The 45780-nt window shown below is 65.9% G+C and carries 46 protein-coding genes, 1 tRNA gene and 1 pseudogene; 24 read left to right on the forward strand and 24 right to left on the reverse strand.

Annotation, left to right across the window (positions count from 1 at the left end):
- From BST40_RS13410 to BST40_RS13420, 3 genes are all read right to left on the reverse strand, one after another.
- On the reverse strand, window positions 1–917 hold a 917-nt coding region (locus tag BST40_RS13410), incomplete at its 3' end, for a PP2C family protein-serine/threonine phosphatase (protein ID WP_142276731.1).
- Window positions 918–1014: 97 nt separating this feature from the next.
- Window positions 1015–1482: an FHA domain-containing protein FhaB/FipA gene (locus BST40_RS13415; protein ID WP_023369070.1), complete on the reverse strand. Its 468-nt coding sequence runs from the start codon at window positions 1480–1482 to the stop codon at window positions 1015–1017.
- A 136-nt stretch (window positions 1483–1618) separates the two neighbouring features.
- The gene (locus BST40_RS13420; protein WP_083154493.1) at window positions 1619–3298 is read right to left on the reverse strand and encodes a DUF3662 and FHA domain-containing protein; all 1680 of its coding nucleotides are present in this window, start codon (window positions 3296–3298) and stop codon (window positions 1619–1621) included.
- A 281-nt stretch (window positions 3299–3579) separates the two neighbouring features.
- Here BST40_RS13420 and BST40_RS13425 point away from each other — a divergent pair.
- From BST40_RS13425 to BST40_RS13440, 4 genes are all read left to right on the forward strand, one after another.
- Window positions 3580–3662 (forward strand) — tRNA-Leu (locus BST40_RS13425).
- A 97-nt stretch (window positions 3663–3759) separates the two neighbouring features.
- Window positions 3760–4026, forward strand: coding sequence for a YdeI/OmpD-associated family protein (locus BST40_RS13430; protein ID WP_075545918.1), 267 nt, complete (start codon window positions 3760–3762; stop codon window positions 4024–4026).
- Between the two features lie 283 nt (window positions 4027–4309).
- Window positions 4310–5551, forward strand: a complete 1242-nt coding sequence (locus BST40_RS13435; protein WP_371686681.1) for an ammonium transporter — start codon at window positions 4310–4312, stop codon at window positions 5549–5551.
- Window positions 5552–5789: 238 nt separating this feature from the next.
- Window positions 5790–7325 (forward strand): PPE family protein, encoded by a 1536-nt coding sequence (locus tag BST40_RS13440; protein WP_083154494.1) that lies wholly within the window; start codon window positions 5790–5792, stop codon window positions 7323–7325.
- 2 nt (window positions 7326–7327) lie between these two features.
- Here BST40_RS13440 and BST40_RS13445 read toward each other — a convergent pair whose 3' ends face one another.
- The 4 genes from BST40_RS13445 to BST40_RS13460 form a co-directional block, all read right to left on the reverse strand.
- Window positions 7328–7627 carry a GNAT family N-acetyltransferase gene (locus BST40_RS13445; RefSeq protein WP_075545921.1) on the reverse strand — a complete coding sequence of 100 codons (300 nt, stop codon included), beginning with the start codon at window positions 7625–7627 and terminating at the stop codon, window positions 7328–7330.
- Window positions 7624–8610 (reverse strand): pirin family protein, encoded by a 987-nt coding sequence (locus tag BST40_RS13450; RefSeq protein WP_075545922.1) that lies wholly within the window; start codon window positions 8608–8610, stop codon window positions 7624–7626. Before BST40_RS13450 ends, BST40_RS13445 begins: the two co-directional genes overlap by 4 nt.
- 52 nt (window positions 8611–8662) lie before the next feature.
- Complete coding sequence (locus BST40_RS13455) at window positions 8663–10045, reverse strand: acyl-CoA dehydrogenase family protein (RefSeq protein ID WP_083154495.1); 1383 nt, start codon at window positions 10043–10045, stop codon at window positions 8663–8665.
- Between the two features lie 83 nt (window positions 10046–10128).
- Window positions 10129–10545, reverse strand: a complete 417-nt coding sequence (locus tag BST40_RS13460; protein WP_075545923.1) for a WhiB family transcriptional regulator — start codon at window positions 10543–10545, stop codon at window positions 10129–10131.
- Between the two features lie 155 nt (window positions 10546–10700).
- Here BST40_RS13460 and BST40_RS13465 point away from each other — a divergent pair, with 155 nt between their 5' ends.
- The 6 genes from BST40_RS13465 to BST40_RS13490 all read left to right on the forward strand — a co-directional run bounded on the left by BST40_RS13465 (window position 10701) and on the right by BST40_RS13490 (window position 14729).
- Entirely contained in the window at window positions 10701–11507 is an 807-nt protein-coding gene (locus BST40_RS13465) for a helix-turn-helix domain-containing protein (RefSeq protein ID WP_075545924.1), read from the forward strand.
- The gene (locus tag BST40_RS13470; RefSeq protein WP_075545925.1) at window positions 11504–12325 is read left to right on the forward strand and encodes a C40 family peptidase; all 822 of its coding nucleotides are present in this window, start codon (window positions 11504–11506) and stop codon (window positions 12323–12325) included. The genes BST40_RS13465 and BST40_RS13470 overlap by 4 nt, the downstream gene beginning before the upstream one ends.
- Before the next feature lie 45 nt (window positions 12326–12370).
- Window positions 12371–12733 (forward strand): DUF4226 domain-containing protein, encoded by a 363-nt coding sequence (locus BST40_RS13475; RefSeq protein WP_075545926.1) that lies wholly within the window; start codon window positions 12371–12373, stop codon window positions 12731–12733.
- 62 nt (window positions 12734–12795) lie between these two features.
- Entirely contained in the window at window positions 12796–14058 is a 1263-nt protein-coding gene (locus BST40_RS13480; RefSeq protein ID WP_075545927.1) for a DUF4226 domain-containing protein, read from the forward strand.
- A gap of 40 nt (window positions 14059–14098) precedes the next feature.
- Window positions 14099–14416, forward strand: a complete 318-nt coding sequence (locus tag BST40_RS13485; protein WP_075545928.1) for an ESX-1 secretion-associated protein — start codon at window positions 14099–14101, stop codon at window positions 14414–14416.
- Window positions 14417–14423: 7 nt separating this feature from the next.
- The gene (locus tag BST40_RS13490) at window positions 14424–14729 is read left to right on the forward strand and encodes a DUF2694 family protein (RefSeq protein ID WP_075545929.1); all 306 of its coding nucleotides are present in this window, start codon (window positions 14424–14426) and stop codon (window positions 14727–14729) included.
- Window positions 14730–14733: 4 nt separating this feature from the next.
- On the opposite strand, the gene BST40_RS30825 is transcribed toward BST40_RS13490, so the two are convergent.
- A complete protein-coding gene (locus BST40_RS30825; RefSeq protein WP_162877312.1) occupies window positions 14734–14877 on the reverse strand; it encodes a hypothetical protein in 144 nt (47 codons plus the stop codon).
- 80 nt (window positions 14878–14957) lie between these two features.
- Here BST40_RS30825 and BST40_RS13495 point away from each other — a divergent pair, with 80 nt between their 5' ends.
- Window positions 14958–16190 carry a DUF5632 domain-containing protein gene (locus BST40_RS13495; RefSeq protein ID WP_083154497.1) on the forward strand — a complete coding sequence of 411 codons (1233 nt, stop codon included), beginning with the start codon at window positions 14958–14960 and terminating at the stop codon, window positions 16188–16190.
- 57 nt (window positions 16191–16247) lie between these two features.
- Window positions 16248–16568, forward strand: a complete 321-nt coding sequence (locus tag BST40_RS13500; RefSeq protein WP_089025135.1) for a DUF2710 family protein — start codon at window positions 16248–16250, stop codon at window positions 16566–16568.
- Window positions 16569–16637: 69 nt separating this feature from the next.
- Here the strand turns inward: BST40_RS13500 and BST40_RS13505 are convergent, their stop codons facing one another.
- Together BST40_RS13505 and BST40_RS13510 are read right to left on the reverse strand one after the other, a co-directional pair.
- Window positions 16638–17411 carry a TIGR03084 family metal-binding protein gene (locus tag BST40_RS13505; RefSeq protein ID WP_075545931.1) on the reverse strand — a complete coding sequence of 258 codons (774 nt, stop codon included), beginning with the start codon at window positions 17409–17411 and terminating at the stop codon, window positions 16638–16640.
- Window positions 17412–17422: 11 nt separating this feature from the next.
- Window positions 17423–18751, reverse strand: coding sequence for an MFS transporter (locus BST40_RS13510; RefSeq protein WP_240316725.1), 1329 nt, complete (start codon window positions 18749–18751; stop codon window positions 17423–17425).
- Window positions 18752–18850: 99 nt separating this feature from the next.
- On the opposite strand from BST40_RS13510, the gene BST40_RS13515 reads away from it, so the two are divergent.
- Window positions 18851–19459: a YqgE/AlgH family protein gene (locus BST40_RS13515; RefSeq protein WP_089025136.1), complete on the forward strand. Its 609-nt coding sequence runs from the start codon at window positions 18851–18853 to the stop codon at window positions 19457–19459.
- Window positions 19460–19535: 76 nt separating this feature from the next.
- On the opposite strand, the gene BST40_RS13520 is transcribed toward BST40_RS13515, so the two are convergent.
- Window positions 19536–19886, reverse strand: a complete 351-nt coding sequence (locus BST40_RS13520; RefSeq protein ID WP_075545932.1) for a hypothetical protein — start codon at window positions 19884–19886, stop codon at window positions 19536–19538.
- Between the two features lie 65 nt (window positions 19887–19951).
- Window positions 19952–21010, reverse strand: a complete 1059-nt coding sequence (locus BST40_RS13525) for an LpqN/LpqT family lipoprotein (RefSeq protein ID WP_075545933.1) — start codon at window positions 21008–21010, stop codon at window positions 19952–19954.
- A 195-nt stretch (window positions 21011–21205) separates the two neighbouring features.
- On the opposite strand from BST40_RS13525, the gene leuS reads away from it, so the two are divergent.
- On the forward strand, window positions 21206–24133 hold the full coding sequence (gene leuS / locus BST40_RS13530; RefSeq protein WP_075545934.1) for a leucine--tRNA ligase: 2928 nt from the start codon (window positions 21206–21208) through the stop codon (window positions 24131–24133).
- An 88-nt stretch (window positions 24134–24221) separates the two neighbouring features.
- Here the strand turns inward: leuS and BST40_RS13535 are convergent, their stop codons facing one another.
- The 7 genes from BST40_RS13535 to BST40_RS13565 form a co-directional block, all read right to left on the reverse strand.
- Window positions 24222–24887, reverse strand: a complete 666-nt coding sequence (locus BST40_RS13535) for an SDR family oxidoreductase (RefSeq protein WP_075545935.1) — start codon at window positions 24885–24887, stop codon at window positions 24222–24224.
- 40 nt (window positions 24888–24927) lie between these two features.
- The gene (locus tag BST40_RS13540; protein WP_075545936.1) at window positions 24928–25425 is read right to left on the reverse strand and encodes a MarR family winged helix-turn-helix transcriptional regulator; all 498 of its coding nucleotides are present in this window, start codon (window positions 25423–25425) and stop codon (window positions 24928–24930) included.
- A 48-nt stretch (window positions 25426–25473) separates the two neighbouring features.
- Window positions 25474–26220 carry an amino acid ABC transporter ATP-binding protein gene (locus BST40_RS13545; protein WP_075545937.1) on the reverse strand — a complete coding sequence of 249 codons (747 nt, stop codon included), beginning with the start codon at window positions 26218–26220 and terminating at the stop codon, window positions 25474–25476.
- The gene (locus tag BST40_RS13550) at window positions 26217–28034 is read right to left on the reverse strand and encodes an ABC transporter substrate-binding protein/permease (protein WP_075545999.1); all 1818 of its coding nucleotides are present in this window, start codon (window positions 28032–28034) and stop codon (window positions 26217–26219) included. The genes BST40_RS13545 and BST40_RS13550 overlap by 4 nt, the downstream gene beginning before the upstream one ends.
- Window positions 28035–28071: 37 nt before the next feature.
- Window positions 28072–28836: a GntR family transcriptional regulator gene (locus BST40_RS13555; RefSeq protein ID WP_075545938.1), complete on the reverse strand. Its 765-nt coding sequence runs from the start codon at window positions 28834–28836 to the stop codon at window positions 28072–28074.
- A 121-nt stretch (window positions 28837–28957) separates the two neighbouring features.
- The gene (locus BST40_RS13560; protein ID WP_075545939.1) at window positions 28958–29746 is read right to left on the reverse strand and encodes an LLM class F420-dependent oxidoreductase; all 789 of its coding nucleotides are present in this window, start codon (window positions 29744–29746) and stop codon (window positions 28958–28960) included.
- A 36-nt stretch (window positions 29747–29782) separates the two neighbouring features.
- Window positions 29783–30697: an alpha/beta fold hydrolase gene (locus tag BST40_RS13565; protein ID WP_075545940.1), complete on the reverse strand. Its 915-nt coding sequence runs from the start codon at window positions 30695–30697 to the stop codon at window positions 29783–29785.
- Window positions 30698–31298: 601 nt separating this feature from the next.
- Here BST40_RS13565 and BST40_RS29430 point away from each other — a divergent pair.
- On the forward strand, window positions 31299–32324 hold the full coding sequence (locus BST40_RS29430; protein ID WP_131808265.1) for a hypothetical protein: 1026 nt from the start codon (window positions 31299–31301) through the stop codon (window positions 32322–32324).
- Between the two features lie 522 nt (window positions 32325–32846).
- Here BST40_RS29430 and BST40_RS13570 read toward each other — a convergent pair.
- The 3 genes from BST40_RS13570 to BST40_RS13580 all read right to left on the reverse strand — a co-directional run bounded on the left by BST40_RS13570 (window position 32847) and on the right by BST40_RS13580 (window position 35602).
- The gene (locus BST40_RS13570) at window positions 32847–33956 is read right to left on the reverse strand and encodes an inositol-3-phosphate synthase (RefSeq protein WP_075545941.1); all 1110 of its coding nucleotides are present in this window, start codon (window positions 33954–33956) and stop codon (window positions 32847–32849) included.
- Between the two features lie 73 nt (window positions 33957–34029).
- Window positions 34030–34572: a PadR family transcriptional regulator gene (locus tag BST40_RS13575; protein ID WP_075545942.1), complete on the reverse strand. Its 543-nt coding sequence runs from the start codon at window positions 34570–34572 to the stop codon at window positions 34030–34032.
- A gap of 160 nt (window positions 34573–34732) precedes the next feature.
- Window positions 34733–35602, reverse strand: a complete 870-nt coding sequence (locus BST40_RS13580) for a DUF1707 SHOCT-like domain-containing protein (protein WP_075545943.1) — start codon at window positions 35600–35602, stop codon at window positions 34733–34735.
- Window positions 35603–35746: 144 nt separating this feature from the next.
- Between BST40_RS13580 and BST40_RS13585 the strand changes: the two genes are divergently transcribed.
- The 8 genes and pseudogenes from BST40_RS13585 to rplI all read left to right on the forward strand — a co-directional run bounded on the left by BST40_RS13585 (window position 35747) and on the right by rplI (window position 42944).
- Window positions 35747–36199: a DUF5318 family protein gene (locus BST40_RS13585; RefSeq protein WP_075545944.1), complete on the forward strand. Its 453-nt coding sequence runs from the start codon at window positions 35747–35749 to the stop codon at window positions 36197–36199.
- Entirely contained in the window at window positions 36192–38705 is a 2514-nt protein-coding gene (locus BST40_RS13590) for a transglycosylase domain-containing protein (RefSeq protein WP_075545945.1), read from the forward strand. Before BST40_RS13585 ends, BST40_RS13590 begins: the two co-directional genes overlap by 8 nt.
- Window positions 38706–38710: 5 nt before the next feature.
- Window positions 38711–40406: pseudogene (locus tag BST40_RS13595) on the forward strand (glycosyltransferase family 87 protein).
- A complete protein-coding gene (locus BST40_RS13600) occupies window positions 40345–40983 on the forward strand; it encodes a DJ-1/PfpI family protein (RefSeq protein WP_075545946.1) in 639 nt (212 codons plus the stop codon). Before BST40_RS13595 ends, BST40_RS13600 begins: the two are co-directional and overlap by 62 nt.
- 209 nt (window positions 40984–41192) lie before the next feature.
- On the forward strand, window positions 41193–41483 hold the full coding sequence (gene rpsF / locus BST40_RS13605; RefSeq protein ID WP_023369150.1) for a 30S ribosomal protein S6: 291 nt from the start codon (window positions 41193–41195) through the stop codon (window positions 41481–41483).
- A 149-nt stretch (window positions 41484–41632) separates the two neighbouring features.
- Window positions 41633–42145 (forward strand): single-stranded DNA-binding protein, encoded by a 513-nt coding sequence (locus BST40_RS13610; protein ID WP_075545947.1) that lies wholly within the window; start codon window positions 41633–41635, stop codon window positions 42143–42145.
- Window positions 42146–42189: 44 nt separating this feature from the next.
- Complete coding sequence (rpsR, locus tag BST40_RS13615) at window positions 42190–42444, forward strand: 30S ribosomal protein S18 (protein ID WP_075545948.1); 255 nt, start codon at window positions 42190–42192, stop codon at window positions 42442–42444.
- A 41-nt stretch (window positions 42445–42485) separates the two neighbouring features.
- Window positions 42486–42944 carry a 50S ribosomal protein L9 gene (rplI, locus tag BST40_RS13620; RefSeq protein ID WP_075545949.1) on the forward strand — a complete coding sequence of 153 codons (459 nt, stop codon included), beginning with the start codon at window positions 42486–42488 and terminating at the stop codon, window positions 42942–42944.
- Between the two features lie 42 nt (window positions 42945–42986).
- Here rplI and BST40_RS13625 read toward each other — a convergent pair whose 3' ends face one another.
- Window positions 42987–43250: a hypothetical protein gene (locus tag BST40_RS13625; protein ID WP_131808266.1), complete on the reverse strand. Its 264-nt coding sequence runs from the start codon at window positions 43248–43250 to the stop codon at window positions 42987–42989.
- Between the two features lie 393 nt (window positions 43251–43643).
- Here BST40_RS13625 and dnaB point away from each other — a divergent pair, with 393 nt between their 5' ends.
- Window positions 43644–45455: a replicative DNA helicase gene (dnaB, locus tag BST40_RS13630; protein ID WP_075545951.1), complete on the forward strand. Its 1812-nt coding sequence runs from the start codon at window positions 43644–43646 to the stop codon at window positions 45453–45455.
- A gap of 39 nt (window positions 45456–45494) precedes the next feature.
- Here dnaB and BST40_RS13635 read toward each other — a convergent pair.
- The coding region (locus BST40_RS13635; protein ID WP_142276732.1) for a cytochrome P450 at window positions 45495–45780 on the reverse strand (286 nt) is incomplete at its 5' end.

Raw genomic sequence — 45780 nt, forward strand, 5'->3', positions numbered from 1 at the left:
GCCGCCAGCACCGCGACAAGCATGATCCGCCGACGCGACCAGCGATGCCGGTGGAAAGTCTCGGCCGACGGCGGAACCCGCTTGACGGCTTGTTTGCGGGGGGTTATCGCAGAGGCGCGTCCCGCGGCCGTGTTCGGCAGGGTCAGTTGATCGTCGTCACCGGATACCGCTCCGGCCAGAATCGGCTGGGTCTGGCCGTACTCGTAGTCGACGACATCGGCCACCACGACGGTCACGTTGTCCGGGCCGCCACCGCGCAGCGCGAGTTCGATAAGGCGGTAGGCGCTTTCGGCAACGTCCGGGATCTTCAGGGCCTCGTGGATGGTCTCGTCGCTCACCGGGTCGGATAGCCCGTCCGAGCACAGTAGGTAGCGGTCACCGGCCCGGACTTCGCGCATGGTTAGCGTGGGTTCGACCTCGTGGCCGGTCAGCGCCTTCATGATCAACGAGCGTTGGGGGTGGCTGTGCGCCTCCTCGGGGGTGATCCGATTCTCATCGACCAGGGTTTGGACGAACGTGTCGTCCTTGGTGATCTGGGTCAGCTCGCCGTCGCGCAGCAGATAACCGCGGGAGTCGCCGATGTGCACCAGACCGAGCCGGTTGCCGTCGAAGAGGATCGCGGTGAGGGTGGTCCCCATGCCCTCGAGGTCGGGCTCCATCTCGACCTGGGCGGCGATCGCCGAGTTGCCGGCGCGAACCGCGGCCTCGAGCTTGCCGAGCAGGTCACCACCGGGCTCGTCGTCGTCGAGGTGGGCCAGTGCGGCGATGACCAGTTGGGACGCCACTTCGCCGGCGGCGTGGCCGCCCATGCCGTCGGCCAGCGCCAGCAGCCGCGCTCCGGCGTAGACGGAGTCTTCGTTGTTGGCGCGTACCAGGCCGCGATCGCTGCGGGCCGCATATCGCAGGACCAGGGTCACGAGCGCAGCTCTCCCCCGCAAGCGGTTGGCGCCCCCACCTCATCGCTGCGTCCCCCGGAAGCGGGTGGTACCCCCACTGCTTCGGCGCCGGCGCGGGTCACGGGCGCAACTCGATTGCCGTCTTGCCGATCCGAACCGGCACCCCAATCGGAACTCGTACCGCAGTCGTCACCTTCGCCCTGTCAAGGTAAGTGCCGTTGGTCGATCCTAAGTCCTCGACGTACCATTCCGATCCCCGCTGAGAGAGCCGGGCGTGCCGTGTCGAGGCGTAGTCGTCGGTCAACACCAGGGTGGAATCGTCGGCGCGTCCGATCAACACCGGCTGTCCGCTCAACGTGATGCGCGCGCCCGCCAGCGCGCCCTCGGTCACGACGAGGTAGCGGGCGGTCTGCCTGCGCTGGCGCGACGGTAGTAGCGTGCCGCGCAACGCCAGCCCGCGGCGCACCATGACGGCGCCGGTGGGTGCGTAGATATCGGTGCGCAGCACCCGCAGCACCGACCAGATGAACAGCCAGAGCAGCATCAAGAAGCCGGCACGCGTCAGTTGCAGTACTAACCCCTGCATCTGGCGTCCTTTCCGTCCTGGCGTCCGTCTCGGCGCTGCCAGCCCCGCGCCGGTGATGCCGAGAAGTGCAGCAAAGTCACGATACTGGTCGGGCGGTCGGTGCGAGGGAAGCGAGGCAGCATTGTGCCCAGAGGGTTCAGTGAATGCGGACGATGATCTCGGAATGGCCCAAGCGGATCACGTCGCCGTCGGCCAATTGCCACTCCTGTACCGGTGCGTTGTTGACGGTCGTGCCGTTGGTGGAGTTCAGGTCCGTCAGGAGCGCGACCTGCCCGTCCCAACGGATCTCCAAGTGCCGGCGTGAGACGCCGGTGTCCGGCAACCGGAACTGAGCGTCCTGCCCGCGCCCGATGATGTTGGAGCCATCGCGCAGCTGATAGGTGCGGCCGCTGCCGTCGTCGAGCTGAAGGGTCACCGTATTTCCGGGTGATCCATAGCCGCCTTGCCCGTAACCGCCGTAGCCGCCCGCCGGCTGGCCGTAGTCGGGAGCCGCCGCCTGGCCATAGTCGTAGTCGCGAGCCGGCTCGGCGTACCCGCCGGACGGGGCGGGGTAGCCGCCGGGGGCTGGCGTTTCGGCGTACTGGGTGTAGTCGCCCGATCCGTATTCCTGGCGGCCGTATCCGCCGCCCTGCTGATAGCCCTGGTCGTAGCCGCCCTGCTCGTAGCCGGCGCCCTGATCTGGATATGCCGGCCGCTGTGGTTCCTGCGGGGCCTGAGGCGGAGCGCCGGGACCACCAGGAGCGCCGTAACCACCGTCCTCCTGACGCGCGGGTTCACGGCCATAGTCGCCGTAACCGCCGTAGCCGGGCTGGCCGCCGGGTGGTTGGCTGTAGCCGCCGCCGGGTGGTTGGCCATAGCCGCTCGGTGGTTGGCCGTAGCCGGGCTGGCCGCCGGGTGGTTGGCCGTAGCCGCCGCCGGGTGGTTGGCCATAACCGCCGCCCTGGCGGTAACTCTGGTCGTAGCCGGGGCCGGAGTAGCCGGGCGGACGCTGCTCGTACGACGAGGGGTAACCCTGGTCCTGGTAGCCGCGCTGTTCTGGGTAGCCGCCCTGGTCCTGATAGCCCTGTTCTGGGTAGCCGCCCTGGTCTTGGTAGCCGCGCTGTTCTGGGTAGCCGCCCTGGTCTTGGTAGCCGCGCTGTTCTGGGTAGCCGCCCTGGTCCGGCTGACGTGGTGGCGGCGGGTATCCGGGCTGGGGTGGGTAGCCGCCACCCTCCGGCGGATATCCACCGCGCGGGTCCGGCCCGCCGGGCGAGCCACTGCGTGGCTCCTCTTGCGGACGCGCGTACCGGTCGTCGTAGTACTCGTCGGGCCCCTGCCCCGGACCGCCGCGGTAGCTCGGATTGTCAGTCATCGGTGGTACTCCTGGTTCTGCGCCAAACGCGTGGTTCGATTGTGGCCGGGCGTAAGCGGTGACCGTCGGGCGGGGCTCGATGTCGGGGTTAACAGTCCCGCGGGCGCGGAACTGGCCGGTATGCAGGTTCGGCGATTGCTCGAACCGGACCACCACATCACCATACGTTTGCCACCCCTGTTCTTGGATATAGTCCGCCAAGTACCGAGCAAATGCCGTCGACGTGAGATCGGGGTCTGCGCCCAATTTCTCCGCGTCGTGCACACTGAGGGTAATGATGTACTCGTTGGGCGCCAAAAGGCGATTTCCCTCGAGTGCGCGCACACCATCCGCGGCTTCCCGCCGCAACAGGGCTTCCACCTCTTGCGGGACGATCGATCCCCCGAACATCCGGGCAAATGCATCCCCGACGGTTGACTCGAGTTTGCGCTCGATGCGCTGAACCAGGCCCTTCTGGCTACCCATTTTTCAGCGCTCGCCTCACTAGATTCCGGTCATCGTCGGCGCGAGGCAAACGACTTGCCCGCATCTCGTGGTCACGAAACATGCTATCGGGACACCGTGACGCAGTGGCACCGTGAGAATCCTGAGAAAACATCGCGCAGGTGACAGGCCGGTAGCAGGGACGGCCAAGGACCGAGCGAGTCCCGCTTCGTCCGGGCTCGCTCCCCCGCCGCGGGTTGTCGACCTGCCGGCGGCGGTTGGGGCGTGTGCCTACTACAGTGGTATGGTCCTCCGGTTGTTTCGGGCGAGTGGCGGAATGGCAGACGCGCTGGCTTCAGGTGCCAGTGTCCTTCGGGACGTGGGGGTTCAAGTCCCCCTTCGCCCACTGTTGCGAGTGAACCGCGCCGGGTAGTGCACCCCGCCGCGGTTCATCCACCGCCTCCCTGAACCGCAAATCTTCCCCGAGAAGTTAAGGTGGCCCGGTGAGTCGTGCCCAAGTGCCCGGCGGGGTCGTGCATGGGCTGCCCACCGACCTGCGTAACGCGTTGATCGCCAACGCCACGGCCCTGGCTGCGTGGAACGACATCACGCCGTTGGCGCGCAACGAGTTCATCTGCTGGGTCGAGGATGCCAAACAAGCGACGACCCGACAGCGGCGCATCCGCCGGACCCAGGAGGAGCTGGAAGAAGGCAAGCGCCGCCCCTGCTGCTGGGCCGGGTGCCGGCATCGCGAGCGTACTGGCAGCTAGCGGCTCGACACCGCCTTGTCGCGCACCGCCGCTGGCGATACGTCAGGACACCCGGCCGTCGGTTACGGACGGCGGTCATAGCCGTTGCATCGGCTCGAAATGACGCAATGGCGACATGGATCACATGGATGGTCGCCTTCGTCAACAGCGTCTACCGTCTATCCGTCAACGGCGACAATGCGCGCCGGCAGTTTTATCGACGACTATCGAAGGAGCCGCACAGTTGGACATCGATCCCGCCGCCACCGCGTGGCTGTTGGCCAGCACCGCGCTGGTGCTGCTGATGACGCCCGGGCTGGCGATTTTCTACGGGGGCATGGTCCGCACCACCGGCGTGCTCAACATGATCATGATGAGCTTCATCTCCATACCACTGGTGACGGTGGCGTGGTTGCTGGTCGGTTACAGCCTGGCGTTCTCCGATGGCGGCGCGGGCGGATTTCTGGGCGGGCTGGCGCACGCCGGGATGCTCGGCATAAGCCCGCAGACTTTGCACGGGTCGGTGCCCGAACTGCTGTACGCCACCTTCCAGCTGACCTTCGCGATCATCACCGCCGCCCTGGTCAGCGGCGCCATCGCCGACCGGGCCAAGTTCGCGGCCTGGATGGTGTTCGTGCCCATCTGGGCGGTGGCGGTGTATTGCGTTATCGCGCATTGGGTGTGGGCACCGAGCGGGTGGCTGTTCAAGATGGGGGTGCTCGACTATGCGGGCGGGCTGGTCGTCGAGATCGTCTCAGGTTCCTCGGCGCTCGCATTGGCGCTGGTATTGGGTCCGCGCATCGGCTTCAAGGTAGAAGCCATGCGCCCGCACAACCTGCCGTTCGTCCTCCTCGGTGTGGGACTGCTGTGGTTCGGCTGGTTCGGGTTCAACGCCGGTTCGGCGCTGGCCGCCAACGGGCTGGCCGCCGCGATCTTCCTCAACACCCTGGTCGCCGGCTGTCTGGGCATGCTGGGATGGCTTGCGGTGGAACAGTTTCGGGACGGCAAGCCGACCACCTTCGGCGCCGCCTCCGGGGTCGTCGCCGGCTTGGTGGCGATCACGCCCTCGTGCGGCACGGTGAACACCCTGGGCGCCGCCATCGTCGGGCTGGTGGCGGGCGTCGTGTGCTCCTTCGCGATCGCGGTGAAGTTCAAACTCAACTACGACGACTCTCTTGACGTGGTGGGGGTGCACTTCGTCGGCGGAGTGGTCGGTGTGTTGTTGATCGGGCTGCTCGCCACCGCGGTGATGACCCAAGGCCCGAAGGGAATCTTCTACGGGGGCGGGATGGGTCAACTCGGCAAGCAGGCGCTGGCGATGGTGGTGGTAGCTCTCTACGCGTTCACGGTCAGCTATGTGCTCGCCCTGCTGATCGAGCGTTCCATGGGATTCCGGGTCAGCCGAGAAGACGAGGTGAGCGGTGTGGACCTGACACAACACGCCGAGACCGCCTATCCGGAGGGCGTCTACGGGCACCAGGCTCCCCGGCGCCCGTCGTTGGGCGGCGGGCCTCGCCCGCGACCGAACGAGGACGAAGACATCTGAGCCGCGCATGCGTTATCGGGGTGGGCGTGCTTGTCGCTGACGGCGACTGGCACACAAGTCGGTCGGCATCGGTTTAGCCGACGCATTGGCGGGTTAATTGGCGTGAGGTAGCGAAGCACTCGCCCGCGGCCGTGCGCATGGTCGAGCACCCGGACGGCCGAAGGGCCAACGCGCCGGGGGGATAGCCGATGACGACGTTCGCTGTGGCCAGCGCCGGGGTGCTGAGGCAGGACAGGTCATGACGGCGCCGGTCTGGCCGGTCTGGATGGCATCGCCGCCCGAGGTGCACTCCGCGCTGTTGTCCACTGGGCCCGGTCCGGGGCCGTTTCTGGCCGCCGCGGGCGCCTACCAGCTGCTGAGCGACGAATACGGTTCGGCGATCGCCGAACTCGCGGCCGTACTGACCGCGGTCCAGGGCGGTTCGTGGCAGGGCCCGAGCGCCGAACAGTACGTCGCCGCGCATGCCCCCTACCTGGCGTGGCTCGAGCAGGCCCGCGGCAAGAGCATTGCCGCCGGGCTACAGCACCACGTCGCCGCCCAGGCCTACACCGCGGCGCTGGCGAGCATGCCGACCCTGGGCGAGCTGGCCGCCAACCATGTTGTGCATGGTGTGCTGGTCGCGACCAATTTCTTCGGGATCAACACGATCCCGATCGCGCTCAACGAGGCGGACTACCTCCGCATGTGGGTCCAGGCCGCCACCACGATGAGTATCTATCAAACAGTGTCGAACGTTGCCGCGGACTCCGTCCCGGCCACCTCGCCCGCGCCGCCGCTACTCAAGGCGGATACCAGCGACGCCGCCGACCCCGCCCGGCTGGCGGCCCTGGCGCGGGCCACCGACGCCGGCAACCAACTGAACCTCGCGGACCTGGTTTCGCAACTGCTGCAGGCATACATCGACTATGTCGAGCAGCTCTATGCGCCGATCACCAATTTCCTGCAGGACCCGGTGGGCAACGGCATGCAGTTGATCACCGATTTCTTGACCAATCCGTCGCAGGCGTTGGTTACCTGGGGGCCGTTCCTGTTTGCCGTTGCCTACCAGGCCTTCTCCTGGGTGGGGGCGTCACTCACCTATCCCCAACTGATACTCGATCCGCTGCTGGGGACGATTCTGCGGGTAGTGATCGGTGTGGGCGAGCAGCTCGCGGTTCAACTTCCGGCGGCTGCCGCAGCGGGTGACATCGCCGGTGGGGCCGGCGGGACCGTGGCGTCGGCCGGGCACCCGGTGGCCTGGCCGGCGGTAGGTGTGGCGTCGAGTGTCACCGCTCCGGTCGCCGCGCCTGCTGCCTCGACAACGGCGGGTGCCGCCACTGCGCCCGCCGCAGCGGCGGCCCCGGCGGCGACTTATGCCGTGGGCGGCTTCGACCCTGACGAAGGCTTCCCTCCCGCGTTGACCCATAACAGCGGCGCCAAGGCGCCGTCGGTCGGTGTGTCCGCCCCGGCCGCGGCGGTCTCGGCGCGCGAACAACGGCGTGCTCGTCGCCGACGCAAGACGACGGCGCCGCAGCGTCAGTACGCCGATGAGTTCATGGATATGGACGGCGACGCCGGGAACGACCTCCCTGAAGGCGCTGACGAGGTTGGCGACCTGCGGGCCGCCGCATCCAGCCGCGGGGCCGGCGCGATCGGCTTCGGCGGCACCGCGGCCAAGGGCAACGCCGATGCGGCCGGATTGGTCACGCTGCCCGCCCACAGCTTTGATGACGGTCCGGCCGGCCCGATACTGCCGGCCACGTGGGACTCCGACGGCCCGGACGCGCGGACTTAGACTTAGACCGGGTCGGTGATGTCGGCGTATTCGGGATGTTTGTTGAGCACCGTGACGACCATGGAGCAGACCGGGACGATGCGCTTGCCGTCCGCTCGCGCCTCCTCCAGCGCTTTCTCGACGAGAATGGTCGCCAGCCCGCGACCGCCGAACTTCGGGTCGACTTCGGTGTGGTCGAAGACCCGCTGACCGCCACGGTCGAGGTAGCTGGCGAAGCCAACGGTTCTACCCTCGACCGCGATCGTGTACCTGCCCTGCTCGGCGGTGACCGTGGTCTCCGCACCGGTTTTGTCGGTGGTCATCCGGCATCCTTTCGGTTCGACGCTTGCCTGGGAAGCAGCCGGGTAGCGGGCAGTGGCGGGGCAGGCAGCCGAGCCAGCGTGCCCAGGTATCCCGTGACGGCGCCGAAGCGTTCGTCGCGGGCTCGCCACAGCTGCCGATAGGTGACGATCTCGTCGTGGTTGCGCCCGACGAAGTTCCACCACATCACCAATTCCTCGGTGAAGGGCGGGCCGCCCAGCAGCAGCACCCGTCCGGGGCGGACCCCGGCGTTGGCCAGGTGCAGGGCAGTGCGGCCCGGACCTTGGTAGCCCAGGTCGCCGACCGCGAGCCCAGTCCGGTCGATCTCGATCTCGCCGGCATCGCAGAGCACCCCGTGCTCGAATGCCGGCTCGACGTCGATGTCCAGCGCAGTGTTGGGTTCCAGATCGATCTGAGCGCCCAGCAGCGGCGTGAACGTATGTGCGGGCGAACGGCTTCCGGCAAGCTCGCCCAGAAATACCCGCGCCTGGGCACCCGGCAGCGCAATCGGTTCGGGCGCGTAGTGCACGAAGTCTCGCCCCGTGTGGCGCGCCACGTCAGGCAGGGCCACCCACAGCTGGGCGCCGTGCAGGGCCGCATCCGGGCCGGATTGCAGCGACACTTCGGAATGACAAATCCCCGCGCCTGCGGTCATCAGGTTCAGCTCGCCGGGCCGGACTATCGCGTGCACACCTGCGCTGTCGCGGTGTTCCACCTCGCCGCTGAACAACCAGCTCACCGTCTGCAGCCCGGTGTGCGGATGAGGTGCGACGTCCATCCGCGCGGCGGGTCCGGTCCCGGGGCCGTAGTGGTCGAGAAAACACCAGGCACCGATCAGCGTTCGCTGCCGCTGCGGCAGGGTGCGCTGTACCGGGATCGCTCGTGGTCCGCCCAAGGGAACCTCGCGCGGGTGCAGCACCTCGATACCCGCGGTCCGGGAAGCGCTACAGGCAACTTCAGTCGGTGCGGCTTCGAGGTTGCTCATCGTCGCCCTTCGTCATGCGCTGTGCGGCCCGCTGCCGCGACCCTACGCCGACTCACCGGCCGGCCGGCCGCAGCACCTTCATGGCCGCCCGCGTCACCGGTTCGGGGAGCCGGTCCCGCATCGACAGCGCGGCGCCGGCGGCGCGCGACCTCAGCGGCGTGCCCCGACCGAAGATCCGGTTCAGCGGTCCCCCGGACGGCTCGAGTACGACATGCAGCGGTGGGGTGTCGACGGCAGCGCCGAGCGCGTTCGAGATGACCATCCGCTGGATTTCGCTGGTGCCTTCGAAGATGGTGTACAGCTTGGCATCTCGATACCACTTTTCCACCGGGTGATCGGTGATGTAGCCCCAGCCGCCCATGGTTTGGATCGCGCGTTCGGTGGCCTTGACGGCGACCTCGCTGGCGGCCAGCTTCGACATCGAGCCCTCGCCCCGCTCGAAGGGTACTCCGTTGGCCGCCATCCAGGAGGCCCGCCACGTCAGCAGCCGGGCAGCGTCGACTTGAGTTGCCAAGTCCGCCAATGGAAATGCGATGCCCTGATTGTCGATGATCGGCCCGCCGAACGCCTCGCGCTCGGTGGCATACGACGTCGCGTACTCCAATGCGGCGCGGGCAATCCCGATCGCCTGGGCGGCCACCATAGGGCGGGTCTGCTCGAAAGTGCCCAACGTCGCTGAGCTGGAACGCTTTGCGCCGGCAACGATTTCGCGGGCTCTGGCAAGCTTGTGTTCAAGCTTTTCCTGCCCGCCAAGCAGGTTCGCGCCCGGGATCCGGACACCGTTCAAGCGCAACTCGGCGGTGTGCGAAGCGCGGCAACCCAGCTTGTCGAGCTTTCGCACCAGTTCCAGTCCCGGCGTCCCTCCGGGCACGACGAACAGCGCCTGACCCCGGTGGCCGAGCTCCTCGTCGACCACGGCGTTGACCACGTGCACGTTGGCGATCCCCCCGTTACCAATCCACATCTTGTGTCCGTCGATGATCCAGTCGTCACCGTCGCGACGGGCCCGGGTGCGCAGATTGCGGACGTCGCTGCCACCTTCGGGTTCTGAGATCGCCAGCGCCGCGAGTTTGAGATCACCTGGGGTGCCGAAACATTCCGGCGCCCACTGCAGCATCTGCTCGGGGGAGGCGGCCTGGCCGATCGCCGACAGCGCCAACGCGGGCATGACGATCGCCAGGCCGATTCCGGCGCACCCCCAGAACAGCTCCTCCATGAACATCGGTAGCGACAGGCCAGTCGGATCGCCGATCAGATCGCGGTAGAACAGCGGGCTGTAGAACCCGCGCCGGGCTGCCTCCTCGAGCACCGGCCAGGGAAACTCCTGGCGCTGGTCGTAATCCAGCGCCACCGGCCGAATCACCTCTTCGGAGAACTCGTGCGTGCGCCGGGCCAGATCGTGTTGTGCTGCCGTCGGTGTCAGGTCGAACGTCATGGATCGCCTTCGGGGTCGAACTCACGGTTACCCGGATCTACCCCGAAAGCCAACTCAGCAAACTGATTGGCCTCGCCGTCCCGCTACGCCGCCGAGCGCGGGCCTACTTGTGCCGCCGGTAGGTGCAACACCACCGCGGTCACCGGCCGGGCGTCGCGTTCGGTGCGCGCCAGCAGGGCAGCGTTCTCCGGCAGTTGTCTGGCATTGATCTCACCGGCGGCGATCCGCCGCAGTACCTCGTGAGCCTGAGCCAATTGCGTCCGCTTGCGGTACTGGCCTCCGGGAAGTTTGACACCGGCCCACACGCCGTACTCCTCGCGATACTTGACGGCCCGTTCGGCGCACAGGCGCTGCTGCGCCAGTGGGCAGCGGCGCAGGCACTGAATTCGAGCCTCGGTGGCCGACCGCTCATAGGCGCGGGCCTTCGCCGCGCCGTCGCCGCTGTCGTCGTCGGGGTAGCCGAACCACAGTTCCGGGTTGCCTGTGCACGGGGTAGCCATGTCTGTTGTCTCCTTCTGCTGCGAAACTCCTCCGAAACGTAGGCAAAAGCGTATACACAGGATGGCCCCGACCGCAAGCGAAACGCGACAAAAACGTATATCAAAGCGAATACGCGCCGGCACTGTGTAATATCCGGTTATGGCCGGAGCCCGCGGTGAGCCGTGAATCGGCTGGCGCGGCCATCCGCGCATTGCGCGAGTCGCGCGACTGGTCGCTAGCCGACCTGGCTGCTGCAACGGGCGTCAGCATCATGGGGCTCAGCTATTTGGAGCGCGGCGCTCGCAAGCCGCATAAAGGTACAGTTCAGAAGGTCGAAAACGGACTGGGACTGCCTCCCGGCACCTATTCTCGGCTGTTGGTCGCCGCAGATGCCGATGCCGAACTGGCTCGGCTTATGGCAGCCCAGCCCGCTGCGGCAACGTCGCCGCCACGCCCCGGCACCGTGGTGGTCGACCGTCACGGCGACACCGATGTGCTCGAGGGTTACGCCGAAGCCCAGCTCGATACCCTCAGATCCGTCATCGATAGGCTGCCGGCGACGACATCAAATGAATATGAGACGTATATTCTGTCTGTGGTGTCACAGTGCGTGAAAGCGGAGATGCTGGCGGCAAGCTCCTGGCGGGTGGCGGTCAACGCCGGCTCGGAGTCCAGCGACCGACTGATGCACCATCTGCAGGCGCTCGAGGCCATGCGCAGCACGCTGTTGGAGCGGATGTCGACCAGTTTGAGCGCGCGATTCGATCGAGCATGCGCGCAGTCGCCGCTACCCGAAGCCGTCATAGCGGCGCTGATCGGAGTGAGCACCGACGAAATGTGGGATATCCGCAATCGAGGAGCCATCCCCCCGGGCGCGCTGCCCCGCGTACGGGCCTTCGTGGACGCAATGGCCGCTGCCGAGGACATGGAGACGGCCGGCCCGGGACAGACACACCACCACGGGGGAGAACAAGTCCAGTGAGCCACACCGAAATCGAGGTGTTGAGCCGCGCCCACCGGCTTTTCGGCGGCAGCGGTCTAGGTGGTCTCCCACCGACGCTGAACGTTGAGACCGCACACCACGAGCAACTGCTGCAGCGCGCCGCCGGGCTCAATATCGATGGTTCCCGGGGTCGGTATGAACACCGGGCCACCGACGGCAGGGACGCCCTGTTGTCTGCGGCCCGAACCGATACGGCCGTTGCGGCGGTCATCGCCGGTGCGCACCGGGACCGCGAGCGGGCTCGCCAGCTCACCGGCAGCATCGTCGAGCAGGCCCGCATCGACGCGGCCGCGACACCGGTGACCCCAATCGCCCAGCGCGAGGCCCTCCGTCGGCGCGTAGCACGGTTGCGCGCGCAACGAGCGCATGTCGTGTCGGCCCGCCTGCGGGCACGACGGCATCAGGCCGCGTTGCGCGCGCTTCGGTACCGGATGTCGCGATACGGCAGCCGGGCAGTGGGCGGCCGAGCCGCGATCGCCGTGCGGGCCGCGCTGTCACGACTGGGCTGCCCGTATGTGTGGGGCGCGACGGGACCCGGCCAATTCGACTGTTCCGGGTTGGTCCAATGGGCCTACGCGCAGGCAGGTGTTCACCTGGACCGCACGACCTATCAACAGATACATGACGGGATAGCGGTGCCGCGTTCCCAGGTGCGGCCTGGTGATCTCGTCTTTCCGCATCCGGGACATGTCCAGCTGGCGATTGGCAACAACCTGGTCGTCGAGGCGCCGTACGCCGGTGCCTCGGTGCGGGTCAGCCGGTTGGGCAGCAACGTGCAGATCCGCAGACCGCTGTGACTGATTAACGCCCGGTCGGGCGGGCAGGATGGGAAGGTTGAACTCATGTCGGACCAAGCCGGATCCTCTCCGGATGCCATCGCGGCGCGGCAGGCGGTGCTGGGTCGGCAATACGAGGCGATAGCCGAGGCCGACCGCGCGCTGGCCGAGGCGCTTGCCGGCGCACACGCCGCGATGCGGGAGAGTATCCGTCGGCTGGACGCGATTGCAGCCGACATCGAGCGCGCCGTTTCGGACCAAGGGGAGCTTGCCGTCGACACCTCCATCGGAGCCCGGGAGTTTCAGCGATTCCTGCTCGACAAGCAACGCGAGATCACCGCGATCGTGGCCGACGCCCGCGAGCTGGATCGCACCAAAAGTGCTGTGCTGGCCCGATTGCTGGCGCAGTATGCCGGCCCCGGGGGCTAGGCTCGGATCGGCGTGCGGAGGTGAATTGTGGGCACCCGAGCGCCTGGGTACTGTCACGCGGCATGGCAGGGTCGCTTGATCGCCCGCAGCGGGGCGAATCCGCATCCGCACCGCCGGATGCCGGTCAGGCGAGCGCCGCCGACGCAATCGCAGGAGCGGAAGCCGCTCTGGCACATCAGAATTCGGCGAGCTCCCAGCTCGACTTGCAAGTCATTTCGGCGATCCTGAACGCACACCTGACCGCTGTCGAGGGTCGCGACGCGCTCAACCAACTCCAGCAGGAGACCGAAGCGGCGGTCCGGACGCGATCGGATCTGGACACACCGGCGGGGGCCCGCGATTTCCAGCGGTTCCTGATCGGCAAGCTCAGAGATATCCGTGAGGTGGTCGCCAACGCCAGCCTCGACGACACGTCCAAGGCGACCCTCATGGCGGCGTGGACGTCGCTGTACAACGCCTCGAAGGACGAGCCCGGTGCGGGGCCGGCGACGCCCGCACGCGCAGCCGGCGATGATGGCGGTCATCCGGCGGATCTGCTGTCGGACGACCCGCTTCTCGATTCGTTGTTGTTCGACGATCCGGCACTGCCGGACGGGGACACCTCGATGCCCGGCGCCAGTTCCCCGCCGCCGCAGATGGCGCCGACGACGCCCGGCATGCCCAATCTGGGCGGCCTACCGATGCCGGGGTTACCGGCAGGGGCAACCTCGCCGACGCCCGGCCTCGGTTGGGGTGGGTCTCCGCTTTCGGGATTACTCCGGGGATCTGAACCAGGACTCGCCGATCGCGACGAACCCGAACTGGACTCCGGCGATCCCGACCATGAGCGAGCGGGTCACCCCGATGACCCCAAAGAAGACCGGGAGCATGAGGAAGACACCGACGCGCAACCATCGCCGGACAAGCCCGACTCGCCGCCGACCGGTCCGACGACCGTCACGTTGCCCAACGGTGAGACGGTCACCGCCGCCAACCCCCAACTGGCAGCGGCCATCAAGGCCGCAGCCGGCGGACTGCCGATCCCAGATGCGTTCCAGCAGCAGGGAATTGCCCTGCCGCCGCCGGGCACGGCGGTCACCGACCCGATAGACCCGGCTCGGCTCGAACCTGGGGACATCGGCCTGTTCGTCGATCGGCATGCGCTCGCGCTTGGCCGCAACAAGGCACTGCTCGACGGCCAGATTCAACAGGTTTCCAGCATCGGCGGGCCAAGCTTCCTAGGCTGGGAGCATCCGCCCGCCGCGGCCACTCCGACCGGGCCGGCCCGGGCCGGCGTACCGACACCGACCCGGCCGGCGGCTCCCTCGGCCGCTTCGCAATACTGACCCCGCCGGCCTGAGCGCCGGCACACCAAAGGAGACGCGGATGGCAGATCGAATCCATGTGGTGCCGGCGCACTTACGTGAAGCCGCCGCCCATCACCAGCAGACGTCGGAGTATCTGCGCACCGTACCGTCGTCGCATGCCGCGATCCTGGAGAGCCTGGAGTCGCTCGGACCGATCTTCGCCGAACTTCGGGGCGCCGGCCGTGAACTCCTCGAGTTGCGGCGCCTGTGTTACGAGCAGCAAGCCGATGACCATGCCGATATCGCCCAGAGCCTGAGGACGTCGGCCGCCATGTGGGAACGCCACGACCAAGACGCGGTACGGGACTTCAGCAAAGTCTTCGACCCCGATCGATGACCGGTCGATGACGGACGCCAATCCTGCTTTCGACACCGTGCACCCCAGCGGGCACATCCTGGTTCGCTCCTGTCGCGGTGGCTACATGCACAGCGTCGCGCTGAGTGAGGGCGCCATGGATACCGATGCCGAGACTTTGGCCGAGGGCATCCTGCTGACCGCAGACGTTTCCTGCCTCAAAGCGTTGCTGGAAGTACGCGACGAGATCATCGCGGCTGGGCATACGCCGTCCCCCAGCGTTCCGAGCGACCAAGATCTCGACGCGGCGATTGAAAAACTCCTGGCGCACCATCTGCGCCGGCGGCGGCGCTGAGGCTCTAGAGCATCCAGGTCTTGGCGGTCTCGGGATCCGGGACGATATCGGTGGGCGGTTCGATGGGATTGGCGCCGAACAACTCTCGCGCGCGGGACAGCAAGGTCCGCACCTCGTCGAGTTGCTGCTGCAGCGCAGAATCAGCCATGGCTTTACGCTACCCAGGCCATGAAGCCGGCACAATTCAGGCGTCTGTGGAGGCTCGCAGGGTCCCGGTACGCTTAGCCGGTGGCGATCTTCGGCAGGCGGTCGGCGCGCCAGCGCCTGCGGAGAGCGACGGAGGAATCCCTCACGATTCCGGCTTTCAGCTCTCCCCCCGATTGCACCCCGTGGGTGATCGGCGGGATCTGGCCTGCCGAGCTCTCGCCGAACAACGCCGAAACCGCCGCGCTGGCAGCGTATCTGAAGGCCGACTTAGACCGGATCGTCAGTTCTGCCAACGATGAGTTGAGGACCCTCAGGTCAGCGGTGATGCTTGATTCCGCCCGCCGCGCGGCCGAAGCCGCGGTGATCGACGAGGCTCGCGCGCGGGCGGTGCGACGAGTCGAGTCGACACTGCGGCAACTGCGCGCACATCCTGCGCCGCCGGTCGTCGCGCGTCCGTCAGTCCCCGCGGATTTGGGCGGGACGGATCTGGAGCGGACCCGGGTGCTCCCCGCCATCAAGGATGAACGGCCGGGTTCCGCTGACGACCCCGCCAGTACCCGAGTGCTTCCTGTCGTCGAGGAGTCCCCGGGGGAAGAGCAACCGGTCGCCCACGAGAAGGAACAAGTCCAACCGGTCGCGCCTCCTGAAGCGGAGGTCATTGTGGCCGAATCGGTGACGCCGGCGCGGGGCGTGGCCGCGCCCGAGTCCGACGACGAACGGCTGCAGCGGCTGCTGACCTTCGTGGCTCGTCAGGAACCGCGGTTGAACTGGGCGGTCGGGCAGCGCGCGGACGGGATGACGGTGCTGGTCACCGACCTGGCCCACGGGTGGGTACCTCCTGGGGTCATGCTCCCCGAAGGTGTGCAGTTGCTGCAGCCGAAGCGTCGCAGCGGCGGCGTCGCACAGCTGATCGGTACGACGGCGCGCCTGGCGACCTATCGCCCTGGGGACCTCTTGGGCTGGACGAGCGACTTCACTCCGACCACGTCCTCGTCCAGGCCGCGGGAGTTACCGACGTTGGACGATCTGGTATCGGAGCTGAGCGGGGCTACCCGCTGGCGCGACGGACTGCCGCGGATCGTGCACCTGCTGACCCAGGCCGCGGCAGCCGGAGGTGGTGTCGGTGAAGACGAAATCGACCTGCTGCGAGTGCATCTCGATACCGCTCGGCATGAGGTTGTGGCGCAGTACCCGAATGTCGATCCCGCGCTGTTGCTCAACTGTATGTTGTTGGCGGCCACCGAAAGCGGGGTTACCGGAGATCCGGTATCAGCCAACTATCACTTCGCGTGGTTCCGTGAACTCAGCCGATAGCCGGTCAAGTTGGCGGGCCGTTGAATTGACGCTGGTTGGAGCCGTCGACATACTGTTTTGGTGCCGGGGTCTGGTGATCGCGCGGAACTGAGCGATAAGGACCTCGTCGAATCGGTTCTTCGTGAGCTCAGCGAGGCCGCCGACAAGTGGGAAGCGCTTGTCGCACAGGCGGAAACCGTCACCTACAGCGTGGATCTGGGAGATATTCACGCGGTCGCCAATTCGGATGGGCGGTTGCTCAAGTTGAGATTGCATCCCGGCGTCATGACCGGCTATTCCCACGCAGAACTGGCCGACCGGCTGAACGCCGCGATCGCGGCGCTGCGCGAGGAAGCAGAGGCCGAAAACCAGGCACGCTACGGCGGCTCGCTGCACTGACGCTGGCGCGCGCTCATCGCCCGCGGCGGGGCCGATGGGCCGAGGCTCTCTTCGCGCACTGGCGCGCGCTCATCGCCCGCGGCCGGGAGGGCCGGCGAAGGCTTGAGCGATCGTCAACCACCGCTGCGCATCCTCCCCTACCGCGGCGACGTCGAGGGTGGCCAACGCCCGCCGCTGGGTGACCAGGAAACAGAAATCCTCGGCGGATCCGGTGACGCGCTGGGCGGCATCGGCCGGCCCCCAGGACCAGGTGTCTGCGTCCGGACCGCGCAACTCGACTCGGAAAGGCTCGGCCGGCGGGGTCAGGTTGTTGACGAAGAACGCGTAGTCCCGGGTGCGGACACCAAGATGCGCTATTGAGCGCAGCCGGTCGGTGGGGGGCCGACTGACTCCGAGTGCGTCGGCGACGTCGAGTCCGTGCGCCCAGGTCTCCATCAATCGCGCGGTAGCCATCGACGCCGCGCTCATCGGCGGCCCGAACCACGGTAGTTTGCGACCGTCGGCGACCTTCAGTAGCGCCTCGTGCAACCTGCCCCTGGTCATCCGCCAGTCGTCGAGCAGCTCGCCCGGCGGCCGGGCCGCGAGCTGTTCGGCGCCGTCGTCTACGAAGCCGGCAGGATCAGCAGCCGCCTGGGTCAGTATGTCGGCAAAGCCGGCGTCGTCGGTGACCGCGGTCAGCGCCACCCGATCTGTCCACAACAGGTGGCCGATCTGGTGCGCGATGGTCCAGCCCGGCGCCGGTGTCGGCTCGGCCCATCGCTGCGGCGGAAGAGGCGCCACCAGCGCGTCGAGGTCGTCGCTTTCGGCCCGCAGGTCAGCGACGATCGGACCCGGACCCGCCATCAGTACCTCCCCTAGTCGCCGTTGACCGGCTGTCCCCGTCGGCCAACAATGCTGTGAACCACCAGCCCGGCCAAATAGATCACCGAGCCGAACAACACAAACGTGGGTGCGTGCCCGTCATCTGGAATCAACGCCGCGGCAACGGTAACCGAGGCGATGTAGGAGACCCAGAACAACGCATCCTGGACCGCGAACACGTGCCCGCGCAACGCGTCATCGACGTCGATCTGCATCGCGGAATCGGCACAGAGCTTGACCACCTGGCCGGCCACCCCCAGCAGGAACCCGCATGCCACCATGATCGGGATCACCAGGCCGGCGCCGGCGATTTCGATTGTCGCGGCCGCGATCAGGGCGCCGTTGGCCGTCGCATAGCGCCCCCACCGCCGGATCAAGACCGGGGTCAACACGTTAGCCAGGAATGCCCCGAGACCCGTGGCAGCGAAGAACACCAGGGCAGTGCCGAACCCTACGACGTCCGCATCTTTCATGTGGTGCACCAGCAGCAAGATCAACAGCGAGTTGATGCCGACCACCATCCGGTGTGCGGCCAGGCCGGACAGCGCAGCGGCAACCGTCGGTTGTTGCACAACGGTACGCACGCCGTGCAGCCAGCCGGTGATCACCGCGTACACGACCGACCCATGAATCGCGCGCTTGGTGTCGTCCGGACCGAGTACCCGCGGGGCGAACCGCAGCGATAGCAGCAACGCAATCAGCACCGGAACAATGGCGGTGAAGACGACCACGGCGGCGCCGTGATCGCCGCCGCCGGCCAGCCACCGGGGCAACAGCATGAAGTTCGCGCCCAGGAAGGCCCCGACCGCCCCGGATGCGGTGGCCACCGAGTTCATCGTGACCACCTGCTCGCGTGGCACCACATGGGGCAACGATGCCGATAAGCCCGATGCTACGAACCGGGCCAAACCATTGGCCAGTAACGCTCCGATCAGCAGCAAGAGATCGCCGCCGCGAAGCGCCAGGATCGCGCCAATCCCGGCGATGAAGGCCAACCGGCCGATGTTGGCGCCGACGAGCACCAGCCGCCGGTCCCAGCGATCCATCAGTGCGCCGGCGAACGGGCCCAGCAGTGAATACGGCAGAAACAACACCGCGAAAGCCCGTGCGATCGCCATCGGGTCGGCGGCCCGGTCGGGATTGAACAGCAGCGCTCCCGCGAGTCCCGCCTGGAAGAGACCGTCACCAAATTGACTCGCTATGCGAAGCTGCAGCAGTCGCCCGAAGTCGGGCAGCGCACGTATCGACCGCCACAGTGCGGCCGGTGCGCTGGCTTGCGTTTGGCTGCGAATCACAAAACCCACTTCCACGATCGGGCGCAGGCAATGCTGGTTTCGCGCTGTGCCGACCCAATCACAGTACAAATATCTGGCGACCATGCTTGTTTGGCCCGGTGTTGCTTTGGTCAGTGCGATGATGGTGTGGTGGCGCCGCAGGATGATCCCGAGGACTACATGGCACCCGCCGCACAACGTGTGCGAGCGGGTACTTTGCTGCTGGCCAACACCGATCTGTTGGAGCCGACCTTTCGGCGCAGCGTGATCTACATCGTCGAGCACAACGAGGGCGGCACCCTGGGTGTGGTGCTCAACCGACCCAGCGAGACGGCGGTCTACAACGTCTTGCCGCAGTGGGCCAAACTCGCGGCCAAACCGAAGACGATGTTCATCGGGGGCCCGGTCAAGCGCGACGCCGCCCTGTGCCTGGCGGTACTGCGGGTCGGTGCGGATCCGGACGGGGCGCCAGGTCTACGCCATGTTGCGGGCCGCATGGCGATGGTGGATCTGGACGCCGAACCCGACCTACTAGCACCGGTGGTAGAAGGTGTGCGGATCTTCGCCGGGTACTCGGGCTGGACTATCGGTCAGCTCGAGGGCGAAATCGAGCGTGATGACTGGATTGTGTTGTCGGCGTTGCCATCTGACGTCTTGGTTCCGCCCAGAGCCGACCTGTGGGGGCAGGTCTTGCGGCGGCAGCCGTTACCGCTTTCGCTGTTGGCCACCCATCCGATCGACCTCAGCCGCAACTAAGACCACGCCACAGCTCGCTCCGCGGGTCCGGCCACGCGGATGACGCGTCAGGAAAACCGACGGCGCACTGTCGAATTCATCGGCAGGACAACGTGCAGGCGGCGCAATCGTCGCCGCAATCAGTCGACCTGGTTCGGGCTGCCTCCCGGCGCAGCGCGTAGCGGGCGCACTGCCATGAGCCGGTGGCCAGCGTGCCGAACGCGCCCGCCACGCAAACGGCCAGCACCACCAAAGCCGTTGGCGCAGCCGCCGCAAGTGCCACGACACCTCCGGCGGTCAGCATGACCGCGGCCGCCAACTGGGTAGGGGCCATGGCGCGCAGCGCCATCTGCGTCGGATCGGTGGTGCGGGTATGGGACAGCGACCAGACCCCGAAGACGGCGGAAGCCGCCGCCGCACACACGCACAGCACACCCGCGATCAGCATGGACTCACAATACGAGTTCGCCGGTGGGTCCGCCCGACCCGATCCGCCCAGCGGGGCTCCAGGACTCAGTGCGACGGGACGGGTGTGAGGGTGACCAGCGGCGGCAGCGTGGTTATTACCCCGGGCAGCGACGGTGATGCCGGGTTGACGTGCGGCGCCGTCGCCTGCGGGGCTGGGGCTGCCACTGGAGCCGAATGCGTCGCCTGCGCGGGAGCCTGGGGAGCGGGCGCGAAGGCCTGCGCGGGAGCTTGGGGAGCGGGCGCAGTCGCTGCTCCCCCTTGGGCGGGCGCCTGACCGACCGTCCCGGGGGCCGTCACCCGGAAACCGTTGACGATGGCGTCCGTGGCAGGTGCATCGGCGATCGCCTGCGAGGCCGCGGTGGTCACCGACAACGACACCAGGTACTTGTCAGCCCCCGAACTGGCAAGGACATGGCGGCGCGAGGTATTCAGCGTCATGTCGTTCTCGCGGTACGTGCCCTCAATGATCGACGACGGGAAGCCGCTGAAGTCGGCCATGGATGAGTTGGTCGTCCGCCACGCCAGCAGCTTCTGACTGTCGACGAAACCGTGCGTGATGGCCTCCGCCGGGTCGAAGTCGCCGACCAGCTTGTAGACCACTACCTGCGCGTTGGACGTGTAGACGCTGTTACCGCCGACCCGGTCGGCGATCACCAGGAAGGCGTCGGGCACGTTGGGGTCGGGTACCGGAGTCCATCGAGGCGGCATCGGCAGGGTGACGTCGAGCGCCTTGAACCCCTGCGACCGCTGCGGCTCGAACCTGACCCCCTTGCTCAGGAGGAACTCTCGTAAGGTCCCGGCTACGGCGGGCGTGACCGCCGGCGGCGTCGGCGCCACCGCCGCCGGGGGTAGCGCCGACACCACGGGCGCGGGCGCCGGCGCCTGCGCGGGAACCGGGGCGAATCTGTTGCCGACACCGCCGGGAACCGCGGTGAGGTTCTGGACGGGCGGCGCCGCCGGTTGCACCGGAACCGGCGCGGGGAGCGGCGGTTGGGGATACAGCGGTTCGGCCGATGCCTTCCCGCCCGCGACGAGTACGACGCCGACGAAACCGGCAGCCATGCCCCCAGCGACGACCCGCCAGGTACGCGCGATGTGGATCATGTGCGTCGGTCCCTCCGAACTATGCGGGCGTCAATGCCCGTCATCGAGCTGAATTTAACGAACTCTTAGAGGCGCCAATAGTGCCGAAATCGAGCTGGGATGAACCTCTGACCGGTGTGCAATGCAACCGAGACCAACCCGTGGCCGGCGGCTTGGCCACCGACCTGCAAGGGGCGTCCTTATACCCTGTTGGGCGTGACCGAATCGCCGACCACGACGCCGGGCAGCGCCTCCGGTGGCACGTCCAGTGTCAGGGACGCGGAATCCGACGCCCCGCGGTACCGCTACACCGCAGAGCTGGCGGCGGGGCTTGAGCGGACCTGGCAGGACAGCTGGGCTCGCCAGGGGACGTTCAACGTGCCCAACCCGGTCGGGTCGTTGGCTCCCGCGGACGGTTCGCCGGTACCCGCGGACAAGCTCTTCGTCCAGGACATGTTTCCCTATCCGTCCGGCGAGGGATTGCACGTCGGACATCCGTTGGGCTACATCGCGACCGATGTCTTCGCTCGGTACCACCGGATGAAGGGCCACAACGTACTGCACGCATTGGGGTTCGACTCCTTCGGGTTGCCCGCGGAGCAGTACGCCGTGCAAACCGGCACGCACCCGCGTACCCGGACCGAGGCCAACATCGTGAACTTCCGCCGGCAGCTGGGCAGGCTGGGTCTGGGTCACGACAGCCGCCGCAGCTTTTCGACCACCGACGTCGAGTTCTACAAGTGGACACAGTGGATTTTTCTGCAGATCTACAACGCGTGGTTTGACACCGCAGCCAACAAGGCTCGTCCGATTACCGAGCTGCGTACCGAATTCGATTCCGGCGCAAGAACTCTCGACGATGGGCGGCAGTGGGCCAGGTTGTCGGCGGGGCAGCGGGCCGACGTGATCGACAGCTATCGACTGGTTTACCGGGCCGATTCGATGGTGAACTGGTGTCCGGGGCTGGGCACGGTACTGGCCAACGAGGAGGTCACCGCCGACGGCCGCAGCGACCGGGGCAACTTCCCGGTGTTCCGCAAGCGGCTGCGGCAATGGATGATGCGCATCACCGCCTACGCCGACCGGCTGCTCGAAGACCTCGACGTGCTGGACTGGCCGGAGCAAGTCAAGACCATGCAGCGCAACTGGATTGGTCGCTCGACCGGAGCCGTGGCGCTGTTTTCGGCGACTATCGCGACGGGTGACCGGATCGGTTCGCGAGTCGACATCGAGGTGTTCACCACCCGGCCCGACACCTTGTTCGGCGCCACCTACCTGGTGCTGGCGCCCGAGCATGAGCTGGTCGACGAACTGGTCGTGCCCGCCTGGCCCGCCGGCGTCAACCCCTCGTGGACCTACGGCGCCGCCACACCGGCCGAGGCCGTCGCCGCGTACCGTGATGCGATCGCGGCCAAGTCGGACCTGGAGCGTCAGGAAAGCCGGGAGAAGACCGGCGTCTTTCTGGGAAGCTATGCGATCAACCCGGCCAACGGCGAACCGGTGCCGATCTTCATCGCCGACTATGTGCTGGCCGGCTACGGCACCGGGGCGATCATGGCGGTCCCGGGCCACGATCAGCGGGACTGGGACTTCGCCCGGGCGTTCGGCCTGCCGGTCGTGGAAGTCATTGGCGGTGGCAACATTTCGGAGGCCGCATACACCGGAGACGGTGTCTTGGTGAACTCGGGTCACCTCGACGGGATGGACGTCGCGGAAGCCAAGCAGGCTATCACCGCGCGGCTGGAGTCCGAGGCACGTGGCCGGGCCCGAATTGAATTCAAGTTGCGGGACTGGCTTTTCGCGCGGCAACGCTATTGGGGTGAGCCGTTCCCGATCGTCTACGACAGCGACGGACGTCCGCATGCGCTCGATGACGCCGCGCTGCCGGTCGAATTGCCAGAGGTGGCCGACCATTCACCGGTGCTGTTCGATCCCGACGACGCCGACAGCGAGCCGTCGCCGCCACTGGCCAAGGCGACCGAGTGGGTCCACGTGGAACTGGATCTCGGCGACGGCCTCAAGCGGTACAGTCGTGACACCAACGTGATGCCGCAATGGGCCGGCAGCTCCTGGTACGAGCTCCGCTACACCGATCCGCATAACTCGGAGCGGTTCTGCGCCAGGGAAAATGAGGCGTACTGGATGGGCCCGCGGCCGGCCGAACACGGTCCGCAGGACCCCGGCGGCGTCGACTTGTACGTCGGTGGCGCCGAGCACGCGGTGCTGCATCTGCTGTATTCGCGGTTCTGGCACAAGGTCTTGTACGACCTGGGTCACGTGAGCTCACGGGAGCCCTATCGCAAGCTCATCAACCAGGGCTACATTCAGGCGTTCGCCTACACCGACGCACGCGGATCCTACGTGCCGGCAGATCAAGTGATCGAACGCGACGGGCGCTTTTTCTACCCTGATTCCGGCGGCGAGATCGAGGTCTTCCAGGAATTCGGCAAAATCGGTAAGAGCCTGAAGAATTCGATATCGCCCGACGAGATCTGCGACGCGTACGGCGCCGACACGTTGCGGGTGTACGAGATGTCGATGGGCCCGCTGGAGGCGTCGCGTCCGTGGGCCACCAAGGATGTCGTCGGAGCTCACCGCTTTCTACAACGGGTGTGGCGGCTGGTGGTCGAGGAGGACACCGGCGAGACGCGGGTGGTCGACGGGACCGATTTGGGCACCGACACGCTGCGGGCACTGCACCGCACGATCGCGGGTGTGTCCGAAGACTATGCGGCACTTCGTAATAACACCGCGGCCGCCAAACTCATCGAATACACCAATCACCTCACCAAGGAGCATCGTGATGCGGTGCCTCGCACGGCGGTCGAGCCATTGGTGTTGATGCTGGCTCCGCTGGCTCCGCATCTGGCTGAGGAGCTCTGGTTGCGGCTGGGCCACACCGTCTCGTTGGCGCACGGCCCTTTCCCCGAGGCAGATCCGGCCTACCTTGTCGACGAGACCGTCGAATACCCGGTGCAGGTCAACGGAAAAGTGCGTGGCCGGATCGTGGTGGCCGCCGAGGCGGACGACGAGGCGGTCCAAGCCGCCGCGCTGGCCGACGAGAAGGTGCGGGCGTTCCTGGCGGGTGCCACGCCCCGCAAGGTCATTGTGGTTCCGGGCCGGCTGATCAACCTGGTGGTCTAGATCCCCGCGCCGAATGTGAATTGGTCGACGCGACACGCCGAAAATCCGTCGTGCAATGCACGCTCGGCGGCCCGCTACAGCTAGAGCGCTAGCGGGGCCGGACGACCACCTCGTGGACGTGACCATCGGCCGGGGTGGCTATCACGTTTGCGACCACCGCGGCGACGGTTTCGGCCCGCAGGAACCTGGCGGGATCGTAGTTGCCGCCTTCGAACTCGACAAGTTCGCGCTGCATCTCGGTGTCGGTGCGGCCCGGGAAGATCGTCGTCACCCGCAGGCCGGGTTCGTCGGCGCGTAGTGAGTCCGCGAAGGCCCGCAAGGCGAACTTGCTGGCCGAGTAAGACGCCATGCCCGGCGAAACATTGCGCCCGGCACCGGAATTGATGAACACCACCTGGCCGTGGGCGTGCCGCAGCGCCGGTAACAGTGCCAGTGTGAGTGCCACCGGGCCAAAGACGTTGACGTCGAAGGTGGCACGCCACTCGTCGACGTGCGAATCGCCGACGTGGCCGGGGATGGATAGTCCGGCGTTGTGCACCAGCACGTCGAGTTCGTCGACCACTTCGCAGCTGGCCTCGATCGTGCCGGCATCGGCCAGGTCGAGTGGAAAAGTGGTGGCGCCCAACCGTTCCGCGACAGCGTCGAGACACTCGGAGGGCCGACCGGCCAGCAGCAGGGTGTGTGTCGGCGCCAAGGCGGTGGCAATCGCCGAACCGATGCCGCGGCTGGCGCCGGTGATGAGTGCGGTGGGCATGGCTGCAGCGGTTACCAATCAGCTTGCCGGTCGGTTGCTTTCACGCCTGTTCACGGGCATCGCCGGCGGCGGCATTGGCCGGCTCACCGCTGGCCAGGCGTTCCAGCGGCGCCAGCGCTTTCATCAACGTGTCGAGGTCCGAGTGGGGGAGCTGGCTGAGCATCGCGGCAAGGGCGGCATGCCGGTTGGCCAGCGACTCGGCATGCACCGCCCGCCCCTGCGGCGTGATGTCGACCAGCACCGCCCGCAGATCGGACGGGTCGCGGGAGCGCTTCACCAGCCCAATCTTTTCCAGCCGGCGGATAGCCACGGTGGTGGTCGGGGTCCGCACCCGTTCGTGTGCGGCCAGGTCAGTCATCCTGATCGGACCGCGATCGAGCAACGTGACCAGAATCGACAGCTGCGCCAGCGTCAACTCCCCGGCGACCGCGCCATTGGGATCCCCGCGGCGCAAGATCGAGAACAACTTGGACAGTGCGCGGTGCAGGCCCTCCGCCAATTCCGTCACCTCAGGTGCGGTGGATCCGCTGTCCGCCATAAGTCGGCAGTCTAACCCGACATCGCGGTAGCTGACTGCCAGCGGTGCCTAAAGCACCTGGGCCAGGAACCGCTGCAGTCGATCGGTCTGTGCGGCCTCGAAGATCTGCTCCGGGGGACCGGCTTCCACGACCTTGCCGTGATCCATGAAGACGACCGCATCCGATGTCGAGCGGGCGAAGCCCATTTCGTGGGTGACGACCACCATTGTCATTCCGTCGGCGCCGAGGTCGGCAATCAGTCCCAGGATGTCCTTGACCATTTCGGGATCCAGCGCAGAGGTCGCTTCGTCGAAGAACATCACCTGCGGGGCCATGGCCAGTGCGCGCGAAATCGCAACACGTTGCTGTTGGCCGCCCGATAGCATGCCGGGACGCGCAGCGGCCTTGTGTTTCAGGCCAACTCGCTCCAAGTGGCGCAGCGCCAGGTCCCTCGCCGCACCGGCGGACAGCCCGCGCAGCTTGCGCGGCGCCAGAGCCACGTTGTCGAGCACGCTGCGATGCGGGAACAGGTTGAAATGCTGGAACACCATGCCGATGCGCTGGCGCAGTTCGTTGGGGTTGTCCCGCAACACCGATCGTCCATCGAGGAGGATGTCGCCGCTGTCCGGCTCGTGCAATCGGTTGAGGGTGCGAAGCAACGTCGACTTGCCGGAGCCCGACGGGCCGATCACCGCCGCGGTGGTGCCCGCCGGTACGTCGATATCAACACCGCGCAGCACCGCGTTACCGCCCAACGTCTGATGAATATCCTTGGCAACCAACGAAACCGGCGAACGGCGCGCCTCGCTGGTCACGTCATCTCCTGGCCGATAGTCGAGCTGACGACCTCGGAGGGATCCTGCGGATCGATCCTGGCGCGGCCGCGCCGAAGCCGCGCGTCGATGTAGTTCACCAGGTGGGTCAACGGGATAGTCAACAGCAGATAGAAGATGCCCGCGGCCACCAACGGCGACAGGTTACCGGTTTGCGCGTTGAGGTCGCGGCCGATTTGGAACAGTTCGCGCTGTCTGGCCACCAGGCCCAGGAAGTACACCAGGGCAGAGGCTTTCAGCAGTGCGATGAACTGGTTGACCAATGCCGGCAACACTCGCCGTATTCCCTGCGGCACCACCACCAATCGCATCGCCGCGGAGTAGCTGAAACCCAGGGCACGAGCGGCCTCGAGCTGGCCGGGGTCCACGCTTTGGATTCCGGAACGCAGGATCTCGCCGACGTAGGCGCCGGCCATCAATCCCAGCGCGGCGATGCCCAACGGGTAGGGGTTGTTGTTGGTCAGCCCGCCCACGATCGGGCCGACACCCAGCCCGATGATCAGGATGATCACCACCTCGGGCAGGCCGCGGAAGATATCGGTGTACACCCGCGCCGGCCACCGCAGCCAGCGCTTCTGCGAGATCCCGGCGACGGCCAGCGCCATGCCGATTGCCAGCCCGATCGCGCTGGCGCTGACACTCAGGATCAATGTGTTGGGTAGCCCCGTAGCGAACAGCGTCGGGATGGCCTGCCGGTACATGTCCCAGTCGAAAAAGGATTCCCGAAGCTGCGCCAGTGTCGACTTGGGCGCGGCGGGCTGGAGCGACTTGCGGTGTTGACTGGCCGCGATTGCGGCGAAATCCGGCAACGTCGGGGCAGCGACGGCTTTCGAGCCGGGTTTCCAGCCGGCCGGCAACGTGCGGGGAACCCAGTTGCTGTAGAGATCCGACCAGGTTCCGTCGGCGATCACCGCGTCCAGCCCCGAGTTCAGCGCGTCGACGAGCGCGGGATTGTCCTTGGCGACCGCATAGCCCACGACATCGTCGGTGCTGAAGGTGTTCGCGACGATCACCGCCGGATCGCCCGGCCGCATGGCGGCCGCTGCTTGGTTAGCCGGTGCCACCCACGCGTCGATCTGGTGGGTTTTCAGACTCCCGTACACGGTGGCGAAGTCGGGATACTTCACCGGTTGCAAGTGCAGGGTGTCGACGACGTAGGACTCCTCGACCGTGCCTTGGACGACGCCGATGCGCTGACCCGCGGCGAGGTCGGTGAAACTGGTGATCGCCGAACCGGGAGGCACCACCAGCGAGTAGTAGCCGAAGTCGTAGCCGTTGGTGAAAGCGACCGTGCGACGGCGAGCATCGGTGGTCTTGACCGATGCCGAGCCGACGTCGAAACGTCGCGATGCCACCTGGGCAAGTAGCCCGGAGAAGTCGGTGCCGACGAAGCGCACGTGCAAGCCAAGTTTGGCGGCAATGGCGCGCAACAGCTCATTGTCGAAGCCGGTGAACCGTCCGGTCGAGTTGATGCAGACGTTCGGCGGGGCGTCCGAGAGCGTGCCCACCGTCAGCGCCCCGGGGGTGCCCAGCCCCAGCGCGTTGACATCAATTGAGCTGAGCGGCACGACGGTGGCGGTGGTGTCGGTGTCGTCGTCGGTGCCCGCCATACCGGGCCTCGACAGGTTGCCGGGCAGAACCGTGGCACTCTCCACCCCGGCGGGGGCGCACTGATGGCGGTCTGCCGCCGCGGGCGCGGCGGTTGCCAGGCTAGCGGTGGCGAGGATCAGCATTGTCGCGGCCGCGGCCAATAGCCTGAGCCCGCTTCTGGTGCGGGGACCCACGCGTGGACTCATCACCGCCACCGTATCGGCCGACCGGATGGCGCGTCGCTCAGAGCACGATCGACGACGGCTCGCGAGTGCCGGCCAGAGCGCCGACAGCCGACGGCTCCGGAACCATGGCCGTCAGGCGTACCGGAAACTGGTCCGGCCCGATCCCGCCGTGCGGCGTGAACACCCGGCGACGGAATAGTTCGGCCAGCATCGTGTGCGCCATCAGCTGGGATCGCCCGATACATGCGGCCCGCGCGGCTTCCGGATCACGCCGATGTATTGCCGAGTGCTCGTCTTCGTAGAACGACAGCATGTCGTCGCGGCCGTTCTGGTAGGTCAGCCAAAAGGCGCGGGGAATAAGGTTTTGCGAGGCACGAATGCTGGCGTGCAGCCGCGGCCCCGCGTACTCGTCGTTGACCGTTCGCCGGTATTCGTGCGCGACTTCGGAAAAAGTCCGCGGCTCCTTCGACGTGCGCAACGAGCGCATCAACGCGTCGAGCTGGCCCAAAATCCGCGGTGTGGGGTTGGCCGCGGCCCGCGCCGAAGCGATGCCGTTGAGCAGGCCGTCGAGCTCGTGATGTTCGAGGACGGTCGCTTCGTCGAACCGCTCGACGAACGCCCCGCGGTGATAGCGAGTCGACACGACGCCGTCGTGTTCGAGTTGCACCAGTGCCTCTTGTATCGGGACGCGGCTGACTCCCAAGCCCTGCGCGATTTCGTTGCGGTCGACACGGTCGCCGCTGCGCAGTTTGCCAGTCAGGATCAGGTCGAGGATGTGCGAAACAACCTGGTCTTTTTCTTTGATCCCATATTTCTTAGGCATCACTATCCGTCGGTTTCCGTCGAGTCTCTTCCAGCCGCTCCGGCTATCGGCGCTGGCAAGTTTCTCATGACTGGCAGCGCGCTATCGGGCGTTTGGCAGATGAAATCGACGCAAACGCCAACTAACGGCTGCCACGCCATCTGCAGAGCGCCTCGGCGGCGGTGAGGTCGTAATCGGGACCGTCGCAGCCGACCGTTAGCAGCGTGACCCCAAGCTCGACCAGAGCTTCGGCGTCAGCGATCCCGCCCGTTACCGCGGCCGAGCGTTCGATCGTGGCCGGATCCCGGCCGACGTCGGCGCAGTGCCGGTTCAATACCGCGGCCTTGGCCGGGAACTCGTCGGCGGCGGTGAAGCTGTGCCACATGTCGGCGTATTCGGCCACCAGGCGCAGCGTCTTGCGTTCGCCGCCGCCGCCGATCAACACCGGGATATCACGGGTGGGCGGTGGGTTCAGTTTTGCGAGTCGGGCCTTGATTCGCGGGAGCGCGGCGGCCAGGTCGTCGAGTCGACTGCCGGCGGTGCCGAATTCGTAGCCGTATTCGTCGTAGTCCCTTTGTTTCCAGCCGGAACCGATGCCCAACACGAGTCGGCCGTCGGAAATATGGTCGACGGTACGGGCCATATCGGCCAGCAGCTCCGGATTCCGGTAGGAGTTGCAGGTCACCAGGGCGCCGATCTGGATGCGCGACGTCTGCTCGGCCCACGCCCCGAGCATGGTCCAGCACTCGAAGTGCGCACCGTCGGGATCGCCGAAGAGCGGGAAGAAGTGGTCCCAGTTGAAGGCGATGTCGACGCCGATGTCCTCGCAGCGGCGGACGGCGTCGCGGATGTGGCCGTAGTGCGGGGCGTGCTGCGGCTGGAGCTGCACGCCGATGCGGATGGGTAGATCGGGATGCACGGCTGAGGTCATACGACCACGGTAGGCCCGGTGCTCTGGGCGAAACGCTCAGCGTCTGCCGAACACTGCGCGCAGGATGTCGACAAGCGCGCGCGGTTGGTCGCTTTGCACCGAGTGGCCCGAATCCGGAACGGTGTGCGCACCACGGAAATGCCTTGCGCGCCTGCTCAATTCGGCGACATCCTGGTCGCTGACGAAGCCCGACTTGCCGCCGCGCACGAGCGTGATCGGTGCCGACAAGGCGTCGACGTCATCCCACAAGCCGGCAAAGTCCGGGAAGCTGCGGATGGCGTCGTAGCGCCAGGTCCAGTTGCCGTTGTCGAGTCGACGGGAGTTGTGGAACACGCCGCGGCGCAATGCCTTCACCTCGCGATGCGGCGCCGCGGCGATGGTTACGTCGAGCATCGCCTGGAAGCTGGGGAATTCTCGCTCACCGTGCATCAGCGCGACCGTGCCGCGCTGATCGGCGGTCATTTCGGCGTGCCGCTGCAGCGCCGACGGGGTGACGTCGATGACGATGAGTTCGTCGACGAGTTCGGGGGCGACCGCGCCCAGCCGGATCGCGGTGAGCCCGCCCAGCGACATCCCGACGACGAATTCGGCCGCCGGTGCCAGCTCCCGCAGCACCGGGGCCAGGGCGTCGGCATTGTGCTGCGGCGAATAGTCGCCGTCCTCGCGCCAACCGGAGTGACCGTGCCCCGGCAGATCTACCGCCAGCGCCGGCTCGCCAAGGCCGACGATCACCGTGTCCCAGGTGTGCGCATTCTGGCCGCCGCCGTGGAGGAAGATCACTCGCGGCGCCGCGCCGCCCCAGCGCAGCGCGCTGATTCTGCCGGCAGCGGTGTCGGCGTCCACCCGCGCTACTTCCGGCAGCGCGCCGGTGGCACCGGCCTGCTCGGCGTTTTCGGCCAGCAGATCGAACTCGGAGAGTCCGGCCAGTTCGTCGTCGGAAATCTCGGTCACGGCTCTGACTCTACGAGTCATGCCCAAGTGCCAGGCGGGGATGACTCTGACGTCCCGTCGTTCGCTTCGTTCGACCTACCCGCCGGACCGCCTGCTATGTGATGCCGGACGCTGCGTGGGTTTCGGCAATGCGCTGCGCGCAGAGATCTAGGCCGGTAGCGCATGCAACCTTTGAAGTGGACAGATCACTTTGTGTCCGTTCGCGCTGGTCGCCGGTGACGGCTGGCGTCGATATTTGGCTGTGGTTGGCGGTTATATCAAGGCCACCGAGCCCCGCGCCAACCTTTCCGGAAAGACGCTGGGGTCGACAAGGCGCAGTTTCATAAGCTATGAATATGAATCGATCGTTGATCGCAATTGACGTAAATGAGCATTTGTCCCATAATGTTGTGGCCCCTTGCCGGATTCGAACAGCAAATCCAGCTTTACCTACGTTTACTGCGGACGCCAATGGCCACGAGTTCATACCTGTAGCCATTTTGTACAGGCAAAGTCGGACTGGCTCGCAATCCGGCTTGCACCCCTGTCCGGGAGTGGTTACGTTTAACCATTCAACAACCGGCCGCAGAGCTAACATTATTAGAAAGGCTATTAGTCATTAATGTCCGAGGACATTAAAGCAGCCAACTTTATCGATGTGACAACGGCCGAATCCCATTCCGTTCTGTTCAATTGGTCTACGGCCGAAGAGGCGACGGTCACACAGCGTCGGAAGATTGGTGTTGCAGTTGCAACTTTGGGGGCGCTGACTTTGTGCTGTGGGAGCGCCGCAGTTGATGCCGCCAATTTCGATCGGTTTAATGTTGGCAGACTCGATATTGCATTAACTGCCTACGATGGCTTCAAGTTAGACACTTGCTCGAGCGGCGACTTTAGCTCTACCGACCGTAGCGGCTCCGGCGGAAACTCAGACTCAGTGAGTCCCAGCGGCGGCGGGAGCAATCTCAAAGAAATCAACGGTGAAGGCCATAACCCAGAGCCCGAGCGAATACAGGTCTTTATTTACACTGATTATAATCCCAACGACACAAGCTACGATCCGAATAGCCATTACCATCCTCAGGTCGAGGAAAGCAATAATGGAGCAACCAATTTCGATGTACTAGCTTCAGCTCCTACCATTTCGTCCGTTGATCCGTCCCGCTTGATGGAAGTGAGTGTGCCCGAGGTCTACATTGAACGCGAGCCGGATAGCTTTGACTCTGGCTACGCGAATGGTAGCGTACGCGATTCCGATTCAGGGCAGGTCAACCCATTTTCTTCGCAAGGCGTTGGGAGAGAAGATCCCGGTGCGGGCGACCTACTTCAGGAATATTTCGTCGTAACGACAGAGGAAGGACTGCTGCCGCGTTCCATTGTTAGATCAGGTGCAGATATCGACGATCTAAACCAAGATTGGTACAACGAGGTGGTTAGCAATTCCCAGAACAGTCGCTGGACTATGCACAGAGTATATGATCCAGAAAGACTAGACATGCTTCGTGATTTTGTACGGGAGCAGCCAAACCAACCACAATGGACCGCCTCAGATGAAGAAAGATATTCTCCCGAAAATATCGATAACATTATTCGTCCCAATTATAATGATCCACGTTATCGTGATGATGATGCAGGTGAAGACGATTAGAAGCTTCACGCAGGACAGTCGATGAACAAGCAACCAGCCCCTTGCGTCTTTGGCTACTTCTGCTGCTGGCCATAATATTCGGAACATGACTGAGTAGCGTATGGCCGGCGTTAGCAAAACCGTTTCTATCGACGGTTGATGATCAGGGTTCGGAATTGGTTCGGGCCTGGCGCGGTGACGTGCTGGCGGACATACGCGCTGGGCTGGCGTGCTCGACGCGGCCGAACCGGATCCGGGAGGTGACGCCGCGAGCGGCCGAGGCGAGCGGCGGGTGCTGGACTCAACCCGTACGACGCGATGGCCACGATGGAACACGACCACGCTAATCCCGCTGCGGCAATCCGGGGCTGGTGCAGTGGTCGATGGTGCGTTGCAGCCCCGGTTGGGTGCGCGGCGGTCGCGTGACGATGGCTAGCGACCGGCCTTAACCGGCCACTGCACCAACACCAACCGCCACGTCAAGCTGACCGCAGCGTGCTTACCGCCTATCCCACCAAGTCCATTCGGCACCAACCGACCGAACTAGTCGGCCCCGATGATGAACTCTTCGAGTTGGGCGCGCGCAATGTCGTCCGGCAACTGCTGCGGCGGGCTCTTCATCAGGTAGGCCGATGCCGGGATCACCGGTCCGCCGACGCCGCGATCCTTGGCGATCTTCGCCGCGCGCACCGCGTCGATGATGACGCCCGCCGAGTTCGGCGAATCCCACACCTCGAGCTTGTACTCCAGATTGAGCGGCACGTCACCGAAGGCACGACCCTCCAGTCGCACATAGGCCCACTTGCGGTCGTCGAGCCAGCCGACATGGTCGGACGGGCCGATGTGCACATCCTTGGTCTTGAACTCGCGCTGCAGGTTGGAGGTGACCGCCTGGGTCTTGGAAATCTTCTTCGATTCCAGGCGCTCCCTTTCGAGCATGTTGAGGAAGTCCATGTTGCCGCCCACGTTGAGCTGCATCGTGCGGTCCAACTGGACGCCGCGGTCCTCGAACAGCTTGGCCAGCACCCGGTGCGTGATCGTCGCCCCGACCTGGCTCTTGATGTCGTCACCGACGATTGGCACTCCGGCGTCGGCGAACTTCTTGGCCCACACCGGGTCGGAGGCGATGAACACCGGCAGCGCATTGACGAACGCCACCCCGGCATCGATCGCGCACTGGGCATAGAACTTGTCGGCCTCTTCCGAGCCCACCGGAAGGTAGGAGACCAGCACGTCGACCTTGGCGTCCCGCAGCACCTGGACCACGTCAACGGGCTCGGCGTCGGAGAGCTCGATGGTGTCGGCGTAGTACTTGCCGATGCCATCCAATGTCGGACCGCGTTGGACGGTCACGTTGGTCGGCGCCACGTCGGCGATCTTGATGGTGTTGTTCTCCGAGGCGAAGATCGCGTCCGACAGGTCGAACCCGACTTTCTTGGCGTCCACGTCGAACGCGGCCACGAACTTGACGTCACGGACGTGGTACGGACCGAACCGCACGTGCATCAGCCCGGGCACCGTGGAGGAGTCGTCGGCGTTGTGGTAGTACTCGACGCCCTGGACCAGCGAGGACGCGCAGTTGCCGACGCCGACAATCGCGACCCGTACCTCAGGCTGCGCCTCCGGCGCCCCTAACGGCTTGTACTCACTCATTCGGGCGTTCTCCTAACCTCATAGCTTTGGGCAGTGTCTTGTGTGGTTGTGTGCAGGGGCTGGTGTGCAGAGTTCACGTCTGTTCGGCGTGATTGGGCGCTGCCCGTTCTGCGGCGATGAGCTCGTTGAGCCACTTGACTTCACGCTCGCTGGACTCGAGCCCGAGCTGGTGCAGTTGCCGGGTGTAGCGGTCCAACGAGCTGCTGGCCCGTGCCACCGCTTCGCGCAGGCCTTCTCGGCGCTCTTCGACCTGGCGGCGACGGCCTTCCAGGATGCGCATCCGCGCCTCGGCCGGAGTGCGGTTGAAGAACGCGAGGTGCACCCCGAAGCCGTCGTCGGTGTAGTTGTGCGGGCCGGTGTCGGCGACCAGTTCGGCAAAGCGTCGCCGGCCCTCATCGGTCAGCTGGTAGACCCGGCGTGCGCGGCGCACCGGCGTGCCCGCGGGAGCGGCATTCTCCGCGATCAGCCCCTCGGCCTGCATCCGCCGCAGGGCCGGATACAGCGAGCCGTAGGAGAATGCCCGGAATGCGCCGAGCAACCCGGTCAGCCGTTTACGCAACTCGTAGCCGTGCATGGGCGACTCGATCAGGAGGCCCAGGATGGCAAGTTCCAGCATCGAGTCACCCCCTTTGTATGGCTGCTGTATGGCCGCTGTTGCGTGAACTACTTAGCGTTTCGACGCCTCGCGTCATCGTATCGTTTCGATATATTTGCCACAACACCACGCGGCGTTGGTGAGTTGTTCGTCACGTGTGAGCGGCCTGCCCCCGGCTCCGCTACGACGGGTAACTCACCTGTTTGACGGTGCCGTCACCAGCAAAGGCGATATAGCCGCCGCCGTAGTCGCTGGAAACATACACCGACAACGACAGCGCCCCGGGCGTGGTGGGGTCTTCGGCCGGATCGATGACCAGGTACATGTTGGTGACGTCGGATTGCTTCATGCCCAGCGTCTCCGCGGCGCCCCGCATAATCCCCACCGTCGCCTTCACATCGAACTTGCCCAGGTCGACCAGGGACCCGTCGGTGCCGCTCTTGGCGGAGCTGGTCGGATCGCCCCAGCCGCCGCGGTAGGTGTAACTCAGCACCCTGCGGTCGTCGGCGGGGTCCTTGCGGTCGAGCACGGCGTACGTCGGGTAGATCACCAAGCGGTACCCCATGGTGTCGCCGAACCTCTTGCGCGTCTGCTCCAGCAGACCGGTGAGCCCGCCTAGGGAGTGCAGCTGCTTCGGCGGCGTCAGCACCACGGCCGCGACGCCGTCGGGCTTGGCTCCCGGATCCGTCGTGAAATCCAGCGGTGAGCTGGTATTGCCGTACAAACCCCAGCCGATGCCGACACCCAACAGCACCGACACCCCGAATGCGGCCGCCAGCAGACCCCACCCGTTGCGTCGTGCCCGCGACTTGAGCGCGGGAACCTCAGCGGGGGCACTCTCGGACTGCAGATCGGCGATCAGGTTTTGGAGGTCGCCCAGCGTCACGGCCTTGGTGGCGGTGCTCACCCGATCGCGGTGCTCTTCCATCGAAAGCTGGCCGTCGTTGAGGGCGGCGTCAAGAATCTGGCAGGCGTCTTGCCGGTCGCTGTCCTTGGCCCGGGTCGTCGTCGATCCTCCACGAGCAAGTGGTGCGCCCAGCCATTTCGCCACGGGGATGATCGTAGAAGTCCCGACCCTGGGCGCGCGATGCAGCTTCGGTGGCGCAGGTCGAGGTGCCGCCGCTGCTGCCCGGGATGTGCCCAGGCCGTGCCGGGCTGCATCGTCACGACGCGAAAGCGACGTACTCTGGTCAGCGTGCAACTGCAGCGACAGGTGGTGGACTATGCGCTTCGCCGGCGTTCACTGCTGGCCGAGGTGTACTCGGGACGCACCGGCGTCTCCGAGGTCTGCGACGCAAATCCCTATCTGTTGCGCGCCGCGAAGTTTCACGGGAAACCAAGCCGGGTGGTCTGCCCGATCTGCCGCAAGGAGCAGCTGACAATCGTGTCTTGGGTGTTCGGCGAGCATCTGGGCGCGATCTCGGGCTCAGCGCGGACCGCCGAAGAGCTGGTCATGCTCGCCACCCGGTTCACGGAGTTTGCGGTGCACGTTGTGGAGGTGTGCCGGACTTGCAGTTGGAATCACCTCGTCAAGTCCTATGTCCTGGGCGCGGCACGTCCGGCACGTCCGGCGCGACCTCCAAGGGCCCCGAGGGGGGCTGGTCGAACGCGGACGGCGCGCGATGGCGCCCGCACGGCCAGTGAATAGCGAAGGGCGCCACCACCAGTCGTCGAGTGACGCTGCAGGCGGGCCGGCGACTGAGGGTGTGGACCAATCTCGCGGGAACCCAGGTGGCGCAGAAGGGGCGCGTCCGTCGGCGGGGCCGCGCCGCCAGGTTCCGCCCGACGATCGAATGACCACGATCATCCCGCCGGTGACCGATGACCGATCGTCTCGGCACGCGGACCCGATCGAGGAAGTCAGGGCTGCCCTGGACAATCCGCCGACGACACCCCTGCATCGCGACCCGCTGGAGCAGGTCAAGGCTGCGTTGAACAGTCCCGAGCCGCGCCCTCGACACGAGCGGCTGAGCGGCGCAGCAGGTCCACCGGGGCCACCCGGCCCGGGCGGCCCGAGGGGCGCTCGGACGGCTAGGCCGAGGCCCGAGTGGATCCAGCGGATCAACTGGAAGTGGGTGCGGCGATCGGTTGGCCTGGCGGCGGCGGCGATGATCTTGCTGCCGATCGTCACCTTCACCATGGCCTACTTCATTGTCGACGTGCCGAGGCCGGGGGACATCCGCACGAACCAGGTCTCCACGATTCTGGCCAGCGACGGCTCCGAAATTGCCAAAATCGTTCCGCCGGAAGGCAATCGCGTCGACGTCAACCTCAGCCAGGTCCCGGTGCACGTACGTCAGGCGGTCATCGCGGCTGAGGACCGCGGTTTTTACTCCAACCCCGGCTTCTCGTTCAGCGGTTTTGCCCGGGCGGTGAAGAACAACCTGTTCGGCGGCGACTTGCAGGGTGGTTCCACGATCACCCAGCAGTACGTCAAGAACGCGTTGGTCGGTTCGGCGCAGCACGGGTGGAGCGGCCTGATGCGCAAGTCCAAGGAGTTGGTGATCGCGACCAAGATGTCCGGGGAGTGGTCCAAAGACGACGTGCTGCAGGCGTATTTGAACATCATCTACTTCGGGCGGGGTGCTTACGGGATCTCGGCGGCTTCGAAGGCTTATTTCGACAAGCCGGTCGAGCAGCTCACCGTATCCGAGGGGGCGTTGCTGGCGGCGCTGATCAGGCGACCGTCCACGCTGGACCCGGCAGTCGACCCGGAAGGCGCAGTCGCGCGGTGGAACTGGGTGCTCGACGGCATGGTCGAGACCAAGGCGCTGTCCGCCCAGGACCGCGCCGAACAGCAGTTTCCCAAGACCGTCCCGCCGGAGCAGGCCCGCGCGGAAAACCAGACCACCGGCCCCAACGGGCTGATCGAACGACAGGTGACCAAGGAATTATTGGAGCTGTTCAACATCGATGAGCAGACCCTGAACACCCAGGGGTTGCAGGTCACCACCACCATCGATCCGCAAGCCCAACGGTCCGCCGAAAAGGCGGTGGCCAAATACCTCGACGGGCAGGATCCCGATATGCGCGCGGCGGTGGTGTCCATCGACCCGCACAACGGCGGGGTGCGCGCCTACTACGGCGGCGACAACGCCAACGGCTACGACTTCGCCCAAGCCGGATTGCAGACCGGATCCTCGTTCAAGGTCTTCGCGTTGGTGGCGGCCCTCGAGCAGGGGATCGGGTTGGGCTATCAGGTCGACAGTTCACCGCTCACGGTCGACGGCATCAAGATCACCAATGTCGACGGCGAGGGTTGCGGGACGTGCAACATCGCCGAGGCGCTCAAGATGTCGCTGAACACCTCCTATTACCGGCTGATGCTCAAACTGAAGGGCGGCCCCCAGGCCGTGGCCGACGCCGCGCACCAAGCCGGTGTGGCCGAGAGTTTCCCGGGCGTGCCGCACACGCTGTCCGAGGATGGCAAGGGCGGGCCGCCGAACAACGGGATTGTGTTGGGCCAGTATCAAACCCGGGTGATCGATATGGCGACGGCGTACGCCACGCTGGCCGCGTCGGGCATCTATCACCGGCCGCACTTCGTCCAGAAGGTCGTCAATGCGGAAGGTCAGGTCCTTTTCGACGCCGCCACCCAGGACGACTCCGGTGAGCAGCGCATCCCCAAGGCCGTGGCCGACAACGTCACCGCGGCCATGATGCCGATCGCGGGCTATTCACGCGGCCACAACCTGGCCGGCGGCAGGCCCTCGGCCGCCAAGACCGGCACGGTGCAATTGGGTGATACCACCGCCAACAAGGACGCCTGGATGGTCGGCTACACGCCGTCGCTGTCCACCGCCGTGTGGGTCGGGACGGTCAAGGGCGACGAGCCGCTGGAGACCGCCTCGGGCGCAGCGGTTTACGGCTCGGGTCTGCCATCGGATATCTGGAAGGCGACCATGGACGGGGCCCTGAAGGGCTCCCAGAACGAGACGTTCCCCAAGCCCACGGAGATTGGCGGCTACGCCGGTGTGCCGGCGCCGCCGCCGCCTCCGCCGTCTGCGGCGCCGCCCTCGGAGACCGTCATTCAACCCACCGTCGAAGTGGCGCCGGGGATCACCATTCCCGTCGGTCCGCCCACCACCGTGACGCTCGCGCCCGGGCCGCCGTCCGCACCACCGCCGACTGACAATCCCACACCGCCACCGTGACGGATATCCGGACCCATCTAGCAACCGGCTCACTCACCTCGCCCGCGCCGTTGGCCCGCGACCTACGTAGTGCAGATACCCGCGATTGTCCCAGCCGCACCGACGTTTTGGGTTCTGCTTTGGCCGACGTCATCGGTGGGCCGGTGGGCCGGCACGCCTTGATCGGACGTGCCCGGTTCATGACGCCGTTGCGGGTGATGTTTGTGATCGCGCTGGTGTTTCTGGCGCTCGGCTGGTCGACGAAGGCCGCCTGCCTGCAAACCACCGGGACCGGGCCGGGCGACAAGAGGGTGGCCAACTGGGACAACCAGCGCGCCTATTACGAATTGTGCTACTCCGACACCGTGCCGCTCTACGGCGCAGAGCTGTTGAGCCAGGGCAAGTTCCCGTACAAATCCAGCTGGGTCGAAACGGACAGCACCGGCGCACCGCAGATCCAATACAACGGGCGGTTGGCGGTGCGCTACATGGAATATCCGGTGTTGACCGGGATATACCAGTACGTGTCGATGGCGATTGCCAAGACCTACACCGCGTTGAGCAACGTCACGCCGCTCCCGGTGATCGCCGAAGTGGTGATGTTTTTCAACGCCGCGGCGTTCGGGCTGGCGATCGCCTGGTTGGCTACCGTGTGGGCAACCTCGGGCCTGGCCGGCCGCCGGATCTGGGATGCGGCACTGGTGGCGGCATCGCCGCTGCTGATCTTCCAGATATTCACCAACTTCGACGCACTGGCAACGGCTTTCGCAATGGGTGGGCTGCTGGCCTGGGCGCGCCGCAGACCGTGGCTGGCCGGACTGCTGATCGGTTTGGGTGCTGCGGCCAAGTTGTATCCGCTGTTGTTCCTGGGCCCGCTGGTGGTGCTGGGTATTCGGACCGGGCGGCTGGGCGCCGTGGGCCGCACGGCGCTGGCCGCGGCGGTGACCTGGCTGGCGGTCAATCTGCCCATCATGGTGCTCTATCCGCGGGGCTGGTCGGAGTTCTTCCGGCTCAACACCCGGCGCGGCGACGACATGGATTCGCTGTACAACGTGGTGAAGTCCTACACCGGCTGGCGCGGCTTCGATCCCATACGCGGCTTCTGGGAACCGCCGATGGTGCTGAACACGGTCGTGACGGTGCTGTTTGTATTGTTTTGTGCCGCAGTCGCTTACATCGCGTTCACTGCGCCGCAGCGGCCGCGGGTGGCGCAGCTGATGTTTCTGGTGGTGGTGTTCTTCCTGCTGACCAACAAGGTGTGGAGCCCGCAGTTTTCGCTGTGGTTGGTACCGCTGGCCGTGCTTGCCCTGCCGCACCGCCGGATTCTGCTGGCGTGGATGACAATTGACGCGCTGGTGTGGGTTCCGCGAATGTATTACCTCTACGGCAACCCGAACCGCTCACTGCCCCAGCAGTGGTTCACCACCACGGTGTTGTTGCGAGATATTGCTGTTATCGTGCTGTGTGCATTGATAATTCGGCAAATCTACCGGCCTGAGGAGGATCTGGTGCGCTGGAGTGGGCGAGTCGACGATCCCGCGGGCGGTGTTTACGACCGTGCCCCCGACGCCGCACCCGGCTGGCTGCCGAACTGGCTGCGCCCAGTCGCATCGCGGCCGGAGCTGACAGCGCCTGCCGCTATTGCGGCGCGGGAGCCCTGATGCAGGTCGCGATCCCGCTTTTCCCGAGGTTCACCGCGTTGGACGCGGTCGGTCCCTATGAAGTCCTGCAGCGTATTCCGTCGATCGAAGTGGTTTTCGTCGGGCACCGGCGCGGCGAGCTGCGCACCGAAAACGGCATGCTCGGCCTGGTCTGCGATGCCACCTTCGACGAGGTCGGCACACCCGATGTCGTGGTGTTTCCCGGTGGCATCGGAACCCGGGTGCTGCTGGACGACGAGATCATTCGCGGTTGGCTGCAATCGGTCCATCCGCACACCAGATTCACCACCTCGGTGTGCACCGGAGCGTTGTTGCTCGCCGCCGCCGGGCTGCTTGACGGGCTGACCGCCACGACGCATTGGCGCGCCGCAGCACAGCTCAACGAGCTGGGCGCGCGGTATGTGCCCGACCGCGTCGTCGAACACCTGCCGCAGCGCATCATCACCGCCGCCGGGGTCTCCAGCGGCATCGACATGGCTTTGCGGTTGGTCGAGTTGCTCGTTGACCGGGAAGCCGCCCAGGCCGCCCAGCTGCTCATCGAATACGACCCGCGGCCGCCGTTCGCCTCGGGATCGCTGGCCACTGCCGACGAGGCAACGAGGAGCCGGGCCGCTGAATTCCTGCGCAGCCGGAAGTGACCGGCTTTCTGGCCGCGAGATTGCCGTGAGGGCTGTGGTCCGGCACCAGACCACGACCACCAGTGCAATCTGGGCGCAGACCGCGGCATTGTTCGGCGATTTTCTGGTCGGCGCGCTATCCGGTAGCCTGGGACGGTTGCCGACGCAGGCGACCCTCCTGCCACGGACCGACCGTGGCCGCTACGACCAGAGGAGGTGATGAGGTCCCTATGCGTCCATACGAAATCATGATCATCCTCGATCCCACTCTCGACGAACGCACCGTCGCCCCGTCCCTGGAGACGTTCCTGAACGTCGTCCGGAAGGACGGCGGAAAAGTCGAAAAGGTCGACATCTGGGGGCGGCGGCGGTTGGCCTACGAGATCGCCAAGCACTCCGAGGGCATCTACGTCGTCGTCGACCTGAAGGCTGCCCCGGCGACGGTATCCGAACTGGACCGCCAGCTGAGCCTCAACGAGTCGGTACTGCGCACCAAGGTGATGCGCGCCGACAAGCACTAGCCCGGCGACGATGCGGCCGCGTAGCGGGGGCGGAGGAGCCGGGCAATCAAGCACCAGCCCGTCGCTGTCAGCCCCGTTGCATAGGCTCGAGTCAAAGACGCTCATGACTACCCGCCAGGCGAGGATCGGGCGGAACAAGGAGAACTATTGTGGCTGGTGACACCACCATCACCGTCGTCGGAAACCTGACCGCTGATCCCGAGCTACGGTTCACGCCGTCGGGTGCCGCCGTCGCGAATTTCACTGTCGCGTCAACGCCCCGGATCTACGATCGGCAGACCGGTGAATGGAAGGACGGCGAGGCGCTTTTCCTGCGCTGCAACATTTGGCGGGAGGCCGCCGAAAACGTAGCGGAAAGCCTGACCAGGGGTGCGCGGGTCATCGTCACCGGCCGGCTCAAGCAACGTTCGTTCGAAACCCGTGAAGGCGAGAAGCGCACCGTCGTCGAGGTCGAGGTAGACGAGATCGGTCCGTCACTTCGGTACGCCACCGCCAAAGTCAACAAGGCCAGCCGAAGCGGCGGTGGCGGCGGCTTTGGCGGCGGTGGCGGTTCCCGGCCGGCGACCCCGCCGGCCGGCGGCGCACCCGGTTCCGGTGACGACCCGTGGGGCAGCGCCCCTGCCTCGGGCTCATTCGGCGGCGATGACGAGCCGCCCTTCTGATCGACAACACGTCCCATCACTGAGCAACGGAAAGAAAGACACTCATGGCCAAGTCCAGCAAGCGACGCCCGGCTCCGGAAAAGCCGGTCAAGGCGCGCAAATGCGTCTTCTGCGCGAAGAAGGGTCAGAAGATCGACTACAAGGACACCGCGCTGCTGCGCACCTATATCAGCGAGCGCGGCAAGATCCGGGCGCGCCGGGTCACCGGCAACTGTGTTCAGCACCAACGAGACATCGCAACCGCGGTGAAGAATGCCCGTGAAGTCGCGCTGCTGCCCTTTACCTCGTCGGCGCGGTAGCCGACCGTAAGCGCCGCAGGCCCAACGAAAGTACGCAAACGATGAAGCTGATTCTGACGGCTGACGTTGACCACCTCGGTTCCGTCGGCGACACAGTCGAGGTCAAGGACGGTTACGGCCGCAATTTCCTGCTGCCCCGCGGCCTGGCGATCATGGCCTCACGCGGTGCCCAACGCCAGGCCGACGACATTCGCCGTGCCCGCGAATCCAAAGCGGTGCGTGACCGCGAGCATGCCGACGAAATCAAGGCGGCCATCGAAGCGCTGGGCCCGGTCGCACTGCCCGTCAAAACGGCGGGCGATTCCGGCAAGCTGTTCGGTTCGGTGACCGCGGGCGACGTCGTCTCGGCCATCAAGAAGGCGGGCGGCCCGAACCTCGACAAGCGGATCGTCCGGCTACCCAAGGCCCACATCAAGGCGGTGGGCACGCATCCGGTTTTGGTGCACCTGCACCCGGAAGTCGACGTCGAGATCTCAGTCGACGTCGTCGCGGAATCCTAGCGGCCCTCGGCGCCAGGAGTCCTGGGCCGGCAATCACATTCTTCACATGGGTCGCTGGCGGCCCCGGTGCACACCGGGGCCGTCCAAGCCCGCCGGAGCTGTCCACCCCGGCGTAGCCCATCGATGCCCCGACTGGGTTGTCGGTTGCTCGTAACCGGCCGCCGGCCCGCCCTGCACGGCACCGAAAAGGTTGCCGCTGGCGAACTTTTCCGATGGTGCCTTGGCGCGGTCGCCGTTACCAAGGCTTAACTCGCTGAAAATCTCGGCGAAAACCAACACGCCCGAGGCGGTAACCTGGACCGACACGCCGAGGAGATTGTTGTCCACACAATACGTGTGCCGTTGTATGGCGGTTATCTGCAGTGATGTCGGAACAACCCGCATTGATCCACAGGTTTTGCACACCCCGTTCAACACTGGGGTCAACGGATATGCACACACCATGCACAGCTTCATGAACAACGGCCCCTTGGAGGACCGGCCAGCAACGTTTACCGTCGTCCCGGCGCATTGGGATGTGGGTGCTCGCGGGCGGTCAATTGAGCTGCGGCGGCGACGGTATCGGCGTGACGTAGCGGCCACTTGATGGTCGGCCATTTGAGGTGGGAGCGGGGATTGTTGTCGGAGCCTTGATTTACGCTCTGATTATCGGCGGTCGAATGTGTGTTCGGATGCTCATGTCGGAGGAGGTGAGGGCCCATGGCGGTCGTCGACGATCTTGCACACCCCGGAATGGATGCCCCGCCTCCCAGTGAGGACTTCGGCCGCCAACCCCCGCAGGACCTTGCCGCCGAACAGTCCGTGCTGGGCGGGATGCTGTTGAGCAAGGACGCCATCGCCGATGTGCTGGAACGGCTACGGCCCGGTGATTTCTATCGTCCTGCCCACCAGAACGTCTACGACGCCATCCTCGACCTGTATGGGCGCGGCGAGCCGGCCGACGCGGTGACCGTCGCTGCCGAACTGGACCGTCGCGGGCTACTGCGCCGCATCGGCGGCGCGCCGTATCTGCATACCCTCATCTCGACGGTGCCGACCGCCGCCAATGCGGGCTATTACGCCAGCATCGTCGCGGAAAAGGCGGTACTGCGCCGGTTGGTCGAGGCGGGCACCCGGGTGGTGCAGTACGGCTATGCCGGTGCCGAGGGCGCCGATGTGGCCGAGGTGGTCGACCGCGCCCAAGCGGAAATCTACGACGTCGCCAACAGGCGGCTGTCGGAAGACTTTGTGCCGCTTGAGGATCTGCTGCAGCCGACGATGGACGAGATCGACGCCATCGCGTCCAATGGCGGTGTCTCGCGCGGTGTGCTGACGGGCTTTAGCGAACTGGACGAGGTGACCAACGGCCTGCACCCGGGGCAGATGATCATTGTCGCGGCGCGCCCGGGAGTGGGCAAGGCGCTGGCGCTGGACACGCCGCTGCCCACACCGGCCGGTTGGACCACGATGGGCGACGTCGCCGTCGGCGAGGAATTGCTCGATGCCGACGGCTTGCCGACGCGGGTGGTCGGCGCGACCGACGTCATGTTGGGACGCCCATGCTATCAGATCGAGTTCTCCGACGGCACAACGATTGTCGCTGATGCCGAACATCAGTGGCCGACCGGCCAAGGGATCCGAACCTCAGCTCAATTGCGGGGTGGGCTGGACACGATCGCGCCGGCCGGCTCCATGGTGCGGTGCGCCGGATACCGGCCCACCGCCACGCTGGCACCGGTTTTGCGGGTCGTCTCGGTACGCCGGGTGCCCAGTGTCGCGGTGCGCTGCGTTGAGGTGGACAACGCCGCGCACCTTTATTTGGCCGGCCGCGGGATGGTGCCGACCCACAACTCCACCCTCGGGTTGGATTTCCTGCGTTCGTGCTCGATCAAACACCGCCAGGCCAGCATCATCTTCTCATTGGAGATGAGCAAGTCCGAGATCGTGATGCGGCTGTTATCGGCGGAGGCCAAAATCAAGCTCTCCGACATGCGTTCGGGCCGCATGACCGACGATGATTGGACGCGCCTGGCCCGGCGGATGAGCGAAATCAGCGAGGCGCCACTGTATATCGACGACTCGCCGAACATGACGATGATGGAGATCCGCGCCAAGGCGCGCCGGCTGCGGCAGAAGGCCAGCTTGCGTCTGGTCGTCGTCGACTACATGCAGCTGATGACCTCGGGCAAGAAGCACGAGTCGCGGCAGGTCGAGGTGTCGGAATTCTCGCGGCAGCTCAAGCTGCTCGCCAAGGAACTCGAGGTTCCGGTGGTCGCGATCAGCCAGCTCAACCGCGGCCCCGAGCAGCGCACCGACAAGAAGCCGATGTTGTCTGATCTGCGCGAGTCGGGAAGCCTCGAACAAGATGCTGACGTCGTCATTCTGCTGCACCGGCCGGACGCCTTCGACCGTGACGATCCTCGCGGGGGAGAAGCGGATTTCATTCTCGCCAAGCACCGTAACGGTCCGACCAAGACGGTGACCGTCGCACACCAGCTGCACCTGTCACGGTTCGCCAACATGGCTCGGTGAGCATCCTCGACCCCATTCACACGTCGCAGCAACTTCTTGTCACGCGCCGCCTTCGCGCTTACCCGGCGTGAAGGTGACCGGCATCGATGTCAGCTCGTTGGAGAAGTTTGACGTCAAGCGGGTAATCGGGCCGGCGAATTGCATGTCGGGCACCCGTCGCATCAGCTCTTCGAACAGCACCCGCAGTTCGAGCCGCGCCAGTGCGTTACCCAGGCAGAAGTGCGCGCCGCCGCCGAAAGCCTGATGGGGAGGTTTGTGCCGAGACACGTCGAAGCGGTCGGGGTTGTCGATTGCCTCCGGGTCACGAGACCCGGCCGGATACCAC

Origin of the sequence: Mycobacterium persicum (assembly GCF_002086675.1) — a bacterium.
Lineage (GTDB): Bacteria > Actinomycetota > Actinomycetes > Mycobacteriales > Mycobacteriaceae > Mycobacterium > Mycobacterium persicum.

Coding starts and splice junctions, on each gene's coding strand:
- BST40_RS13570 (WP_075545941.1), bottom strand. CDS start 33,956: ATGAGTGAGTACAAGCCGTTAGGGGCGCCGGAGGCGCAGCCTGAGGTA.
- BST40_RS13535 (WP_075545935.1), bottom strand. CDS start 24,887: ATGCCCACCGCACTCATCACCGGCGCCAGCCGCGGCATCGGTTCGGCG.
- BST40_RS13460 (WP_075545923.1), bottom strand. CDS start 10,545: ATGGCTACCCCGTGCACAGGCAACCCGGAACTGTGGTTCGGCTACCCC.
- BST40_RS13445 (WP_075545921.1), bottom strand. CDS start 7,627: ATGACCACCGACAAAACCGGTGCGGAGACCACGGTCACCGCCGAGCAG.
- BST40_RS13525 (WP_075545933.1), bottom strand. CDS start 21,010: ATGATCCACATCGCGCGTACCTGGCGGGTCGTCGCTGGGGGCATGGCT.
- BST40_RS13600 (WP_075545946.1), top strand. CDS start 40,345: ATGCAGGTCGCGATCCCGCTTTTCCCGAGGTTCACCGCGTTGGACGCG.
- BST40_RS13575 (WP_075545942.1), bottom strand. CDS start 34,572: ATGCTGGAACTTGCCATCCTGGGCCTCCTGATCGAGTCGCCCATGCAC.
- BST40_RS13415 (WP_023369070.1), bottom strand. CDS start 1,482: ATGCAGGGGTTAGTACTGCAACTGACGCGTGCCGGCTTCTTGATGCTG.
- BST40_RS29430 (WP_131808265.1), top strand. CDS start 31,299: ATGTCCGAGGACATTAAAGCAGCCAACTTTATCGATGTGACAACGGCC.
- BST40_RS13450 (WP_075545922.1), bottom strand. CDS start 8,610: ATGAGCAACCTCGAAGCCGCACCGACTGAAGTTGCCTGTAGCGCTTCC.
- BST40_RS13520 (WP_075545932.1), bottom strand. CDS start 19,886: ATGCTGATCGCGGGTGTGCTGTGCGTGTGTGCGGCGGCGGCTTCCGCC.
- rpsR (WP_075545948.1), top strand. CDS start 42,190: ATGGCCAAGTCCAGCAAGCGACGCCCGGCTCCGGAAAAGCCGGTCAAG.
- BST40_RS13550 (WP_075545999.1), bottom strand. CDS start 28,034: ATGAGTCCACGCGTGGGTCCCCGCACCAGAAGCGGGCTCAGGCTATTG.
- BST40_RS13440 (WP_083154494.1), top strand. CDS start 5,790: ATGACGGCGCCGGTCTGGCCGGTCTGGATGGCATCGCCGCCCGAGGTG.
- BST40_RS13420 (WP_083154493.1), bottom strand. CDS start 3,298: ATGGGTAGCCAGAAGGGCCTGGTTCAGCGCATCGAGCGCAAACTCGAG.
- BST40_RS13555 (WP_075545938.1), bottom strand. CDS start 28,836: ATGCCTAAGAAATATGGGATCAAAGAAAAAGACCAGGTTGTTTCGCAC.
- BST40_RS13560 (WP_075545939.1), bottom strand. CDS start 29,746: ATGACCTCAGCCGTGCATCCCGATCTACCCATCCGCATCGGCGTGCAG.
- rplI (WP_075545949.1), top strand. CDS start 42,486: ATGAAGCTGATTCTGACGGCTGACGTTGACCACCTCGGTTCCGTCGGC.
- BST40_RS13475 (WP_075545926.1), top strand. CDS start 12,371: ATGTCGGACCAAGCCGGATCCTCTCCGGATGCCATCGCGGCGCGGCAG.
- BST40_RS13490 (WP_075545929.1), top strand. CDS start 14,424: ATGACGGACGCCAATCCTGCTTTCGACACCGTGCACCCCAGCGGGCAC.
- BST40_RS13435 (WP_371686681.1), top strand. CDS start 4,310: ATGACGCCCGGGCTGGCGATTTTCTACGGGGGCATGGTCCGCACCACC.
- dnaB (WP_075545951.1), top strand. CDS start 43,644: ATGGCGGTCGTCGACGATCTTGCACACCCCGGAATGGATGCCCCGCCT.
- BST40_RS13505 (WP_075545931.1), bottom strand. CDS start 17,411: ATGGCGGGTCCGGGTCCGATCGTCGCTGACCTGCGGGCCGAAAGCGAC.
- BST40_RS13485 (WP_075545928.1), top strand. CDS start 14,099: ATGGCAGATCGAATCCATGTGGTGCCGGCGCACTTACGTGAAGCCGCC.
- BST40_RS30825 (WP_162877312.1), bottom strand. CDS start 14,877: ATGGCTGATTCTGCGCTGCAGCAGCAACTCGACGAGGTGCGGACCTTG.
- BST40_RS13480 (WP_075545927.1), top strand. CDS start 12,796: ATGGCAGGGTCGCTTGATCGCCCGCAGCGGGGCGAATCCGCATCCGCA.
- rpsF (WP_023369150.1), top strand. CDS start 41,193: ATGCGTCCATACGAAATCATGATCATCCTCGATCCCACTCTCGACGAA.
- BST40_RS13540 (WP_075545936.1), bottom strand. CDS start 25,425: ATGGCGGACAGCGGATCCACCGCACCTGAGGTGACGGAATTGGCGGAG.
- BST40_RS13455 (WP_083154495.1), bottom strand. CDS start 10,045: ATGACGTTCGACCTGACACCGACGGCAGCACAACACGATCTGGCCCGG.